Here is a 56,333-nt window from a genome sequence, read left to right as displayed (position 1 = left end):
TGTACTCCGCTGAAGGCGTGGGCCTGGCCGCCCCGCAAATCGGCGTGCTCCAGCGCGTCATCGTGCTGGACACCACGCACAGCCAGCCGGAGCTGAAGCCCATTGCGATGATCAATCCGGAGATCATCGCCATGGAAGGCGACACGACCTACAACGAGGGTTGCCTGTCCATCCCTGGCGAGGCCGCGGATGTCGACCGGGCCGCCGTGGTCACCGTGAAGTTCCTGGACCCGGACGGTCAGGAGCAGACGCTGCGCTGTGACGGGCTGCTGTCCATCGCGGTGCAGCACGAGACGGACCACCTCAACGGCACCGTCTTCGTGGACCACATCTCGTCCCTGAAGCGCGAGTTCATCCGCAAGCGGATGAAGCGCCTCAAGACTTCGCGCGAGCGCGAGGTGAGCGCGCCGGCGTCTCCGTAGCGCTGGCGTCCTTCTGGACCTTCACGCCCTTCTTCGGGCACAGGTCCGCGACGACGCAGCGCTCACACGCGGGCGAGCGGGCAAAGCAGGTCCGCCGCCCGTGCCACACCAGGAGCTGGTGGCCCAGGGCCCACCGCTCCGACGGCAGCACGGCCTGCATGTCGGCTTCCACCTTGTCCGGGTCCGCCTTCGTGGTGAACCCGAGCCGGAAGGCGAGCCGCTTCACATGCGTGTCCACGGGGAAGGCCACGTCGCCTCCCAGGTGGATGCACACCACGCCCGCCGTCTTGCGGCCCACGCCTGGTAGCTTCTCCAGCGCGTCCCGCTTCAAGGGAACCTGCCCGGCGTGCTCCTGCACCAGCGACCGGGCGGCCGCGACGATGTTCTTCGCCTTGGCGCGGTACAAGCCGCAGGTGCGGATGAAGGGCTCCACGTCCGACGGTTCTGCTTCCGCATAGGCCTGGGCGTTGGAGAAGCGCTGGAAGAGGGCAGGCGTCACCATGTTGACGCGCTTGTCCGTGCACTGCGCGGAGAGGATGACGGCCACCAGCAGCTCCAGGGGCGTCCGATAGTCCAGCTCGATGCGGGCATCCGGCATGTCCGCAGCCAGGCGGTCCATCACCAGCAACGCGCGCTTTCGCTTCTCCGCGACCGTCTCACGTCCAGGCACGGCGCCGTTGTATGTCACACCGGCTGCGAGCCCAAGCACCGGTTGGACGCACCCATTCGGGGAGATTCATGAAGCGCATCGACTTCCGTTCCGACACCGTCACCCAGCCCACGGCCGCCATGCGGCGCGCCATCGCCGAAGCCGAAGTGGGGGATGACGTTTATGGCGAAGACCCCACTGTGCTCCGTCTGGAGGCACGGGTGGCCGAGCGGCTCGGCTTGGAGGCCGCCGTCTTCGTGCCTTCGGGTACGCAGGCCAACCAGCTGGCCATCGGCGCGCATTGCCGGGCGGGCGACGAGGTGCTCACCGAAGCAGGCAGCCACATCCTTCACTACGAAGGGGGCGCGGTGCCCGCCTTGTGGGGCGTGCAGCCGCAGCCGCTGCCAGGACAGCGCGGTCTGCTGTCGCCGGAGGACGTGAGCGCGGCCGTGCGCGAGGACAACATCCACAATCCGCGCACGCGCCTGCTGTCGCTGGAGAACACGCACAACCGGGGTGGTGGTTCGGTATGGCCGGTGGAGCGCTTCCGAGCCGTCGTGGAAGCGGCGCGCAAGGCGGGGCTGGCCGTCCACCTGGATGGAGCCAGGCTCTTCAACGCCAGTGTCGCCCTGGGCGTGCCGGTGTCCGCCTGGGCCGCGCTGACGGACACGACGTCCGTGTGTTTCTCGAAGGGCCTGGGCGCTCCGGTGGGCTCGGCCCTGGCGGGGCGCGCGGACGTCATTCGCGAGGCGCGCCGGCTGCGCAAGCGGCTGGGCGGTGGCATGCGGCAGGCAGGCATCCTGGCGGCGGCCGCGCTGCATGCACTGGAGCACCATGTAGAGCGGCTGGCGGATGACCATGCGAACGCCCGCAGGCTGGCCGCAGGGCTGGCGGAGTTGCCCGGCGTGAAGGTGGACGCTTCGCGGGTGGAGACCAACATGGTCTTCGCGGAGTTCTCCCGGTCCGCTCTGGAAATGGTGGCGCGACTGGAGCAGCACGGGGTCCTGACGAACCCCGCGGGTGCTCCTCGGACGCTGCGCCTCGTCACCCATCTGGATGTGTCCGCTGCCGACATCGACGAAGCCCTGCAGCGCATCCGACGCGCCGTGGGGTGAGCACAGTCTTGGGGTGAAACGCGCGTCCGTGGACATCCCTGGGCGCGCACACGGGTTGGGGAAGGAGCGCTCCGGGCGGGCCATGGTAGGCTCGCACCGCCGTGCGCCGCCTCAGCCTCCTCGCCTTCGCTACAGCTTGTGCCTGCGCTACCCGAGGCGCGGAGCCGAAGATGAGTTTCGAGGAGCTCTACGCCACCTCGGCTTCACAGTCGCGCGCGCCAGATGCATCACCAGCGCCCCTCCGAGTGCGACCGCCCGCGCCGGAGACTGCTCCGGAGCTGCATGCCGTGCTCGCCGCCTTCGCGTCGCGAGCACAGGGCCTTCGTCAGCAGGTGGCGCGAGGCGGGACGATGCCCGCCGCCCAGGTAGAGAATTGGGAGCAGGTGACCTTCGCATTGGACGGCTTCCTGTCGCGTCCCGCGGCGCCGCGCGTCGGCTCGGGTGATTTGCTGCAGGCCCAGAGCGTCCTGGAGGCCGAGCTGGAGCGGGACGGCTTCACCTATGGCGACATGCCGGCCCCGTTGGCCGAGGCGGTGGTGTTGCGCGTGGGCCGACTGGCGCTGCGCACCGCCGAGCTGCGCCGCCTGGAGCAGCCGCCCGAGCCGGCCGAGGATGCGCTTCCGCGCTTCTCCTGGCCGGTGGATCCGGTGTCCGTCACCAGCCTCTTCGGCTACCGCTGGCACCCCGTGACAGGCGTGCACCGGCGCCACCTGGGGGTCGACCTGGCCGCGACGCAGGGCCAGCCCATCTACACTGCGGACAAGGGCGTGGTGCTGCGTGCGGGCCACAATGGCGACCATGGCCTCCAGGTGGAGGTCCAGCATGAGGGGCGCTGGGTGACGCGCTACAGCCACCTGTCCCGCGTGCTGGTGGACCCTGGCGAGGTGCTGGAGCGAGGCAACGCCGTGGGGCTGGCCGGGGAGACAGGGCTGGCCACCGGCGTCCACCTCCACTTCGAGCTGTGGCGTGACGGCCAGCCCATGGACCCGCTGGAGGCGCTGGGTGACGCGGAGCCGCCTCCGGAGCCCGTGCCGGCGGTGGCCCGTGGGCCCGTAAGCCGCTAGCCCGCAATGCAACAGGGGCGCCCCCTTTCGGGTGAGCGCCCCTGCGCGAAATCCCTCAGCGATGGCTTAGAGGGAGTTCTTCAGCTCCTTGGCGGGCCGGAAGCCGATCGTCTTCGACGCCTTGAGCTTCATCATCTCGTTGGTCTGGGGGTTGCGAATCTTGCGAGCCTTGCGCGACCGAACCGACCAGGTTCCAAAGCCGGGGTAGCTGAAGCGGGCGTCCTTCTTCACCGCCTTACCGATATTGGTGAAGACGATGTCGAGGATCTGCGCCGCCGACTTCTTGGTGAGACGTGTCTGCGCCGCCACCACCTCGACGAGTTCTGCCTTGGTCATTACGCCCCTCCGTCCGTTGTCTGGCCTTGAAGTGCTTTAACCCGGCCGGTGGTAACAAATCGCTCTTTTGCCTGTCAATGCCGGCCGCGGTTTGGAGCCGGAAAATCGGCCTCCAGACGAAAAGTTGGCCCTCTGAAATACCGGGCGTAGGAAGAGTGTGGAGCGTCGCTTCCGATACATCATCGCGACCCATCCGTGGTGAATTGGAAAAAAGCTGTGTGTGATCGTGTTTTGAGGAAAGTCTTTGGAATATTGATCGCTTACGGAGGGGGGCTGATCGCGTTCGCGTGAGCCCCGGCGGGAAGGCGCTAGGATGCTTGCTTGCGTGCGTTTTCGAACCTCCCTGCCCTTGATCCTGCTGCTCGCCAGCGCCTGTCGGAGCCCTTCGCATCGCGAGGCGCAACCGGCCGCGTCGTCCCCGGCCCCCGGCACCCTCTGGGTGGACGCGGCTGGTGCGGAGCTTGGCGACGGCTCGCGTGAGCGCCCGCTGCGCCAGCTGGGCGAGGCACTGGCGCGGCCCGGAGCCCTGACCGTGCGGGTAGCTCCTGGGCGCTACACAGGGCCGTTCCTGATCCCACCCGGAGTTCGGGTGGAGGGGCAGGGGCCGGGGGTGGTGCTGCAAGCGGAGGGCGCTGCTCGCACGGCCATTCAGGTGGGTAAAGATGCGGAGCTGTCGGATTTGGTGGTCCAGGGTGGGCTTTGGGGATTGGAGAGCACGGACGGCGGCCATGTCCGGCTGGCGCGAGTGGGCTTCAGCGGGCAGGTGACGGGAGCGGTGCGTGTGGAGGCCGGGCGGCTGGAAGTGGAGGACAGCCGGTTCGAAGCGGCGCCAGCGGCCATGGTGGGGGTGCTGCTGGAAAGTGGACGGGCCCCGTCTCCGGAGGGCGGCGAGCAATCGGCACCGCGCGACGCCTCGTCCAAGCCCGAGGTGCTGTCGAACACGGACGGATCCATGCACTCGCCTCACGACAGCGAGGCCGCCACGGGCGCTGGAGCGCAGCAGGAAGGCCCGAGACATGCCGGAGCCATCGTGGAGGCCCACATCCGAGCGAGCACCTTCACCGGCCCCTACCGCCGAGCCGTGCGGCTGCGCGGCGCGGACGTGCGGGCCACGTTGGAGGACCTCCAGTTCACGGGTTCCGCGACAGCGGTCGGCGTGGACGGTGCGTACGCCGAGGTGCGTCGCTCCACCGCGGAAGGTGGGCAGGCGGCGGCTTTCTCGGTGATGGACGGCACCCTCATCCTGGACGAGGTCTCCGTGACGGGGCACGAGTACGGCGTGTCCTCCATGCAAGCACGCAGGCTCGACGTGCACCGCTTCACGTCGGTGCGAGCCATTCGGGCCGGTATGGGACTGCTGATGTCACGCGTCCGGCTCCGGGACATCGTGGTGCGGGACAGCGGCGCCTATGGCGGGCTTCAGTTCTCGGGCGGGGACCTGGACGTCCAGGGCGTTCGGGTGGACGGCGCCGCCGAGTACGGGGTGATGGCGCTGCGTGGGAAGCTGCGGCTCCGTGACGTGGACATCCGCGGGGTGCACACGGCGGACGGTGTCACCGGGGATGGCCTGCACCTGCGTCAGGTCGAAGCGGACGTGGAGGGCGTCGTGGTGCGCGATGCACAGGGTGCGTGTGTCCTCGCGGCGCAGAATGCCCGCGTGTCACTGCGGGGCGCGAAGCTGGAGACCTGCGGGCACGTGGGCCTGCTGACGGACACCCTGGCGCGCATGAACGCCGCCAACGTGGACATTCAAGGGGCGGCGACGGCGCTGGGCGCTCTGGGAAACGGCGAGCTGCGTGTGGAATCCCTCTCCGCGAGTGGTCTGGAGACGGGGTTCGTCCATGCGGAGTGCGAGGGCGCCACGCAGGTGCACCTGAAGAAATTCCGCTCCGAGGACACGCGAGGCCTGTCGGCGCGCTGTGTCCACGCCAGTCCGAAGTGAACCGGCACGACCGCAACGGTTGCTCCATCCCGCTGGATGCTCACGGGACGGAGCGCTCCGGCTCGCGAGGCTCCTCTTCCACCTGGTCGGGAGCGGGGTCGGTGATGGCGGCGGGCAGGGCGGAGGCATGTCGCTCCAGCCACTCGCGAATGACGGGATAGACCTCCGACGGCGCGCCGGTGCCGAAGATGAGGTCCCCGTGCCCGTAGTTCATCTTGTCGCCATGGTCCGTGCCGAAGATATGCAGCGTGCGGTCGGGCGCGGTGGCGAGCGCGAACTGCGACTCCACGTTGGCCGGCGTGGCCAGCCGGTCCGAACTGCCGCCCATGACGAGCAGCGGAAGCTGGAGCTGTGCGATGCCAGCGCGCCAGTCCTTCGTGCGGTCGAAGGAGCGAAACATGTCGTGCTCAATCCAGTCCTGGAACTGAAGCAGCACCTTGCGGCTCATCGACGACATCATGTTCGCGTAGACCTGCCGCTGGATGCGCGGGGGGATGTGCTCGGGGTTCACCAGCAGGTCCGACAGGGGCAGGGTGATGTAGCCCAGGAAGGGCGCGAGGCTGGCGCTCATCCACTCCTGGCGGAAGCGTGCGGGCCAGGCGGCACGGACGCCCATGGAGATGAGCGTGCGCAGGAAGGGCTCCGACTTGAAGTGCACGGGAGCGCCCAGCGCGAGCAACCCCGCAAGCTTCTCCCCGTGCGGGCCTTGTGCGACGCCGTAGCCCACCAACCCGCCCAGGGAATGGCCGAGCCAGAAGGCGCATTTCGCACCCGTCTCCTTCAACGCCAGCTCCAACAGCGCGGGTCCATCCTGGAGGATGTGGTCGTCGATGGTGAAGTCCGTGTACCTCCGACCTCGAGGCGGCTGGCGTGAGTGTCCGGTGCCGCGCCACTCGACGCTGAAGCAGTCGAAGCCCGCTTCGGCCAGGTAGTGCGCGACGGAGTAGGGGGGCTCGAAGTCGAAGGTGAACCGGTTCGCCGCGAGCCCGTGGCACAGCAGCACGGGCTCCTCGAACCGGCGCACGGCCGCGCGTCGCGCGTGAATCACCAGCTCCCATCCGTCCTCGCAGCGGGCGCGGAGGACCTGGGGCAACTCCGCCCTGGGTCGGTACCATCGCCGCACGGCCACGACCCAAAGGACGTTCCACAGAACGAGTGCGACGCCAGCGACCAGTACCCACACCACCCACCGCGAAGCGTCCATGCATCCTCCTTCCCAAAAATAAAACCCTGCTAAGGTCGGTTCACCCGCCGTCCTGCCGCCGGGAAGTCACGGCTATCAGAGGAAGTCGAGGGAATGATGAAGTTGCGGAAACTGATGTTCGTGCTGCCGAATCTCTTCACCGTCACGTCCATTTTCTGCGGCTTCTACGCCATCACCCTGTGCACGGGGGACGCCGAACCGGTGCAGCTGTACCAGGCGGCCCTGGCCATCTTCTTCGCCATGTTCTTCGACGGCTTCGATGGTCGGGTGGCCCGGTTGACGAAGACGCAGAGCGACTTCGGCGTGCAGCTCGACAGTCTGGCGGACGTCATCTCCTTCGGAGCGGCGCCCTCTCTCCTGGTGTACAAGTGGGCGCTCGAGCCCCTGGGCTTCGTGGGGCTGTTCATCGCGTTCTCCTTCGCGGCCTGTGGCGCATTGCGTCTGGCGCGCTTCAACGTGCTGGCGGCGCGCAACCCGCACGGAGGTGGTGGCAGCTTCTTCGTGGGCCTGCCCATCCCCGTGGCGGCCGGCATGCTGGTCTCCGTCATCATCTCCCACCATGCGGCGACGCAGGGGGAGCCCCTGGCCGAGAGCGCCGTGGTGCCCATGGCGGTGGCGGTGGCGGGCCTGGCGCTGCTGATGGTGTCGACGGTGCGCTACCGCACCTTCAAGGACACGCGGCCCAACCGGAAGAGCGCGCTGGCCTTCATGCTCGTGGTGGTGGGCGGCACGGTGATCGCCACGCAGTTGCACCCGGCCTGGGTGCTGGTGGCGTGCTGCGGCGCCTATCTCGCGCTGGGGCTGGTGGAGTCGGCGGTGCTGGTCCGCAGCCGGCTGGTCGCTCGCAAGGTGGCGGCCCCCTGCGCGGCCGCGGTCGCGGTGGCCACGGTCATCGACGACGAGGAAGAAGAGGACGCGGAGTCCAGCCAGGGCAATGACGGGCCCGCGTACCTCTGACCTGGAGGACGCTGTTTCCCGCTCGGCCCCCTTCCAGACCAGGGGGCGTTGCGGCTTGGATGCGCTTCGGTCCGTGCCCAGCCGTCCGGCTGCCGCTAGGATGCGCGGCCCATGCGCGTCGAGCTGCTGTGCACCGGTGACGAGCTCGTCACCGGCCTCATTACGGACACGAACAGCACGTACCTGGAGGCCCGCCTCTTCGACCTTGGCGTCAAGGTGGAGCGCGTGGTCCTGGTGGGGGACGTGCGGCCGGACATCACCCAGGCGCTGAAGGAAGCCGCGTCGCGCGCGGACGTGGTGGTGGTGTCGGGGGGCCTGGGGCCCACGGCGGACGACTTCACCCTCGAATGCGCCGCGGAGGCCGCGGGCGTGCCGCTGGAGGAGGATGCCCAGGTCCTCGACTGGCTGCACCAGCGCTACGCCGCGCGAGGCCTGTCGCCCAACCTGAGCGCCCTGCGCATGGCCCGCGTCCCCCGGTGCTCCGAGCCCGTGAGGAATCCCGAGGGCTCCGCGCCGCTCGTCGTGATGAAGCTGGGTGGCGCCCAGTTGTTCTTCCTTCCGGGGGTGCCCCGTGAGTTCAAGGCGCTCCTGGAAGGCGAGGTGCTGCCGCGGATCCGCGCGACGCTGGACGCCCGCCCCGAGCGCACCTACCGGGCCTTCCGGCTGCTGCGCACGGTGGGCATCCCGGAGTCGGAGCTCGACATGGCGGTTGCCCCCATGGGACCCCGGCATCCTCTCATCGTGTTCGGCTTCCGCACCCACGCCCCCGAAAACCACCTGAAGCTGATGGCGGAGGCCTCCTCCCAATCGGAGGCGGATGCCGCGCTCGCCGCCGTGGAGGTGGAGTGCCGCCAGATGCTGGGCACGAAGCTCTTCGGTGTGGACTCGGAAGCGTACGCCGCGGTGGTCCTCGAAACGCTTCGTCGGGCGGGCGCCACGCTGGCGGTGGCGGAGAGCTGCACCGGCGGCCTCATCGCCCAGCAGCTCACGGCCGTGCCGGGCTCCAGCGAGGTCTTCATCGGCGGCGCGGTGGTGTACTCGGAGAAGATGAAATCCGCATGGGTGGGCGTTCCTCCCGACGTGCTCGCACGGCACACGGCTGTTTCGCGCGAGACGGCCGAGGCCATGGCGGAGGGCGTGCGCGATGCCTGCGGCACGACCTACGGCCTGTCGGTGACGGGATACGCGGGCCCTGGCGGCGGCACGCCGGAGGACCCCGTTGGCACCGTGTACTGCGCGCTGTCGGCGCCTGGCGTGCCCACCCGCTGTGAGCGCATCTCTGTCACCGGCGACCGCGACCGCGTGCGCCTGTTCGCCGCTTCCCACACGCTTGAAATGCTGCGGCAGCACCTGCTCGCCGCGCCCGCTACCCCATGAGCCGTTCCAAGTCCAAGCACCCCCGTCCGTCCTCCTCCGAGCCGGGAGCTTCCAATCCGGCTGCGTCAGGAGCGCCCGCTGTCGCGCCCGTCGCTTCGCACCAGGATGCGGGGCCCGCAGCCGCCAGCGCGCCAGTCCCTTCCGCCGAGCCCGAAGCCGCCTCGCCTTCGGTGTCACCGCCCGCGTCCTCACCGGGCACCCCCGTGTCGGGAAGCCTGCCGCTGAACGTCGCGCGTGTGTGGCTGTCCGCCTACCGCGTGGAGGTGGTGCTGTTCGTGGTCGCCTTCGTGGTGCTCGCCAGCTTCAGCTCCCAGCGCTTCCTGCGCCAGAGCGCCGCGCCTCACTTCGTCTATCAGGCCCAGGCATGGATGGAGGGGCGGCTGGACGTGGACCCGCAGGTGCTGCCCAACATGGAGGACTGGGCCTGCGTTCGCATGGTGAACGGCGACAAGGTCCGTTGCACCGGACGCCCGCTCCCAACGGACCGCTGGTTCGTGAGCTTCCCGTCCTTCCCCGCGGTGGCGATGTTGCCCTTCGTCGCACTGCACGGCTACCAGTTCAACGACACCTCGTTCGGCGTCATCGTCGGTGCGCTGGCGGTGGCGCTCTTCTTCTCGCTGCTGCGCTTCCTGGCGAAGGAAGGGGAGACGGAGCGCAACCGCAACGAGAACGTGGCCCTGGCGCTCATTCTCGCCTTCGGCACCCTGTTCTTCTACTGCGCCATCCGGGGAGAGGTCTGGTTCAGCGCCGAGGTGATGGGCGTGGCGCTCACCTGTCTCTACGTGCGCAACTCCGTCCGGGCGCATCGTCCGCTGCTCGCGGGCCTGTTCTTCTCCATGGCGACGCTCACGCGGACGCCCTTGCTCTTCACGGGGCTCTTCTTCGTGCTGGAGGCGCTGTGCCCCGGGCCGGAGCCTCGCCTGGCGCAGCTCAAGGCCCTGGCGCGGAACTGGAAGCCCGCCGCGAAGAAGCTGGGCCTCTTCACGTTGGGCGCCGCGCCGCTGGCGGGGCTCGCGGCCGCGTACAACGTCTACCGCTACGGCCGGCTGAGCGAGTTCGGGCACGCGTACCTCTTCAACAACCGCGTCAATGCGGACATCGACCGCACGGGGCTCTTCAATTGGGAGTACCTGCCACGAAACCTGGAGGCGGCCTTCTTCAAGCTGCCCTCGGTGTCCTTGTCTCCGCTGAAGCTGGGATATGACCCGCACGGGCTGACGCTGCTGCTGACGCTGCCGCTGCTCGTCTTCCTGTTGGTGCCGAAGACGCGCCCGCGCCTGCATTGGCCGATGTGGCTCACCGTGGCGGTGTGCGCGCTGCCCGGACTCTTCTACCAGAACACTGGTTACATGCAGTTCGGCTTCCGGTTCAGCCTCGACTACACGCCCTACCTCCTCCTGCTCTTCGCATTGGGGGGTTGGTCCCTGCGAAATCGGGCGGTGATGGCCGCGGTGGCGCTTGGCGTGCTGGTGAACTTCTGGGGAGCCGTGGCTTTCCGCGGCTACACGGAACTTGTCCGGAACTGGTAGCGCCCCTCGTTTCATGGGCTTGAATCCTTCGCGCTCCACGCGCAGATGAGAGACGTCATGCAACCACCCACCGGACAGCCGCCTCCCGGCAAGCGCTGGCACACCCGCGAGGACAGCGGCATTCGCCTCGACGCCAGGATGCGCTGGTGGCACGACGACGAGCCCATCCTCCATCCCAAGATCATCGAGCTCTTCAACGCCTCGCTCATGCTGGATGACACGGGCCGCTACCAGCTTCGCATTGGCAACGACTGGTGTTTCATCCAGGTGGAAGGCGCCGCCTACGAGGTTCGGACGGTGGACGTCACCCCCGACGAGCGGGTGTCCGTGCGTCTGAGCGACCGCACCGCCGAGGCGCTGGACGTCGCCAGCCTGCATCTGGACGCGGACGGCGTGTTGTCCTGCCGCGTGAAGCAGGGGCGGGCCCAGGCGCGCCTCTCGCGCGACGCGCAGTACCAACTCGGACAGCTCCTGGAGGAAGGGCCCGACGGCGGGCTCGTGCTGAATGTCGGTCAGCGCAAGCTCGCCGTCCCGGTCGAACTGGACGCGTTGGCGTCCTCCGTCTAGGCCGCGACCTCCACCGGCGCGGGCGAGGAGGGCAGGGCGGAAGTCCCCGTAATCTCCTTGCCCAGCGCTTCCAGCACGTCGGGATGTTCGCGCAGCCACTCGGCGGCGCGCTCCCGGCCCTGGCCGATGCGCTCTCCGCGCAGGCTGAAGTGGCTCCCCGACTTCTCGATGAGACCCGTGGCCACGCCAAGGTCGAGCACTTCCCCCACGCGGTGGATGCCGCTGCCGTACATGAGGTCGAACTCCGCTTCCTGGAAGGGCGGGGCGACCTTGTTCTTCACCACCTTCACTCGCGCCTTCGAGCCCACGACGGCATCACCGTCCTTGATGTTGCCCGTGCGGCGAATCTCCATCCGCACGGATGCGTAGAACTTCAGCGCGTTGCCACCCGTGGTGGTTTCCGGATTGCCGAACATCACGCCAATCTTCATCCGAATCTGGTTGATGAAGATGATGCACGTGCCCGAGCGGCTCACCGCGCCCGTCAGCTTGCGCAGCGCCTGACTCATCAGCCTCGCCTGGACGCCCATGTGCGCGTCCCCCATCTCGCCCTCGATTTCGGCCCGTGGCACCAGGGCAGCCACCGAGTCGACGACGATGAGGTCCACCGCGCCGGAGCGCACCAGGTGCTCCGTGATTTCCAGCGCCTGTTCGCCGGTGTCGGGTTGCGACACGAGCAACTCCTCCACACGGACGCCCAGTTTTCGCGCGTAGGACACATCCAGCGCGTGCTCCGCGTCGATGAAGGCCGCCACGCCTCCCGCCGCCTGTACCTGTGCAATCGCATGCAGGGTGAGCGTCGTCTTGCCCGAGGACTCGTTCCCGAAGACCTCCACCACACGGCCCCGTGGATAGCCGCCCACGCCCAGCGCGCGGTCCACTCCCACCGAGCCGGAGGGGATGACGGCGACCTTCTGTTCGCGCGCTTCCCCGCCCAACGTCATCACCGAGCCTCGTCCGAACTGCTTCTCGATGCTCGCTACCGCCGCCGCCACCGCCTTCAGCTTCTCCGCCAGCTTGCTCATCGCGTCTGTCACTCCCTCGCCGCCCTTGCTGTGTTGGATGCCGCATCCAGAGACGCCGTCATGGCGCCGTCAGCACGGCGGGCAGACAGGTGAGCAACGCCTGTGCCGCCCGCTTCTCCCCCTGAGAGACGGGAGTACAAGCGTCCGGGTGCGTGGCTGTGTGTCCAGTAGTGTGGAGTGTGCGCGAGCCGTTCCGGCAGTCGCATGAGAAACAAGCATGGGAGCCCATGCTTGGCGGCATAGCGGATAGCGCTTTGCGTTGAAGATGGGCTGGGCAGGCATGATCTTCCGTGCGTGAGCCCGAAATCAAAGCGCGAAGACCTGCCCCATGTGGTCATCCTCGGCGGTGGTTTTGCCGGCCTCTACGCCGCCCGCCATCTCTACAAGGCACCCGTGCGTGTCACGATGGTGGACCGGCAGAATCATCACCTGTTCCAGCCCCTGCTCTACCAAGTGGCCACGGCGACGCTGAGTCCCAGCGAGATTGCGGCGCCGCTCCGGGCGGTGGTGGGGCCCCATCAGGTGGCGGTCGTGCTGGCGGAAGTGACGGGGGTGGATACCGCCGGCAAGCGCGTGCTGCTCTCTGACGGAGAGATGACGTACGACTACCTCATCATCGCCACGGGAGCCACGCACTCCTACTTCGGCAATGACGGCTGGGCTCAGTTCGCCCCCGGCCTGAAGTCCATCGAGGACGCGGTGGAGATTCGCCGGCGGATCCTGGTGGCTTTCGAGCTGGCGGAGCGGGAGACGGACCCGGAGATTCGCCGCTCGCTGCTCAACTTCGTCATCATCGGAGCCGGCCCCACGGGGGTGGAACTCGCGGGCTCGTTGGCGGAAATCAGCCGGCATTCGCTTCCAGGCGACTTTCGGAACATCGACCCGCGGGATGCGCGCATCATCCTCATCGAGGGCGTGGACAGAGTCCTCCCCGTCTATCCGGATGACCTGTCACAGAAGGCCTGCCGCACGCTCGAGAAGCTGGGGGTGGAGGTCCGCACGGGGGCTCGGGTCACCAATATCACCGAGCAAGGGGTCTTCATCGGCAAGGAGCTCATCCCCGCGCGGACGGTGTTGTGGGCCGCGGGCGTGGCGGCATCGCCGGTGGCGAAGTCGCTGGGCGTCGAACTCGACCGGTCCGGGCGCGTGCTCGTCACTCCTGAGCTGACCATACCGGGCCACGACGATGTCTTCGTCGTCGGTGACCTGTCCTTGCTCAAGGATGCGGAGGGCAAGCCGGTGCCGGGCCTTGCTCCCGTGGCCATGCAGGAAGGCAAGCACGCCGCCCACAACATCCGCCGCCAGTTGCAGGGCAAGCCGATGGAGCCCTTCTCTTATTGGGACCGCGGCTCCTACGCGGTGATTGGCCGAGGCCACGCGGTGGGCATTGCCTTCCGCCGCTTCAAGCAGGCGGGCTTCGGCGCCTGGATGGCCTGGCTGCTCATCCACATCACCTTCCTCATCGGCTTCCGCAGCAGGCTGGCGGTGCTGCTCAACTGGGCCTACTCGTACCTGACGTTTGGCAAGTCGGCGCGCATCATCACCGGCCCTGCGCCTCGCCTGGACCGGCTCCAGCCCGCCCACGCCTTGCCGGAGGGCGGGCAGACACCGTCCATCCCGGAGCCCCGCTTCCAGACGACGGCGTCTCACGCGGAGCCCGCGACGACCGTGACGCACTGACGCGCACGGCCGCCCTCAGCCATCCAGGTCCTCCAGCGGGCTGGCTCTGCCGGAGGGCCCGGTGTTCCGCCAGGCGGCGTCCTCGGGTGCAGGGGCAGGGCGGGCTCCATGAAGTTTGCCTTGCATCGCCCCTCGCCGGTCCAGCATGCGGCAGTTGATGGCAAGCTGCATGTCGGTCTGCTCGATGCGGTCGCGTCCCTCGAGGTCTGCCCGCGTGAGCGCCAGTTTCATGATGCGGTCATGGGCTCGCGCGGACAGGCCGAACATCCGCACCGCTTGCTGAAGCATGTGCTCGGCCCGTTCGCTCATGGCGCAGTACCGGCGCAGCAGGTGCGCGGGAAGCTGCGCGTTGCAGTGGATTCCCGGCTCATCACGATAGCGGGCGCGTTGACGCTCGCGCGCGACCTGGGCCCGCTCGCGGTAGTAGCGGCTCGAGGGCTCTTGGACCGTCGAGCGGGCCATGTGGTGATACTCCACCGGTCGCGTCTGCAGGCTGATGTCGATGCGGTCCAACAGGGGCCCGCTCACGCGCGTCATGTAGTCGAAGACGCGCTGCTCGCCGCAAGTGCAGGAGCGGCTGGGGACGTTGTAGTAGCCGCAGGGGCAGGGGTTCATCGCGGCCACCAACATGACCCGGCAGGGATAGGTGATGTTCTGGTTGGCGCGTGCCAGGTGGATGACGCCTTCCTCCATTGGCTGGCGCAGAACCTCCAGCACGTTCCTCCGGAACTCCGGAAGCTCGTCGAGGAAGAGCACGCCATTGTGCGCCAACGAGAGTTCGCCAGGCCTCGCCGAGAGGCCGCCGCCAACCAGGCCCGCGTCGGAGAGGGTGTGGTGGGGCGCGCGGAAGGGGCGCTCGCGCATCAATGCGTGGCCTTCGCCCAGCAGGCCCAGCACCGAATAGACCTTCGTCACCTCCATAGCCTCGGTGAACGTCATCTCCGGAAGGATGCCGGGCAGGCGCCGCGCCAGCATCGTCTTCCCCGAGCCCGGTGGCCCGGACATCAAGACGTTGTGGCCCCCCGCCGCGGCGATTTCGAGGGCGAGCTTCAGGTCGGCCTGCCCGCGGACATCGGACATGTCAGGCGCCTGTCCCGTGGGCGCCAGAAGACTGGGTTCACGTTGCCGCGTGTACGGCGTGATGCTGCGGGCCCCCGTCAGGTGGTCCACCGCCTCCCGCAGGGTCTTCACGGGAAAGACGCGCAGTTCTTCGACGAGCGCGGCCTCCGCGGCATTGGCCCAGGGCACCATGACGCCTTCGAAGCCACCGTTGAGCGCCGCCACCGCCAACGGAAGCACTCCTTTGATGGGGCGGAGCGTGCCGTCCAGGGACAGCTCGCCTCCGAAGAGAAGCCGTTCCAGCGGGGCTTCATCCATCAGCTTCGCCGCCGCTAGGACGCCCAATGCAATCGGCAGTTCGAACGCCGCGCCTTCCTTCTTCAAATCGGCAGGCGCCAGATTCACGGTGATTCGCTTCTGGGGAAGCTCGAAGCCCGTGTTCTTCAGCGCGGAGATGACGCGGACTTTCGATTCCCGGACCGCGCCCTCCGCCTGCCCCACGACGTTGAAGTAGGGGAGGCCGAGCGCCATGTCGACCTCACACTCCACCACCACCACGTCGATACCCATCAACGCCCCCGACCGCACCCTCGCCAACATGTCCCGTCCTCTCTCCGTGCCGCCCGAAGTCCTTGAGCAATGCACGTACCGGGGCCCACCCCAGGCGTAGGCCCGCGCTCGCCAATCCGCGCCGGCGGATGCCCATCCCAGCCTCGGGAGCTTGAGTTTCAGCCCCGTGGTATTTGTGAAGCCAGGGCTAGCCATGCCCTGACGAGTCCGGTAGCGTTTCACCCACCTTGGGGGACGCTATGGGGGCAAAGGCCGCAGTGGAATCGGGGGACGTTCGTCAGCGCCGGCAGGTTCGTATCCGCAGGGCGGACATCAAGCGGGGCCAACGGATGAAGGTGGCGTTCGCCGTGTTCCGCTTCTGCCTCTACGGCATGGTGGGGCTCAGCGCCGAAATCTTCTTCTACAACCTGGTGCGCATCGCCCAGCACGTGCCGTTGCTGGAGGCGCTCTTTCGCTTCCAATGGCGCGTGGACGACCGGTTGGGGCTCAACGCCATCTGGGATACGCCCATCTCCACGGCGTATGGACAGTGCTCGCTGTGGATGTTCGTCATCTACGGCGTGGCGTGCTTCTGCTTCATCGAGCCGCTCTACCGCTGGATGCTGTACCAGCACACGGGCCTGCGAGCCGCTGTGTACGGCGTGGTCATCCTGCTCTTTGAAGGCGTCTCCGGTGTCATGCTGGAGCGGCTCACGGGATACCGCATCTGGTACTACGCGGATGCCGGCGCCATTCTCTGGCAGATGACCTCGCTCTACATCCTGCCCATCTGGATGGTGACGGGCCTGCTGGCGGAGTTCATCTACAGGGAGCTGATGGACCCCGACCTCCTGGCGGCCTTGGAGTCTCCGCTGCCCGCCACGCCGGAAGAGACCGAGGCCTCGTTCCAGTTGATTCGGTAGACGCAGGCGTGGCCGTCGTAGCCGGACATCTCGATGACGATGTCCTGCGCACCGGCCACCCGCAGCCCCGCGTGGATGATGCCCGCGGTGAAGGCAGGGTAGGGGCCTACCTCGTTCATCCAGAGCTCGAACTGGGTGGGCCCCAACTCACGCAGCTTGGATTCCGTGTAGTTGTTGCCAGCCCGGAAGTTCTGCGTGGCCCGCATCAGCGTCCTGCGGGGCCCCAGCACGCGAAGCAATGAGAGGACGGCGCGTCCCAACATCGTCTCGCGGAAGCCTTCGATATAGGCCTCACCCAGCTTCCAGGTGCCCTGCTCGAGCGGGAGTTGGGGAAAGAGCTCCTCCGACGTGATGCGAAGGAACGTCATCCACGCGTCGAAGGTGTAGGCTGGCCGGAGCTTCTGGTCCACATCGAGCCCTGCCTGCCGCAGGCGTGCCTTGCACTCAGGCGTCAGGCGCCCGTGCAGTGCCCGCAGGAACAGGGCTTCGATGGTCTGCTCGAAAATGAGAAGCTCGTCGGCCATGAGGAGTGAACTCTAGCCGACGAGCTTCTCGATGTGAACCACGTACCCACCCGGAGCGTAGGCTCCGGAAGAGGAGTTTCAGGGCGTGGGTGCGGGGGGCGGGGTCGGCGTATCGACCGAGGTGCCCTGGATGACGGCGTTCTGCGGCAGCTCCGTGGCCATGCCCAGCACCTTCGCGCCAGCGGTCTTCGCGCCGTCCAGCGCGGTGATGAGCCGCCCGTAGTTGGTGGCGTCATCCGCCATGAAGAAGACGACTTTTTCGTCCGCCTTCTTGGCCGCCAGCATGCGCTTGAGCCGCGTCACGTAGTCGGCGGGGGCAATCTTCTCCGTGTTGATGGAGTAGCCACCGTCCTTGTCGAGCTGGACCACCAACTGCTGGTCCTGGTCGGGAGGCGTCGGCTCCTGTTCGACCTCGGTGTCCGGCACGCGCACCACGATGTCCTTCTCGAGGAGCGGCGTGACGACCATGAAGATGATGAGGAGCACCAGCACCACGTCGACCAGCGGCGTGACGTTGATCTCCGAGTTCGGCTGCGCCTGGGGCTTGACCCACTGTCGTTGCTTGCGGCCGGCCATTACTTCTTCTCCTCGACGCCCAGGGAGATCTGCTTGGCCTTGGACTTGCGGGCCACGTCCAGCACCTTGCGCACGTCACCAACGCTGAGCGCGTTATCGCCCTTGAGCAGGATCTTCTTGCCTGGATCCTTCTCGATCTCCGCAGTGAGCTTCTCCTGGAGCCCTTTCTCATCCACCTGGTCGTTCTCCACGAACACCTTCTTGTCCGGGGTGATGGAGAGGATGAGCGGGTCGGCTTCCTTCCCTTTTCCTTCCTTCTCGATCTCGGTGGCCTTCGGGAGCTCCACGGACTTGCCACGCTGGAGCATCGGGGTGACGACCATGAAGATGATGAGGAGTACCAGCACCACGTCGACCAGCGGCGTGACGTTGATGTCGCTCTTGACGCTCCCCTTGGGGCCTGCTGACATTCCCATGTCTTTACCTGTTTCCTGGTAAGGAGGTGCCCGCCTTCACGGTGGGCCTCCAGCGCCCCGAAGAAGAGCTGGAGACAGGGTCACCGTGAAGGGCATCGGGTCGTCCCCGACTCGCCCGGGACGGCTCAGGCGGCGTTCGAGGACTGCGCGCCACCACCCAGGTGGCGGGCAACCACGTCCAGGAACTCGTTGGACGACTCGGAGATATCCACCGAGCGCGCGTCCACCCAGCCCTGCAGGAAGTTGTACGCCATCACCGCGGGGATGGCCACGAGCAGACCGAAGGCCGTGGTGATGAGCGCCTCGGCGATACCGGCGGAGATAGTGCCGAGACCACCGGAGCCCGCCTGCGCCATCAGCTGGAAGGCGTTGACGATACCCATCGTGGTGCCGAGCAGACCGACGAACGGCGCCGTGGAGCCGACCGTGGCCAGCAGGCCCAGACCGCGCTTCATGCTCTGGACCTCACGCTGCGCCTGACGCTCCAGCGCGCGCGCCACCGACTCCACCGCCACGTCCTTGTTGTTCGGGCTGATCCGGTACGCCGTCAGTCCGGAGTTGATCACCCGGCCCAGGTGGCCCACGTCCTTGCCCAGGTTGGTGTTGGCGGCCGTGTTCAGGTCGCCTTTGGCCAGGATGGCACCCATCTTCGCGGCGAAGTTGCGGCTGTCAGACCGCGTCTTGCGGAAGACGATCATGCGCTCCGCCAACACGACCAGCGAGGCGATGGACATGATGCCCAGGGTGAAGATGATCATACGGGCGAAGAGGCCCGTGTGATCCCAGATTTCTGCGAGAGTGAATTGCATGGTTGGGTTGAGCGCTCCTCCTCACGAGCGCGGGGTAGTCAGCAATACGCCTCTAGACGACGCGCCCGGACTCAGCGCGGCAGCTTGAAGTTCAGGGTGAAGGTGTAGTCCACCTGCACAGGACGGCCCTGGAACGTGACCGGCTTGTAGCGCGACGACGCCAGCGCGTCCAGGACGGCCCGGTCCATGTGGGGCAGGGGCTTGATGATCCGGCAGTTCTCCACTCGACCTTCCACGGTGACGATGCACTTCACGATCATCGTTCCCTGGACGCGAGCCTCGAGCGCCTCACGAGAGTACTCGGGCTGAGGACCGGACAACTTCTCCGGCCGCGTCATGCCCGCACCGAACGGAAGCACGTCGGTTCCCGTCCCGCCAAGCTGGCCGCCGACCACGCCGCCAATCACACCACCGACAACACCACCGACGACGCCGCCGACCACGCCACCTTCCACGCCGCCCTCGACGACTTCTTCGCTCGCCTCTTCTTCAGCGGGAGGCTCTTCGGAGGGCTCCACTTCCTTCGGGACCTCCTTCGGAATCTCCTTCGGCTGGACGATGGCGTCCGGCTTCTTGGGCTTCTTCGGCTGCGTCTTCGGCTTGCTCGAAGAGGCAGGAGGCGGTGGAGGAGGAGGGGGCGGCGGAGGCGGTGCCATGGTCGCCTTCAGCGTGACCTCAATCTCCTTCTCCTCCTCGACGGGCGGTCGCGTCGACAGCCAGATGGAGAGGCCGAACAGCGCCACATGGAGGATAACCGAGACAGTAGCCCCGACGCCGAATCGCGACTTGGGCCCCTGACCACGGTCAAGGACTGAATCGAACATGCACTAGACTCCTCTTCACCAGTGGACACCCATTGGCGACGCTCCGCCCGGATGAAAGGGCGCGCTACCATACAGAAACGCGTTCCAGGTTCAAGCAAGCACGGTCGACGGTCGCGGCGTGATCGCGCAATTGCCCCACTGGTTACCAAAAAGCAACGGTCTATTGACAACTGCTCGACCTCGGATATTTTCCCGGGTCATTTTCACTTGCAGCCCACCTTGGAGGGGTCTGGTATGCACTTGAACCGAGTGCTCCGGGAAACCGGAGTTGTTGTCGCCGCAGGTCTGCTGTACGGATCCGCGGCTTTCGCACAGTCGAGCACGATCATCGGTACGGTGATCGACGCTCAGAGTCGGCAGCCTGCCGCTGACGTCGTTGTGACCGCCACCTCGCCCAACCTTCAGGGTGAGCAGACGGTCGTCACCGACGCGCAGGGTAACTACCGCATCCCCCAGTTGCCCCCCGGCGACTATACCCTGCGGTTCGAGAAGGAGCAGTTCAAGCCGTACGCTCGCTCGGCCATCCAGCTGCGCCTCAACCGCACCATCCGCGTCAACGTGGAGCTGCTCCCCGAGGCGCTCGGTGAGGTGGTGGAGATCGTCGGCGCGCCCCCGACCATCGACGTGGGTTCCACGACGATGGGCGTGAACGTCGATCAGGAGTTCATCAAGCGCATCGCCGTTGCGCGTCCGGGTGGTAAGGGCGGCGCGACCCGCTCCTTCGAGTCCCTGGCCGAGCTCGCGCCTGGCGCCCAGAACGACAACTACGGCGTGTCTATCAACGGCTCGACCTCGCCTGAGAACGGCTACGTGGTGGACGGTCTGTCCACGAACGACCCGGCCTTCGGCGTGAACGCCAGCCCGTTGAGCATCGAGTTCGTGCAGGACGTGAACATCATCACCGGCGGTTACATGCCGGAGTTCGGCCGGTCCACCGGCGGCGTCATCAACGCGGTCACCCGGTCGGGCTCCAACGAGTTCCACGGCTCCGTGTTCGCGAACTGGACGCCGGGCACCCTCGAGGGCACCCGCAAGCAGGTTCGTGAAGAGGGCACGGTCATCACCGGCCTGAATCAGCTGCAGAACCTGGGCGACTTCGGCGCCACCCTCGGTGGTCCGATCCTCAAGGACAAGCTGTGGTTCTTCGCCGGCTTCGCGCCGTCGTTCACCCGCTACCAGCACACCCGCACGCTCAATGCGCTGCGCGTGGACGACCAGGGCAACACCATCAAGGACGAGACCGACTTCACGGTCGCGGACGCGATCCCCGGCTCCGCCCGGAACTACTACGCCGACTCCCGTACCATTCAGTACATGGGTAAGTTGACGTACCTCATCAACCAGGACCACAACGTGTCGTTCGCCCTGAACGGCACGCCGACCTCGACGGGTGGCCTTGGGAAGCTGAGCGTCAATCCCCAGTCGGGCGGCCTGCCGGGTGTGCTGGCTACCCGCCCGGGTGACTTCGGTCTCACGGAGACGAAGGCCAACACGACGTCGCTGGCCCTGAAGTACGCCGGTGCCTTCGCGGACAAGAAGGTCCTCGTTGATGCGAACCTCGGCTGGTTCCACCAGACCGCGTCCACCCTGCCGGGTGACGGCAGCAACCTGGGCGATCGCACGGGCCTGGCTGGCTACTCGCGGATGGTGTACACCAGCCCGCGCCCGCTGACCCTGTTCGAGTCCCTGCCCGAAGGGCAGGAGGGTGCCTGCGGCAGCACGCCCGAAGAGCAGCTGATCCGCTGCCCGGTGACGGGTTACGGGGTGGGCGGCCCTGGCTTCATGAGCGACCAGACGCTGGATCGCTACCAGGCCAACGCGAAGGCCACCTACCTGCTGAACGCGCTGGGAACCCACGTGTTCAAGGCAGGCGTGGACGTCGAGTTGCTGTCGTTCGACCAGGTGAAGGCGTACGGCGGCGGCGTGTTCTTCCAGGAGGGTGGAAACTACGGGGTTGCTGGCCAGGGCCCTGCCGTGCACGATGCGCGTCGCTACGGGTATCAGACCGGTCCTGACTCTGCGGTGACGCAGTTCACCCAGGTTGCCAAGACGACCAGCACCACGGTCGGTGGCTTCCTCCAGGACTCCTGGTCCATCGCGAACCGGGTGACCCTGAACCTGGGCGTCCGCTACGACGTGCAGGCGCTCTACGGCGGTAACGGCGACCTCTCGCTGCTGCTCGGCAATCAGTGGTCGCCGCGTATCGGCGCCATCGTCGACCCGTTCGCCAACGGCCGCGCGAAGGTGTTTGTGAACTTCGCTCGTTACTACGAGCAGGTCCCGCTCAACCTGATGGATCGCGCGTTCCCGGGTGAGAACCGCATCTCCGCGCGTCGCTCCCTCGCGGAGCCGGGCCAGGGCACGGCGAGCTCGTGCGACCCGTCCAGCTTCGAGAGCCAGCAGGCTACGTGCAACACCGACTCGAACCTGCTTGCCATTCCGGAGAGCAGCCGCAACGTGAACCGCTTCTACACGGGCGGCACGGTTGGCGGGACGCCGGTCGATCCGGACATCAAGGCTCAGTCCTCTGACGAAATCGTGGTCGGCGCCGAGTACGAAGTGTTGGCGAACACCCGCCTGGGTGCGAGCTACACGCACAAGGACATGAACTCGGTCATCGAGGACATGAGCCGCGACGACGGCAACACGTACTTCCTCGGTAACCCCGGCAGCGGCTTCGCCGGTGAGTTCCCGACGCCGGTTCGTAACTACGACAACGTCACCGTCTACCTGAACCGTACGTTCGCCGACGGCTGGCTCGCCCAGGCCAACTACACCTGGTCGCGCCTGTACGGTAACTATCCTGGTCTGTTCCGTCCTGAGACGGGCCAGCTCGACCCGAACATCCTCTCGGACTTCGACCTCATCGAGCTCCTGGAGAACCGCACGGGTCTGCTGCCGTTCGACCGCACGCACCAGATCAAGGTCTTCGGTGCGAAGGAGTTCAACATCTCGAACGCCCTGTCGGCGAGCGTGGGTGTCTCCTATCGCGGTAGCTCCGGTACGCCGATCAACTACTGGGGTAGCCACTGGGCCTACCTCCAGGACGAGTCCTTCGTCCTCCCCCGTGGCGCTGGCGGCCGTACGCCGTGGATCAACACCATCGACTCCAACATTGGCGTGAACTACCGCGTCAGCAAGGACAGCGTGGTGTCGTTCACCCTGGACGTGTTCAACCTCTTCAACTTCCAGGGCGTGAACACGGTCGACCAGACGTATACCGTGCGCGACATCAAGCCCATCCCGGGTGGAACGCCTGCCGACCTCGAGCCGGGCAACCTGCCGGGTCGCGTGGAGTTCCAGGACCAGGCGCCGCGTGATGAGCCCTTCGGCAGTGTCGACGGCGACGTGAACAAGAACTTCAAGAACCCGCTCTCGTACCAGGCGCCCCGTCAGGTCCGCTTCGGCATCCGGTACACGTTCTAATCCCAGGCCCAGTCACGGAATCGGAACATCAGTCACATGACCAAGAACATCGTCAATACTGCGTTGGTTCTCGTGGGCGCGGGAAGCCTGCTGACGGGCTGCAACTTCGAACAACCTGAGACCAACTGCTTCGTGCAAGAGTCTCCCAGCTGGGCGGTGAAGTACGACGTCGTGGATTCCCCCAAGGACGCGAATGGCGACGAGTGCACCACGACTGCGCCGCTCGTGGAGTTGATGGGTGTCTACAAGTACGTGAACCCGGAGACGGGGGCCGCGCAGCTCGCACTTCGTCCCGCGACTCTGGCGAGCCGCGCGATTGCTGATACGACGACCACGTCGGCGGATCAGACTTCGCTCGGTTCTCTGGACACCGAACCCAAGGACCATGGCTTCTGCCACGCGAACGACTTCGCTCCTGCGTTCGTCAACGTGGCGGCCTCGGATACTGCGGCGGCGAACACCATCCGCTACGAGTTCTCTAATGTTCGCGTGTACTCGGCGGCTGTGGCGCCGGGAACCCAGTTCACGGGCGAGGTCAAGTACACCAGCAATGGTTGCACTTCGTCCTACGTGATGCGCGCTGTGTGGCCGCCCGCACCGTGCGATACCGCCTCGACGGAGCCCGCAGAGAACTGCGGTGTGGGGTCCGGCCTGAACCCGGAATTCGCCGTGGTGTGCCAGCCGACCAGCGCGACTGGAACCACGGGCTACTGCGTGCCGGCGGGTGACATCCCGTCGTTCAAGTAGTCGAACAAGTCGTCTGCTGAACCGCGCCACCCCACTTGGGTGGCGCACCTCGGCCCCGGCGGTCTCTCCCCACATGGGAGTGGCTGACCGGGGCCGCGGTGTTTAAAAGGCTGGACCTGTACTGGAGGCACATGGAGGGCCGTTACTCACTCATCGAGCGCGTCCGCAGCTTGCTAGCGGATGAACAGGGCACGCTGCACAAGGCGGCGCCCTACCGGGTGGCCCTCTGCTACCCCAGCCCCTACCACGTGGGCATGAGCTCGCTCGGCTACCAGGCCATCTACCGTGAAATCCACGAGCATCCTGGTGCGACGGCCGAGCGCGTCTTCCTTCCGGATGACGTGGACGCCTTCAAGCGCACCCGGACGCCGCTCTTCACCTGGGAGTCCCAGGCCCCTGTCGCTGATTTCGACATGCTGGCCTTCTCCGTTGCCTATGAGCTGGAGCTGACGGGGCTCTTCTCCATGTTGGAGCTGACGGGCATCCCGCTCCTGGCGGAGGAGCGCCAGGATGGCCGCTATCCGCTCGTGGTGGGCGGTGGGCCGTTGACGTTCTCCAACCCGGATCCGCTGGAGCCCTTCGTGGACGTGCTCGTCCAGGGCGAGGCGGAGGATTTGATCCACCTGCTGGTGGAGGCCGCGGCGACCATGGACCGCGAGGCCCTCCTGGCGCACCTGGCGCGCATCCCGGGCTTCCGCGTGCCCGGGCGGGGTGGAGCGCGATACCACGTGGCCAAGGCAACCGACTCACGGCTGCCTGCCCGGTCGCAAATCGTGACACCGCACACCGAGCTGCGCTCGATGTTCCTCATCGAGCCGGAGCGGGGCTGCTCTCGGGGCTGCCATTACTGCGTGATGCGGCGCACCACGAACGGGGGCATGCGCACGGTGCCGCCGGAGCGGATCCTGTCCCTGATTCCAGAGCATGCCCGTCGGGTCGGGCTGGTTGGCGCGGCGGTGACGGACCATCCGCGCATCGTCGAGTTGCTCCGGACCATCGTGGAGTCCGGCCGTGAGGTGGGGGTGTCCTCCCTGCGCGCGGACCGGCTGACCCAGGAACTGGTGGATCAGCTCCGGCGGGGAGGGGCCACGAACCTCACGGTGGCGGCGGACGGTCCGTCACAGCGCCTGCGGGACATGGTGGACCGGAAGCACTCGGAGGAACAGATTGTCCGGGCCGCGACCTTCGCTCGTACGGCGGGGATGAAGCAGCTCAAGGTGTACAACGTCGTGGGTCTGCCGACCGAAGAGGACGCGGACATCGACGAGCTCATCCGCTTCACCAGCGAGCTGTCCCGCATCCTCCCGGTGGCACTGGGGGTGGCGCCATTCGTGGCCAAGCGCAACACGCCCTTGGATGGCGCTCCCTTCATGGGCATTCGCGAGGTGGAGGGACGGCTGGAGCGACTGCGCAAGGGGCTCCGGGGGCGCGCCGAGGTGCGCCCGACGTCCGCGCGCTGGGCCTGGGTGGAGTACATGCTGGCCCAGTGCGGTCCGGAGGCGGGGCTGGCGGCCATGGATGCCTGGAAGGCTGGAGGGAACTTCGCGGCCTGGAAGCGGGCCTTCGACGCCCGGGACTGCGAGCCGTACCTGGCCCGGCGGGTGGAGGACGGTCGGCGCAACCCCGTCCTGTGGCCCACCGTGCCGAGGACCGCGCCCCCGGCGTCCGCCGCCTGACGCGGGATTGCACGTGGTGGTGCACGTCCGCCCCGGCTTCCGCTAGAAGGCCGCTTGGCGCGCCGATGGCCGGCGTCCAGGGCAGCGGAGATCCAGGTGAGCACGCAGCGAGTGGACAAGTCGTGGCAGCAGAAGGGCCTGAAGGAGTACTCGACGGAGGCCCTGCTCGGGACGCTGGGCCACTACGGCATTGCCGTGGGCGAGGACGACTTCCGCAAGCTGGCGGAGACGGCCTTCCCGATTGGCATTGCCCAGCAGTGGCGGCCGCAGTGGAAGGGCACCGGCCCCTTCAAGGACTTCGCGGTGGCGGCGGCGGTGGAGCTGTGGAGTCGCTGGCTGCCGGACCGCGTGGCGCCCATGGAGATGGCTGACACGCTGGCGAACCTGATGCAGCAGCTGTCGTTCCTGTTGGGTGGGCGGCAGGACGCGGCGGTGGACGCGGCCTTCGAGAAGATGAACGCGGTGCGCGCGAAGATGCCGCTCGACGAGAAGGGTGCGCCGCAGGAGCGCTTCATGCGCGAGGCGCTGGCGCCCTTCACGGAGAAGCAGGCCGAAATCTTCGACAGCCTCGCGGAGGCGCTGGCGTCGTCGGGCCACGTGGGCCACGCGGAGTCCTTCGCGGACCTGGAGGAGTTCCTCCTGCCGGACCGCCGTGGAATCTCGCGCGCCATCGTCCGCGCTGCCAAGGGCGAGCTGGCGCCCGCCACCGAGGACATGGTGAAGCTCACCGAGGACACCGAGCGCTCGCCCATCGCGCGCCTGCTGGCGGTGGACGGCCTCATCCACATCAAGGCGCACGGTCAGGCGGCTGCTGCGGCCCGCACGCTGCTGGCGGCGGCAGAGCAGGGTGGTGATTTGCACCTCGCGCTGGACCTCGTTCCCCGCCTGGAGCACGTCTACAAGGCGCAGAACGACCGCGAGTCGCTGCTGGAGTTGATGGGCATCTCCGAGCGCCTGGAGGCGGCCCACGACAAGATTCACCCCGGCCACCGCCGTCACCGTCACTGAGGCACGCGCGTGACAGGGGGCCTGCGTGGCCTCCTGTCACAGCCCGTGGGAAGAGTGGGGCCGGTCCGCGGCTCCGCCCCTTCGTCCTAGCCGTTCGTCTCCTGTCCCTGAGGAGATTCGGAGGTGGGTGGCGTCTCATCCTCCACGTCCTTCGCGCCGCCCCGGCGCTTCAGCGGAACGCGAAGCACGCCGGGGACACCTTCCGCCACGTCCCGCACGGAAACCACGGCGCCCACGGTGGTGTAGCGGATGGCGCCCGTCTGGGTGAAGGCGTGCTTGAGCGGGTACTCCTTCGCCCGGGGGAGGAACCACTCGCGTGCCGCCTTCATGGGCACGACGTGCAGCTCTCCCTGCGAGAGGAAGACGTACACCAGCAGGTCCGCGCCGCTGTAGAGGAAGCAGCCCGGGGTGTCCTTCTCCAGGTTGGACACCAGCTCGAAGAAGTAGCGGCGGCGGGTGGCGTTGCGGTCGCCCTTCACCTCGATGCCGCGCACCTCTCCCGAGGGGAGCTCCCAGAGCAGGTCCACACCCCGGTGCTGGAAGCGCGGGTCCAACTGCACGTCATGCACGCGCGAGCCCGGCTCCGTCTCCAACATCCATGCGCGGGCGTGCTGCACGGCGCGGTCCGCCGCGCTCTGCACGCCGCGCATGCTGAAGCTTCGTGCCATGTCGTCTCAGCGGCGCAGTTCGACGCCCGTGGCCACCAACTGCACCTCACGCGGCTTGCCATCGGCGCCGCGGGGGACGATGGCGCCCTCCGACTCGTAGTGCTGGGCGCGGCTGTCGGTCAGCTCGGCCACCTTCAGCACGCCTTCCACACGCGCCTGCGCGCCCGCGGAGTCCAGGGGGACGAAGAAGCCGTAGTCCTTGAACGTCACGCGCACGCCCGGGCCCTTGTCCTGGCCGTTCGCCGCCAGCTCCATCCAGCAGCCCTTGCGCTCACACGCCTTGCGCACCTGCCCCTCGAGCAGCACCGTCTTGCCGTCGTGAGCCTGCGGCTTGGCCAGCACGTCCGCGAGCTTCACCGCCTTGGCGCCCTTGAGGGGCTCGCCGCGGGTGAGCTTCCAGCCATCGGGCGCGCCTTCGGCCTTGGGCGCGGTCTGCGCCTGCGGGGCGGGCGGGTGGTGGCAGTCGGCCTCGGCGGCCTTGCCCGCCTTGGCGGACGACTTGTCACCCGCGAGGGCAACCAGGGGAACGGCGACCAGCAGCATCAGGGACGTGCGGAGCGTGTTCATACCCCGTCCGCTTAGCCAAAAGTCTTTGCTCCGGCAAGGCGACCCCCGTACTAAAGAGTCCATCCATCCGCACACGCTGAGGAGGTGCGCTTGAAGGTCGTCATCCCTCCCCGCAACCGTCGTTTCAGCACCGTGGACGCCATGGGCCTCGCCGGCGTGGTGGGGCTGCTCGTGGCGCGCTACATCCCGGTGGCCCGCATCATCCCCTTCTGGGGCTGTGTGCTCAGGGAGCAGACCGGGTGGCCCTGCCTCGGCTGTGGTCTGACGCGCGTGGCTGACCGGGTGTCGCACCTCAACTTCGCCGGCGCCTGGGAGGCCAACCCCCTGGGAACGGTGGCGGCCATTGTGTTCGCCCTGGCGGCGGTGGTCATGGTGCTGCACCTGGTGTTCGCGATGCCCATCCCCCAGGTGGAGCTCTCCCCCCGCGAGTGGAGCGTCCTGGGCGTCCTGACGCCCATCATCATCCTGGTCAATTACGCCTACGTGGTGGTGAAGACGCGCTTCCCCCACCTGCTGCTGTAGCCTCTGCTTCGTGACTTCCGCGCTCGTCCTGCTGGGCTACCTCGCCGGCTCCATTCCCTTCGGTGTGTTGCTGACGCGGTGGCTGCGCGGCGTGGACGTGCGTACGGGCGGTAGCGGGAACATTGGCGCCACCAACGTCACGCGCGTGGCGGGCAAGAAGCTGGGCGCGGTGGTGTTGTTGCTGGATGCCATCAAGGGCGCGTTGCCCGTGGTCCTGGCGGTGCGCCTGCTGCCGGATGCGCCCACCGTGCACGTGGCGGTGGGGCTGGCCGCGGTGCTGGGCCACATCTACCCGGTGTGGCTCAAGCTCCAGGGTGGCAAGGGCGTGGCCACCGCGCTGGGCGTGCTGCTGGTGCTGGTGCCCCAGGCCGCGCTGGCGGGCGCGCTGGCGTACGTCGCCGTCTTCGCCGTGTCGCGCGTGAGCTCGCTGGGCTCGCTGGCGGCGGGGGCCACGGCGGTGGGCACGTCGGCACTCACCGCGCGGGCCGTGGAGTACGCGGGCCTCTCAGCCCTCCTCTTCGCCCTCATGCTGTGGACGCACCGGGGCAACATCCTCCGGCTGGCGCGGCGCACCGAGCGGCGCTTCTGAGCCGTCCCCGGTGTCACCCCGAGCGCTGCCACCGTCTGGAGGACGGTAGCCCAGCAGTGAGCAGGCGATGGGGCCGTTCCAGAGGTCTCGCTTTGCGGAGGGGCGCGCGTGGAAGGCGCTCTCGAAGCCGGGGTTGCCGCAGATGACCCACACGCGCCAGCCCGGCACGCGCAGCGACTCGCCCAGCTTGAAGTAGAAGCTCTTCATGCCCTTCTGGCCGCCCGTGCCGAGCCGGTCGCCGTAGGGCGGGTTGGTGACGAGCAACCCACCGGTCTCCGGCAGCGGCGGCAGCCGGGTCGCATCACCTTCGGCCAACTGGATTTCCTCCGTCAGTCGCGCGGCCCGCACGTTGCGGTCCGCGGCCTCCAGCGCCTCCGGGTCCTTGTCGAAGCCGAGCAGCGGCACTTCCACCTTCCGCTCGTTGCGGCGGGCATCCGCGCGCATGTCGGTGAGCAGCTCGCGGGCCCGGGTGCCCAGCTCCGGCCAGCGCTCCACCGCGAAGTCCCGGTTGAGTCCGGGCGCGCGCCGGCGGGCGATGAGGCCTGCCTCGATGATCAGCGTCCCGGAGCCGCACATCGGGTCCACCAGGCCCTCCGTCCCCGTGTAGTTCGCCGCGCGAAGCACCGCCGCGGCCAGCGTCTCCTTCAGCGGGGCGGGAGTGGGGCGCACGCGGTAGCCCCGGCGGTGCAGCGGCTCGCCGCACAAGTCCAGGGACAGGGACAGCGTCTCACGGGCGAGGTGCGCCACCACGCGGATGTCCGGGTCCCTCGTATTCACGTCCGGCCGGGCGCCTTTCTTGTCGCGCATCCGGTCGACGATGGCGTCCTTCACCTTGAGGGCCACGAAGCCGGAGTGGCTGTGCTCGCTGTCCTTCAGCGTGGCATCCACCGCGAAGGTGTGTTCGGGGGTGAGGTGCTCCTCCCAGGGGACGCTGGCGGCGGCTTCGTACAGGCCTTCCGCGCCCCGGGCCTCGAAGGCGCCCAGCGGGTAGAGCACGCGCATGGCGATGCGGGACCAGAGCGCCACCATGAGCGCCTCGTCGAGCGTGGCCATGAAGCGGACACCGCCGCGGTCCTGGCGGATGCGGCGGGCGCCGAGCTCCTTCAGCTCGTCGGCCAGGAGGTCTTCGGTGCCGCGAGCGGCGGTGGCGAAAAGGGCAATGCGTTCAGCCATGGGATTCCGCCCATAGACGACACCGGGCCGCTTGGGAACCGGCATCGCGTTTCATGTGCCCACCACCTCGTAGAGGGCGAAGGTGGCGTCCTCCTGCTGGGCGCTTGCCTCCCGGGCCCGCTGGAAGTCCTCGGACTGGAAATAGGCCCGCATGGAGGCCTTGTCCCGCCAGCGCGTCACCAGCATCAGCTCCGGCGGCCGCTCGAAGGAGCGCAGCACCTCCAACCCCAGGAAGCCCGGGTAGCCGTCCACCGCCCGCGTGCGCGCCTGGAAGCGGGCGACCAGGCGGTCTGCTTCCTCGGGGGCCGGCCGGAAGCGGGAGATGGCGACAATCATGGGCACGCCTCGGTGGAAAACAGCGAGGGCGTCCGGGCCGAGCCAGGACGCCCCCGTGAAGTGGAACCGCCAGGGCCACCGCCTCCCATCCCATCCGGGAGACGGCGGCCACGTGGGCCTTACATGGCCCCGGCGCCGGGCATGTCACCGAGGCCCCGGATGAGCACCTCGCGGGGCTTGGCACCATCCGCCGCGCCCACCACGCCGTCGCGCTCCATCCGCTCAATCATGCGGGCCGCGCGGTTGTAGCCGATGCGCATCTTGCGCTGGAGCATGGAGATGGACACGGCCCGCATCTCGCTGACCGTCGCGAGCGCCTGGTCGTACAGCTCGTCGGACAGCTCGTCCTCCTCGCCGCCACCTTCCACGTCCTCGTCGCGCGGCTTGAGGATGGAGTCGTCGTAGACGGGCTTGCCCTGGGCCTTGAGGTGGTCCACCGCCTTCTTGATTTCGTTCTCCGAAACGAAGGCGCCGTGCACGCGCTGCAGGTGCGCGCTGGTGGGCGGCATGATGAGCATGTCGCCCATGCCCAGCAGGGACTCGGCGCCCACCGTGCCCAGAATCGTCATCGAGTCCGGCTTCGAGCGCAGCATGAAGCTGACGCGCGTGGGGAAGTTGGCCTTGATGATACCGGTGACGACGTCCGTGGACGGACGCTGCGTGGCGACCATCAGGTGGATGCCGGAGGCGCGGGCCATCTGCGCCAGGCGGGCGACGTACGTCTCCACCTCACGGCTGGCCACCATCATCAGGTCGGCGAGCTCGTCGATGATGACCACGATGTAGGGCAGCTTCTTGAGCTGCTTCTTCTCCGGCTCGGTGGACTCGCTCGCCTCCAGCGCCTCGGTGTCCTCGGGCTCGGCCTCCAGTTCCGGGGCCTCGGCTTCTTCCTCGGACGCCTGCGCCTCGAACACGTCGTCATCGTCGTCCCGGGGAGCGGCGACGCCCAGGCTCTCTCCGCCCGCGGGCATGGAGGACTTGGGGCGCTCTCCGTCGAGCACGAGCACGTTCTTCGGCTTCGCCTTCTTCTTCGGCGCGGACTCGGTGGTCGTCTTCACCTCCACCGCGGTGCTCTCCACCAGCTTGTTGAAGCCGGCGATGTTTCGCACGCCCGCCTCGGACAGCAACTGGTAGCGGCGCTCCATCTCCTCCACGGCCCAGCGCAGCGCGAGCGCCGCCTTCTTCGGGTCCGTCACCACCGGCAGCAGCAGGTGGGGGATGCCCTCGTAGACGGAGAGCTCCAGCATCTTCGGGTCCACCATGATGAAGCGGACCTCCTCGGGCGTGGCCTTGAGGAGGATGCTCATGATCATGGAGTTCACCGCCACCGACTTGCCGGAGCCGGTGGTGCCGGCGATGAGCAGGTGGGGCGCCTTGGCCAGGTCGAGGACGTACGGCATGCCCTCGATGTCCTTGCCCACGCACATGGTCAGCTTGCTGGCGCCCTTGTTGAAGGCGTCCTGCTCGGCGATCTCCTTGAGGTAGACGGTCTCACGGTCCCTGTTCGGGACCTCGATGCCCACCACGCCCTTGCCGGGGATGGGGGCGACGATGCGCACGCGCATGGCCTCCATGGCCATGGCGAGGTCGTCCGCGAGCGCGGCAATCTTGCTCACCTTGATGCCGGGGCCCGGGAGGAACTCGTACATGGTGACGACGGGGCCGGGGCGAATCTCCACCACCTCGCCGACGATGCCGAAGTCCGCAAGCTTCGCGCGCAGCTTCTCCGCCGTGGACAGGTACACGTCCTTGTCCAGCGCGGAGCGCTCCGTCTTGTCGCACTCGAGCACATCGAGCGGCGGCAGCGAGAAGCTCTTGCGGTCGCCGACGAACTCGAACTGGTCCTGGCTCTTCTTGACGGTGGGCTTGGGCGGGGCCTTGGGCTCCACGATGAGCGGCATGCGCGCCAGCGCGGACGGCTGCGCGGGGACGATGTCGGCCGGGGCGGCAGGGGCGGGCGCGGCCGGCACCGGCGCAATGGGGGCGGCGGCGACGGGCGCGACAGGCTCAGCCTCCACGTCGGCCATGGGGACCGGCGCCGGGCCGGTGACGATGTTCGGCTTGCGGCGGGCGCGCGGCGTTTCGGTGGCATCGGCGCCGTCGGCGGGAATGATGAGGTTGGGCGAGGGCGGCAGGAAGGACGCGGCCCAGGCCGGGTCGGCACCGAGGGCCGGGCGCTTCTCCGCCTTCGCCGGCGCTTTCTCCGGAAGGGCCAGCACGGGCGCGGGGGCAGGGGGCAGCGAGTCGGCCTCGCGGGTCGGCGGGAGCAGCTTCTTCTCCAGCTTCTCCGCCTTCTCGCGCTCGCGGGACTCCTTGAGGGCCAGCTTCGTGGCGGCGGCCTGCTCCTTCTCCTGCTGCTTCGACAGCCGGAAGGCCTCCTCCGCCATGGCCTCGGCCTCGGCGGCCTCGGCCTCTTCGGCCAGACGCTCGGCTTCGGCGAGTTCTTCCTCGTCGGCCTCGAGCTGCGCGAGGAAGGCGGCCTCCTCCAGCTTCTCCTCGGCGGCGCGCTCCTGGCGCTCCTGGTAGGCCACCTTCTGCGCTTCCCAGAACACGCTGGCGGATGCCTGGACGCGGCGGCCCAGCACGCACAGCCCGGCCCAGGCCAGCGAGCACAGCTTGAGGAAGGTGTACTGGGTGCCGACGATGAGGGCGGCCGCGCTGATGGCTGTCACCAGGATGACGGTGCCCACCGTGGAGAACAGGCCGGACATGATGCCGCCCAGGCTGGCGCCCAGCGCGCCACCCGGTGGGTGTGCCCAGCCCTTGTCACCGGCGAACATCAGCTGCGCCAGCACGGACACGCTGACCGTCAGCAGCGCCAGGCTGATGATTTGCGGACCGCGCTTCCGGTCACGGCTGCCCACGAAGAGCACCATGGCCGTGTAGATGCCGCCCGCCGGGATGAGGTAGGCGCACACGCCCAACAGGCCGCGCAGCGACTCCGCGATGAGGTGCCCCATGGGGCCCACCGCGTTGTTGAAGCCCGGTCCCACCCGGTCCTTCGCGTCGAAAGTGGCCACCGCCAGCAGGGCAATCAACGACGCCGCCAGCAGGAACACGCCGGTGATGGCCCGGGTGGCGACGTCGCCGCCCTTGCCAGCCTTGATCCGCTTGTCCGCCAGCGCCCTGCGGCGCGTCGCGATTTCCTGCCGGGACAAGACCGCCTTCTCCGCCCGACCCTTCTTCGCCGTCATGTCCGTCTTCCCTCTGCGCGTCTCAGCCGCGTAGCGGGCTGTAGCAATGCCCGCAGCGAGTGTAGGGAGGGAGGGGGACCGGTCAATTTTCCAGCTGCGGACGGGGGACCTACATTTCGGCTGCACCCCCCCGCAGAGGGGGTATGGTGCCGCCCAACATCGCCGCCCGGGCGCGCATGCCGCGCGGCGGCGGGACTTCGTGGAGGAACATCACATGGCCGACGCCCGTACCGACAAGCCGTCATCCACCGAGGAGGAGTACTTCGCCCGGGAGGAGATTGAGAAGAAGCGCAAGCTGGCCCTGGAGCAGGCCGCGGCGAGCGCAGCGCAGCAGCGCGAGGAGCTCAAGAAGCTCCACTGGATGAAGTGCCCCAAGTGCGGCATGGACCTCCAGACGCTGAAGCAGGGGAATGTCGAAATCGAGACCTGCTTCAACTGCCACGGCATCTTCCTGGACGCCGGGGAGCTGGACCAGCTGGTCGCCCAGCACGGCCACGAGGGCAGTGGCAAGGTGATGGGGGCCATCCTCAACCTCTTCAAGAAGAAGTAGGCCACCGTGGCGCTCACGCTCGAGCAGGTGCGCCATGTGGCCACACTGGCGCGGCTGTCGCTGACTCCGGAAGAGGAGCAGCGCTTCACCACCCAGCTGTCCGCGGTGCTGGACGCGGTGGAGCAGCTCCAGTCGCTCGACGTGGAGGCCGTGGAGCCCACTTCCCACGCCACGCTCACGTCCTCACGGTTGCGTGAGGACGTGACGCGGCCGTCCCTGCCGCCAGAGAAGTCCCTGGCCAACGCGCCGGCGAAGTCGGACACGTCCTTCGCCGTGCCGAAAATCATCGAGTAGTCCCGGAGGTTCCACGCCATGCAGCTCACGGACCTCACGATGCTGGAGCTGGCCGCGAAGCTGGCCGCGGGGGAGGTCTCCTCCGAGGAGGCCACCCGCGCGAGCCTGACGCGCATCCAGCAGGTGGACCCGAAGGTGCGCGCCTTCTTGCGCGTGGATGAAGCCGGTGCCCTGGCCGCCGCTCGCGCCAGTGACGTGCGCCGCAAGTCGGGCAGCCCCGCCAGTACCCTGGACGGCGTGCCGTTGGGGCTCAAGGACATCTTCCTCACCGAGGGCGTGGAGACCACCGCCGGCTCGCGCATCCTGGAGGGCTTCGTTCCGCCCTATGACGCCACGGTGGTGCGCCTGCTGAAGGAGGCGGGCCTGCCGCTGGTGGGCAAGCTGAACATGGATGAGTTCGCGATGGGCTCATCCAACGAATCCAGCGCCTTCTTCCCCAGCCACAACCCGTGGGATGTGTCGCGCACGCCGGGCGGCTCGTCTGGTGGCTCGGCGGCGGCGGTGGCCGCGCGCGAGGTCTTCGGCGCGCTGGGAACGGACACGGGCGGCTCCATCCGCCAGCCCGCGGCGCTCACCAACACCGTGGGGCTGAAGCCCACCTACGGCCGGGTGTCGCGCTTTGGCGTCATCGCCTTCGCTTCGTCGTTGGACCAGCCGGGCCCCATGACGCGCACGGTGGCGGACGCGGCGGCGCTGCTCCAGGTGATTGCGCGGCCGGATGCGCAGGACGCCACGTCCGCGGACGCGCCCGTGCCGGATTATTCGGCGGACCTGGAGGCCGGCGTGCGGGGCCTGAAGCTGGGCGTTCCGCGCGAGTACTTCACCGAGGGCATGGACCCGGAGGTGGAGGCCGCGGTGCGCGAGGCCCTGCGCGAGTACGAGCGTCTGGGCGCGACGCTGGTGGACGTGTCGCTGCCCCACACGAAGTACGCGCTGGCGACGTACTACCTCATCGCGCCCGCGGAGGCGTCCAGCAACCTGGCTCGCTACGATGGCGTGCGCTTCGGCCTGCGGGCGAAGGACGCGCGCAGCCTGCGGGACGTGTACGCGCTGACGCGGGAGCAGGGCTTCGGCGCGGAGGTGAAGCGCCGCATCATGCTGGGGACCTTCGCGCTGTCGTCCGGCTACTACGACGCCCACTACCTGCGTGCGCAGAAGGTTCGCACGCTCATCCGCGAGGACTTCACGCGGGCCTTCCAGCAGGTGGACGCGCTGGTGTCGCCCACCTCGCCGGTGCCGGCCTTCAAGCTGGGTGAGAAGGTAGAGGACCCGCTGTCCATGTACCTCATGGACATCTACACGCTGCCTTGCAACCTGGCGGGACTGCCTGGCCTGTCGGTGCCCTGCGGCTTCACGAAGGCGGGCTTGCCGGTGGGCCTGCAGATTCTGGGACGGCCCTTTGACGAGGCTGGCCTGCTGCGCATTGCCCGCGCCTACGAGCGCGAGCACGACTTCTTCCGCCGCTCCGCGCCCCTGTAGGGCCCGCGAGCGTCCGCCCTGGTGACACCGCCATGCCCGTGAGCGATTTCCAGCCCGTCATCGGCCTCGAGGTCCACGCGCAGCTCCTGACGCAGTCCAAGATTTTCTGTGGCTGCTCCACCGCGTTTGGCGCCGAGCCCAACCGCAACACCTGTCCGGTGTGCCTGGGCATGCCCGGTGTGCTGCCGGTGCTCAACCAGCGCGTGGCGGAGTTCGCCGTGCGCACGGGCCTGGCGCTGGAGTGCACCATCCGCCCGACGAGCGTGTGGAGTCGGAAGAACTACTTCTATCCGGACCTGCCCAAGGGCTACCAGATTACGCAGTTCGACCAGCCCATCTGCGAGCACGGGCGGCTCGTCATCGACACGCCGCAGGGCGAGAAGGCCATCCGCATCCTCCGCATCCACATGGAAGAGGACGCGGGCAAGAGCGTGCATGACGCCGGTGGGGGCCAAAGCCTGGTGGACCTCAACCGCGCGGGGGTGCCGCTGCTCGAAATCGTCAGCCAGCCGGACCTGCGCGACGCGGACGAGGCGGTGGAGTACCTCAAGGCGATGCGGGACGTGCTCGTTTACCTGGGCGTCAACGACGGCAACCTGGAGGAGGGGAGCTTCCGCTGCGATGCCAACGTGTCGGTGATGCCGAAGGGCTCCACCACGTTTGGCCAACGCTGCGAGCTGAAGAACCTCAACTCATTCCGCTTCCTCAAGCAGGCCATCGAGTACGAGATTGCCCGGCAGGTGGACGTCATCGAGTCGGGTGGCAAGGTGGTGCAGGAGACGCGCCTGTGGGACGTGAACAAGGGCGTCACCCGCTCCATGCGCAGCAAGGAGGAGGCGCACGACTACCGGTACTTCCCGGAGCCGGACCTGCCGCCGCTGCACGTGAGCGCGGAGGCCATCGACGCCGCGGCGAAGGCGCTGCCGGAGCTGCCGCGTGCGAAGCTCCAGCGCTTCACCAGCCAGTACGGACTGCCCGCGTATGACGCCCGCATCCTCACCGCCGAGCGTCCGCTGGCCGACTACTTCGAGGCCTGCGCCGGGCACTACAAGGACTACAAGAAGCTCTCCAACTGGTTCCTCGGAGAGCTGATGCGCCTGCTGAAGGAAGAGGGCACGCCGCTGTCCGCGCTGCGCTTCACGCCGGCACAACTGGGGGAGCTGCTGGGCGCTGTCGACCAGGGCATGGTGTCCGCCAACGCGGGCAAGGATGTGCTCGGGGAGATGTTCCGCACAGGCAAGGCGCCCGCGGACATCATCGCGGAGAAGGGCCTGGCCCAGGTGAGCGACACCGGCGCCATCGAGGCGGTGGTGGACGACATCCTCGCGAAGAACGCGGGGGAGATTGAGAAGTACCGCGCCGGCAAGAAGCAGGTGTTCGGCTTCTTCGTGGGCCAGGTGATGCGGGCCATGAAGGGCAAGGGCAACCCCGCCCTGGTCAACGAGCTGCTGAAGAAGAAGCTCGGCGACTAAGGCGTGCCTGGTGCCGTGGTGGGGACGGTGGCGTGCACCACGTCCTCCTCCTGCGTCGTCTGGGCCTGGGCGAGCACGCGCACCTCGCCGGAGGCCGTGCGCTCCAGGATGTGTGAGGCAGCTTCGAAGGTGCCGCCGAGCAGACTGCCCACCTGCTGCGCGCTCACCACGTAGCGCACGTTCCGGAGCGTGCGGAGCTGCGCGGGCAGGCCTTCGTGTCGCCAGCGCTCGCCTTGGGCAGAGCGTGCCCACGGCCCGGCGTGGATGGCGGGATGGGCGAGGACGTCCACTCGCATGGCGTCAAGGTACTGCGCGCAGGGGACGAACCAGGGCTCGTCGCGGGTATGCGGCTGGGCGAAGCCGTCATAGCCGATGAGGGTCGCCAGCTTTCCGAAGGGCGTCTGGAGCACGGTCAGGTCCTCCGGGCGGCCAGGGCTCAGGTGCAGCCCGTCCTCCCAGGAGGGCACCAGGTTGGCCTTGCGCGCGGCCGCGACGCAGTTGCCTTCGGGCGAGAAGGTGTAGCTGGTGTTGTAGGTGCGCGCGCTGAAGGGCTCGAAGTCCGGCGAGTCCTCCCCCCGACGGCTGGCGGGCAGCAGCGCACTGCCCGCCACCACCCACAGGCCGAAATCCCGCGCGATGCCAGAGAAGGTGTTCCACAGCGTCCGGTGCACGAGGGGCGCTCGCGCGGCGTAGAGGCACTCCGTCAGCGACGGCGGCCGGAAGTCGCTCCAGGCATTCCATACCCCCCAGGCCTCGGAGAGGAGCACGCGTTTCAGTGCACCCTGGAGTGAGGTGCTTTGCCGCACGCGGCGCATGTGGCCCAGGAACAGCAGCGGTGCCCCCACCGACTCCGGCCACACGACGAGCGCTGGATAGCGCGGCTGGCCTGACGCATCCCGGGCGCGCAGGGCATCCACCTTCGCCGCCAGCGCACGGTGTCGCGCGGCGAAGGCTGCCGGAGAGGCGTAGTCCTCCAGCGAGACACGGGGCTGGAGGGCGAACAGTTCGACGAGGTCGGTGGCCGTGTCCACGGTGCGTTACTTCAGCAAGCCATTCTCGCGCAGCCGCTGCTTGAGAAAGGCATCCGCGGTGATGGGCGCATAGCGCGCCGGGGTGTCCGCCGTCTGGGTGCAGGGCAGCGCCTGGAGCACGCAGTCCGCGTAGGGATGGACGAAGAAGGGCATCGAGTAGCGCACCGTGTCCTCTTCCTTGCTGCGCGGGTTCACCACCCGGTGCGTGGTGGCGGGGATGATTTCGTTCGTCACGCGGCTGAGCATGTCGCCCGAGTCGACGACAATCTGTCCGCGTAGCGTGTCCACCGGCAGCCATTCCCCGTCGCGGGTGAGCAGCTCCAGGCCGGACGCCGTGCCCTCGCAGAGCAGGGTGATGAGGTTGATGTCCTCATGCTCGGCGGCGCGCACGCCCCCGGGGATGAAGCGCTCCTTCAGCGGTGGGTAGTGGATGAGCCGCAGCACGGAGTTGCCGTCCGTGGCCATGCCGCTGAAGGTGTCGCGCGCCACGCCGAAGTACTCGGCCAGCGCCTGGAGCATGACGCCCGCCGCGCCATCCAGCGCGTTGAAGAGCGACAGCGTGTGCTCGCGGAAGGTGGACACCTCGGTGGGCCACACGTTGGGGCCGTAGAGCGCGTGGTACTTGTGGTCAGGCGGCAGCTCGCGGCCCACGTGCCAGAACTCCTTCAGGTCTCCCACCTGGCGGTTCTTCGCGTGCTCCTGACCGTAGCCGATGTAGCCGCGCTGGCCGCCGTGCCCCGCCTGGGCGTACTGGGCCTTGGTGGCCTCGGGCAGGGCGAAGAAGCGCTCCACGTCCGTGTACGTGCGGCGGATGAGGCCGTCGTCGATGCCGTGGCCTTCCACCGTGACGAAGCCGAACTCCTTGATGCCATCGCCGAACACCTGCACGAAGCGGGCGCGTTCATGGGGCGTGCCCGAGCGGTAATGGGACAGGTTGACGACGGGGATGCGGCGCTGGGTTGGCGACATGGCGCCGCACTCTAACCACCGTGATGGATTGTCGGCACGCACAGCGTCCGCCAGAGGACCCTGTTCTGCGACCGTGGCTCCGAGGGTGCGGCAACAGCGGACATCCGCCCTCATTCCCTGTGGAAGTCAGTGCTCCCGGAGTCCATGTTGGGCGGGCAGGTTGGGGGGAGGCGGATGCCCGAGGTGAGCAGCGGTAGTGGGTGTGGGGCGTGTGGCCGGCGGCATGGGACGGATGCCTCGTGTCCGACGCTGGTGCGCGCGGACGTGCGGGCCGGGGGAACGGCGCGTCCCAGGTGTGCCCCCGTGGTAGAGGCGCAGGACCCTCTGGTGGGCGTCCGGTGCGGCAGCTTCCGGCTGGTGCGGCGCCTGGGCCGGGGCGGCATGGGGGCCGTCTACCTGGGCGAGCACGTCTCCATTGGCAGCCGGGTCGCGGTGAAGGTGCTGCACGCGCACCTGACGATGTACCCGGAGCTGGTCCAGCGCTTCCATGCGGAGGCGCGGGCGGTGAATCTCATCGGCCACGAGAACATCGTCAGCATCTTCGACATGGATGCCACGCCGCCGCGCCCCTACCTCATCATGGAGTTCCTGGATGGAGCTCCGTTGTCCGCGTGGGTGGGGACGCCCCTGGCCGCGGGCGCGGTCGTCTCGGTGCTGTCGCAGGTGTGCGACGCGCTCCATGCCGCGCATGCGCGAGGCATCGTCCACCGCGACCTGAAGCCGGACAACATCTTCCTGGTCCGGCGCAAGCGCAACGCGCCCTTCGTCAAGGTGCTGGACTTCGGCATCGCCAAGCTGGCGGACGCGCACATGCCCCAGACGCACGCGGGCATCATCGTGGGGACGCCCGAGTACATGGCCCCCGAGCAGTCACTGGGGCGCGGCGTGGATGGCCGCGCGGACCTGTATGCGCTGGGCGTCATCGCCTACCAGCTCCTCACCGGCCGGCTTCCCTTCAACGATGAGGGACTGGCCGCGCAGCTGGTGGCCCATCAGCTGCGGCCACCGCCGCCCCCCAGCTCCGTGTACCCGGCCGTGTCCGCCGCGTTGGAGCACGTCATCCTGCGCGCCCTGGCCAAGAAGCCCGAGGACCGATACGCCTCCATCGCGGCGTTCCGGAACGCGTTGCAGGTGGCGCTCGCCGAGCACGTGCGCGTGTCGGCGCGGAAGACGAGTCCCGGAGGACTCGCGGTGCTTGAGCGGGCGCCCGTCGCGCCAGATATGCCCACCGAAGGCCAGTCGCGGGGGCGGCTTGGCGCGGACGCGTGGGCGGGGCAGGTGCCTTCCTCGCTCGCGAGCACGACCCTGCGGCGTCTTGCCCCCGCCGTGCCGACGGCGCCCCGGGCCTCCGTCGTGGAAGTGCCGGTGCAGGTCGTGCTACGGCCAGGGGAAAGCCCTGTGCGGCTCAGGGGCAGTGGCCTCTCCCGGGGCGGCTTGTTCCTTCACGGTGGGCGCGTACTGCCGCCGTTGTGTTCGCGGCTGCCCGTGGTGCTGGAGCTGGCGTCCGGGCCCCTGTCGGTCATGTGTGAAGTGGTGCGGCTCGTTCCGCCCGCGCAAGCGCGCGTCTGGGGGATGCCCACCGGCTTCGGCGTCCAGTTCGTGGAGGCCACCGCCGTGCTCAAGGCCGCCGTGGATGCGCTCCTCCAGGGCGAGCCGGTACGTGCCGTCCCGCAAGTTCCGCCCACGGAAGACCCGGCCGTGGCGCGCTTGCTGGAGGCCTGGCGTCAGCGCTCGGCGGGGGACGCGTATGCGGTGCTGGCGCTGGAGCCTGACTCGGACATGGTCACGGTGCGCCTGCGGACCCGCGAGGCCTGGCGCTCGCTGGAGTCCCTGGAACAGCACTCGCTGACGCCTCCCCAACGCGCGCAGGTGGATGCGTTGCGCGTCCGCGTCCGCGTGGCGGCCGAGGCGTTGGGTGCCACGGTGCAGCGGGCCCTCTACGATGCCTGGCGCGGCAATCACCGCGGGGTGGCGAAGTGCCTGGAGGCGGGGCTCACGGCCGAGCAGTTGGAGTCCCTGCGGCGCGAGTTCCTGGCGCGCAGGCCGCAGGCCATGGGCACGGCGCGGATCCACTTCCAGTCTGGTGGCGCGCTGGAGCGCGACGGCCAGCTCTCCCAGGCGCTGGAACAGTACGAACGAGGGCTGAAGCTCGCGCCGCTGGAGGTGGACATGCTCCAGCGCTACCGCAGGCTCCGCCGGGTGCTGGGCGGGCGGGCGCTAGCGCCGGCCGTACATGACAGGGCCCGGTCACCTTGAAGAAGGAGCCGGGCCCAGGACTGTTTCTTGGGATGGAGGCCGCTCGAAATTACGGCTCTTCGTCCGGATCTTCCACGGTAACAGCGGTCCGGCAGTCCTGACTGATCCCGGAGAGCTGTGCCGCACAGCCGAGCAGCTCGCCAAAGTACTGCATCTCGTTGCCTTCGGAGCAGGTGTTGACACCGTCCAGGCACTTGATGGCGCGCTCGATCTTCTCCTTGTCGCTATCGGTGCACTTGTCGAGGCCGCTCTTGCACTGCTGGATGGCGGCGTCCATCTCGTTGTCCGACAGTCCAGTGACTCCGCAGGCGCGACCCTTTTTGTCGACCTCGTTGCTGCTGTTGTACAGGTCTGCGCAAAGGTCGTCATCGCCACCGCCACAGCCGGTGCTAAAAACAAGAGAGCTGGTGGCGACGAGGCCGATCAGGAGCTTCTTCATGGTAGTCCCCCCTCGGGACGAGGTTGTCGGGCCGGCTCGCGAAAGGGTGGCCGAAAGCCCAGAGTCCGAGTTAGCATTGACCCAGGGGGCGAGTAAACGGCCAGGGAGTGGCGGTCTGATCCTTCAACCACCTTGACTCCCCAGGGTATCTCCCGTAAATCCCGCCGCCTTTGGCGCGATTGGATGGTCCACCCGTCCGAAATGCGCGGTCGATTCCACGGGTTGACCCAACCCGACAGATGACAGGGGTTTGACGATGTACGCAGTGATTCGCACGGGCGGGAAGCAGTACCGCGTCGCCGAGGGCGATGTGGTCCGGATCGAGAAGATCGCGGGCGACGTCGGGGCCGAAGTGACCTTCACGGAGATTCTGCTGGTCGGTGGTTCGGAGAGCCCGAAGGTGGGCCAGCCGACCGTCGCTGGCGCGAAGGTCGTGGGCAAGGTCCTGGCTCAGGACAAGCACCGCCGCGTCCTCCACTTCCGGAAGGAGAAGGAGGGCTGGACCCGCCGCCGCGGTCACCGTCAGCCGTACACCGAGGTGAAGGTCACCTCCATCGCCGGTTAGTCCGGGCGGTTTCACCTCAAACTTCAGGAGCACGGTGTCATGGCTCATAAAAAAGGACAGGGTTCTTCGCGCAACGGTCGCGATTCCAACCCGCAGTATCGCGGCGTGAAGGTGTACGGCGGTGAGACGGTGTCGGCGGGCAGCATCCTCGTTCGCCAGGTGGGCACGGTCATCCACGCCGGCGCCAACGTGAAGCTCGGCCGCGACTTCACCCTCTATTCGGTGGTGGACGGCGTGGTGAAGTACGAGCGCCTGGGCCGCGACCGGAAGAAGGTTTCGGTCTACCCGGCCGCCGCTGAGCAGGCGAGCGCCTGACGGCTGGCTGGCCCTTGAGGCCGGCAACCGTGCGGCACCCACGAGCGGGTCGCTTCTCCAGTCCACGCGCCCTTCCGGCAGCGGGATGCGAGGGCGGCCCGCTCTTTGTTTATCCAGGAGTCCCAGATGAAGTTCGTCGACGAGGTCCGCATCTTCGTGAAGGCGGGGGATGGCGGCAACGGCGCCGTCTCGTTCCGGCGGGAGAAGTACATCGAGCGCGGTGGCCCCAATGGTGGGGACGGCGGCAACGGCGGCTCCGTCGTCTTCGTGGCGGACCCGCAGCTCACCACGCTGCTCGACTACCGCTACCAGCAGCACCACCGCGCCAAGAATGGCGAGCACGGCATGGGCAGCGACTGTAACGGTCGCGCCGCCGAGGACATGGTGCTCAAGGTGCCTGTGGGCACGCTGGTGAAGGATGCCGACACCGAGGAGCTGTTGGTCGACCTGAGCGAGGCCGGCCAGCGCTGGGTGGCGGCGAAGGGTGGGCGCGGCGGCCTGGGCAACATGAACTTCGCCACCTCCACCCGGCAGACGCCGCGCTTCGCCCAGGATGGGACGAAGGGCGAGGAGTTCACGCTCCGGCTGGAGCTGAAGCTGCTGGCGGACGTGGGGCTGCTGGGCTTCCCCAACGCGGGCAAGAGCACGTTCATCTCCCGCGTGAGCCGGGCGCGGCCGAAGGTCGCCGACTATCCCTTCACCACGCTGGTCCCCAACCTGGGCATGGTCCAGTACAAGGACGGCCTGTCCTTCGTGATGGCGGACATCCCCGGCATCATCGAGGGCGCCAGCGAGGGCGTGGGCCTGGGCCACCAGTTCCTCCGCCACGTGGAGCGGTGCAAGGTGCTGATCCACCTCATCGACATGGGGGCGGAGGGCGAAGGCCGCGCGCCGCTGCACGACTTCGACGTGCTCAACGCGGAGCTGGGCAAGTACAGCCCGGAGCTGGCGTCCAAGCCGCAGGTGGTGGCGGCCAACAAGTTGGATCTGCCCGACGCGCAGGCCCGGCTGGAGGGCTTCACGGAAGCGCTGCGTGAGCGCGGCATCCGTGTGTATCCCGTGTCCTGCGCCACCGGCGAGGGCATGCAGCCGCTGATGGACTCCGTGGCGGAGGTGCTGTTCACGGGGCGCACCGAGAAGCTCCACGTGGAGATTCCCGCCAAGGCGGCTCGGGCAGGGAAGGCCAAGGCGAAGGCCGCCGAGAAGAAGGCTCCGGCTCGCAAGGCTGGCGCAGCTGCGGCGAAGAAGGCCGCGACGAAGAAGTCTGCGGCTGCGAAGAAGGCCGTGACGAAGAAGGCTCCGGCTCGCAAGGCGGGCGCAGCGGCGAGGACGTCTGCAGCGCGCAAGGCGGGCACTGCTGCGGCGAAGAAGGCCGCAACGAAGAAGGCCTCGACCCGCAAGTCAGGCACTGGGGCCGCGAAGAAGGGCGCGACGAAGAAGGCCCCAGCTCGCAAGTCGGGCACCGCGCCGGTGAAGAAGTCCGCCGCGAAGAAGGCCTCCGCGCGCAAGAGCGGCTCGTCGGGCAAGGCCGGGGCGAAGAAGTCAGCCACGGCCACGAAGCGTGCTCCGGCGCGCAAGTCGGGCGGCGGGAGGAGCTGAGTCCATGTCGGGTGGTGGTGCGCGCTACGAGCGCTACGAGCGGGAGCAGTTCGAGCCGGAGCAGTTCCTGCTCGACGTGCGCAAGGAGAAGATTGATCGCGTCGTCAGTCACCGGACGCGCAACTTCACGGTGGTCCTGGACCGGCTGGAGGACAGCTTCAACATGGCCGCGGTGCTGCGCACCTGCGAGTCCATGGGCGTTCAGGAAGTCCACATCATCATCAACCCGGAAGCGCCCTTCGTTCCCAACTCGAGGGTGGCCCAGGGCTGCGACAAGTGGCTGGACGTGAAGCTGTACAAGACGTTCGCCGAGTGCCGCGAGCACCTGAAGTCCCGTGGCTTCTCGCTGTATGCCTCCGCCATCCAGGAGGGGGCCACCAGCCTCTACACCCTGCGCTTCGACGGGAAGATGGCGCTGGTGTTCGGCAACGAGCGGCGCGGCGTGAGCGAGGACGTGCTGGCCGGCGTGGACGGCACGTTCTGGGTCCCCATGAAGGGTTTCAGCCAGAGCCTGAACATCTCCGCCGCGGCGTCCGCCTGCATCAGCCGGGCGATTGCCTGGCGGGACGAGCACCTGGGCCAGTCGGGGGACCTGTCTCCCGAGGATGCCCAGGCCCTGCGCGAGCGCTTCTACGTGCTGGCCATCAAACAGAGGAAGCGCCTGTTCAAGAAGGCCCCATGAATGCCGGGGCCCAGGCCCCGTCGGGATGGTTTAGATGGAGGCACGCCATGTTCTTCGAAGCCCTGCTCGCTACGCTCCTGTCCGCCCCTGCTTCCGCTGCCACCACCCCGGTGAAGCCCGCTCCGACGGTCCAGGCCGCCGCGCCCGCGGCCCCTGCCGCCGCGAAGCCCATGACGCCGGAAGTGAAGTCCCTGGTGGACCGGATGCAGGCCTTCTACGAGAAGACCGGTGACTTCCGCGCGGGCTTCCGCCAGGACTACAAGTACAAGACTTTCCGGCGCACGCAGACGTCCGAAGGCACCGTCACGTACAAGAAGCCCGGCCTGATGCGTTGGGAGTACCAGAAGCCCTCGCCGCGCACCTTCGTGCTGGCGGGCAACAAGGTGTACGCGTACGACCCGGCGGCGCAGAGCCTCACCGTGGCCAACGTGGACACCAGCCAGCTCTCCGCGTCGGTGACGTTCCTCTTCGGCCAGGGAAAGCTCGCGGACGAGTTCAACATCACCAAGGGCGCCTGCAAGGACTGCAAGGGCACGCTGCTGGTGTTGGATCCGCTGAAGAACGAGCCGCGCTTCCGCCAGGTGCGCCTGGAGGTGGATCCGTCCACGGCCCAGGTGCTCAAGAGCACGGTGGTGGACCCGGACGGCAGCGAGAACACCATCTCCTTCCTCAACCTGAAGACGAACGTGGGCCTCGACGCGGACAGCTTCAAGCTGGATGTGCCGGACGACACTCGCGTGGATGACTTCACGAAGGCGAAGAAGCAGTAACCTGCGGAGCGTGCGTCGCGCGTTTCTGCTGATGGGGTGGATGGGGCTGGCCGGGACCGGGTGCCATCGGGAACCGGCCGCCAGCGCCGAGCGTCCGCAAGGCTTCCATGGTCAGACGCTGCCGCTCCTGGCCTCGCCCGCGCTGCGGCTCACCGTGGCGGGCCAACTGGGGACGCGGCCAGTGCCGGTGGTGTTGGACGTGGCGCGGCCACTCTCGCTCGTGTCGCGAGGCTGCTTCGACGGCGCGCTTCCCGCCCCCGAAGGCACCATCCGCGCGCCCGAGCCCGCGGGAGGTTTCCGCTCCTGGCCCGTGGTGCCTTTGCCCGCCTTCTCGGTGGGCCCGGTGCGGTCGCCTGTGCGCACCGCGGGCTTGTCCGGTGAGAAGGTCTGCGCCGTGACGCTGGGCGCGGATGTCCTGGAGTTCTACGCGCTCACCGTGGACCCACTGCGGCGGGAAGTGACCTTCACCACCTCTCGCCCGCGCGCGGACTACGTCGCGGAAGCGGCGGCCACGGAGGCCTCGCGCGAGGTGCACGTGGTGGAGCTCAGCCGCGAGCCGCTGGGCGATTGGCCCCTGCTGGCCGCGCGGATGACGCAGGGCGGAGCGGAGCTCACGGGCCCCTTCGTTCTTGGCTCGCGCGAGCCCTTCTCGCGAGTGTCCGTGCGCCTCGCCGAGGCACAGGGGCTTCAGCCGCTTGAAACGGCCGCCAACCTGCCGCCGCGAACCTTCGCGCTGGACGCAGTGGAGGTGGCCGAGGGCCTGGGTGTTCGCCCGTTGGTGGTGGAGGCCGCTGGGCGCTGGGACTCGCCGAGCAGCCTGGGCCGCCTGGGGCCGGATGTATGGGGCCGCTTCACCGCGACGCTGGACGCAAAGGGCGGGGCCCTGGTGCTGCGGCGTCCCCGTGTCCGGCCGCCAGAAGGCTCCGCCATCAGCCATTGCGCCGCGCCCGATGGCTCCTTCCGTGAGGAGGCTTGCTACGGCCTGCATGTGCGGCGTGAGCCGGATGGCAGCGTCTCGATCAGCGGCGCCGTGTACCGGGACCTGCCAGAAGGAGGGCGGCTTCACCTGGAGCCGCTGGGGCCGGACGGGCAGAAGCTGGTGAGCGGCTGTGGCGTGGGGCTGAGCTTCCCCTCCACCAGCAGGGGCCTGACGACGCAGCACCGCGTGCCCTGGCGCTCCCTGGCGCAGGCGCTGCCTGCCTGCCATGCGGCGCTGTCCACCGCGCGAGACTTCACGCTGGGTCTGGTCGAGGAAGGCCGCCAGCCCGAGTGCCCCACTGCTTGTGCCTTCGTCACGGAGACAGCCACTCGCCGCACCGTGTGTGAGTGCCAGCCCACGCCGCTGGGTGAGGGCGTGGCCATGCCGGTGCGAGGCGCTCCCTCGCGCGAGCCCCCGCCTGGGGAGCGGGAGCTGGAGCCGGAGGACCCCCGTTAGCGTTGCCTGGACAGGGGCGGGGGTGCTGCGCTCTCCTCTGGCGCACATGCGCCCGTCTCCCACCGAGTTCGACCGTCAGTACACCGAACAGCGCCGCTCCATCGAGCTGGCCCGCCGCTACCTGGAAAAGGAGGGCGTCTCGCGGATGTACGACGCCCTCTCCAAGGAAGTGGAGCGGGGCCGGTTGTCCGTGCAGGACGCAAGCGGCGCCATCCGCTTCGGATTGCTGGCCGTCATCGAGCGCGTCGCGGAGCGCGTGGGGCACACGCACTACGTCGACATGTTGAAGGACGAGGAGATGCTGGACGCGCTCCGCTCCACGCTGGACGACATCTGCCGGCGCAAGGGCGTGGACACCTTCGAGTTCCGCCAGCAGTGGGCCCACGTCAACCTCCAGGCCGTGCTGCGTGACTGGCACCTGGTGGTGCACGAGGAGCGGGGCCGGCAGCGCTATGAGGTGGCGGCGGACCTGGCCCGGCGCCTGGTGAAGGAGACGCCGGGGGCGGTGCTGGCGCAGACGCTGAAGCTGCCCACGGATGCGTTCGTGCTGCTGGTGTCGCCCGAGGCGGGGCTCGTGGGCCTCGGTCCGGACGGCGCGCCCGCGCCCATCACCGAAATCTACGTGGTGGAGTCGCCCGCGCCCGAGGGCAAGGCGTGGTTCCTGTGGCTCAACATGCGGGACGCGGGGAACCGCGCGGCCCGGGCGCTCATCAACGTCTACCTGCAGGACGGGAAGACGTTGGATGACGCCATCGCCTTCACCCGGGAGCAGGGCGGCCCTCAGCAGGATGCGGGCTTGGAGGACTGCTGCCGGCTGCTCGCGGGCGTGGCGCGGCACCTGGCCGAGGGTGGGCCCGTGCGCGAGGTCTGGTACGACGCTACGGCGCGCGAGCTCCACGAGAAGCTGGCGGCGACGCCGAAGTCGGCGAAGGCGGACCGGGAGAAGCTGCGCGAGCGCCTGCGCGCCGTCAGCCCGGGACGCACCCTGGTGCTGGAGGAGCCCTCGAGCTGAGGGCTCCCGCGGCGTCCGGGGCCTTCGCGCCTACTCCGCGCGAGGGGCCGGACGCTGCATCACGGACACGGGCAGCGGGGCCGGGTGCGCGTCGCGCGCGGTGTGCTCGCGCTGCTTCGGGTCCGGGCGCTCCACCACGCGGGCGACCAGGTCGTAGTCGTGGGCTTCCGTCACCTCCACGGTGACAATCTCCCCCGGGTACGCCAGTCCGTCGTTGATGTAGACCATGCCGTCGATGTCCGGCGCCTGGCCCTGGTGGCGGCCCACCAGCAGGTGCTCCGTCTCCGGGGCGGGGCCTTCCACGAGCACCTCCAGGCGCTTGCCCACGAGCTTCTTGTTCTGCTCGCGGTTGATGCGCTTCTGGATGGCCATGACCTCGCGCCAGCGGCGCTCGATGAGCTTCTGCGGCACCTTGTCCGGCAGGTCGTAGGCGGCGGTGCCCTCTTCGTCGGAGTACTGGAAGACGCCCAGGCGCTCGAAGCGCTGCGTCTTCACGAACTCCTTCAGCATCTCGAAGTCCTCTTCCGTCTCACCCGGCAGGCCGACGATGAGCGAGGTGCGCATCACCAGACCGGGCACGCGCTCCCGCAGCTTGGTCAGCAGGCCCTTGAGGAACTCCGAGTTGCGGCCGCGCTTCATGGACAGCAGCAGCTTGTCGCTGACGTGCTGCACGGGCATGTCCAGGTAGCGGGCAATCTTCGGCTCCGCGGCCATCACCTCGATGAGCTCGTCCGGGAAGATGCGCGGGTAGGCGTAGTGGAGGCGGATCCACTTCACGTCCACCTGCACCAGCGCCTTGAGCAAATCATGCAGCTTCGGCCGGCCCGGCAGGTCATGCCCGTAGGCCGTCAAATCCTGCGCGACGAGGTTCAGCTCCTGGACGCCGCTGTCCGCCAGCTGCTTCGCCTCGGCGACGATGTCGTCGATGGGCCGCGAGCGCTGCCCGCCGCGCAGGGTGGGGATGATGCAGAAGGCACAGGCGTTGTCGCAGCCCTCGGAAATCTTGAGGTACGCCGTGTACTTCGGCATCGAGTTGATGCGCGGCGTATTGGCGTCGTGGATGTAGTCCGGGTCCGGAATCACCTGACGCGGCGAGGCCTCGGCGGCCAGCAGGTCACCAATCTGGGCGTAGGCGCTGGTGCCCAGGAAGTGGTCGACCTCCGGCATCTCCTTCGACAGCTCCTCGCCGTAGCGCTGGGACAAGCAGCCCGTCACCACCAGCGTCTTGCAGGCGCCTGACTTCTTCAGCTCGGCCATCTCCAGGATGGAGTCCACCGACTCCTGCTTGGCGGGACCGATGAAGGCGCACGTGTTGACGACGATGACCTGAGCGTCGGACGCCTCCTGCACCAGCGTGTAGCCGCGGTGCCGCAGCGTGCCCAGCATCACCTCGGAGTCCACCCGGTTCTTCGGGCAGCCGAGGGTCATCATGTACAGGCTCTTGGTGGTTTCCACTGCGTCTACCGCTTTCCGAGTTCGGTTCGCGAGAAGTGGGTCCCACTCCAGGCGAAGTTCATGGACGTGCCGTTCGAGTAACGGATGGACAGCACGCCCTCATCTTCCAGTTCCACCGACGACGTGCGCCCCAGCGCGCAGGTAGCGGCCGGCCACTCGAGCACCCGCTGCGCTGTCTTCCCGGTCACCAGGTAGAGGCCCAACCGAAGCTCGTCATCGGCGTCACATTGACCGGCGACGGCATACGGATTCTTCCCGGTCACCACCGTGACGACGCGTCCGCCGTCCTCCAGGGTGAGCGTATCCGGCACGTTCAGGTCCACGGACGAGGGAACGACGGCGTTCGGCGCCACCAGACCGCGCAGCGAGGCAGGGGTCAGCTCGTCGTCCGCTTGAGCCCAGGCCGGGTAGCTCATGTAGTCCCAGCCCAGCAGCCCGTCCTCCTTGGGTTCGAGCGAGGTGACGTTCTCCGGCAGCTTCAGCTTGAGGCCCTTGCGAGGCTCGTCCGGCATGCGCAGCGCGTCACCCACCATGGTGCCGCTCTGGCAGTTGGAGATGGACGTGGCCTTTCCGTCCGCGCTGTCCCGGTCCTCGTAGGTGAGGCACAGGTCCATCACCAGCGGGTCCACGGCGGGAAAGCGGGGGAAGGCGCGCACCGGCACCGACGCCATCAGCAGCAGCGTGTTGCCCTGGCGCTGCACGGCGGCCGTCACCAGGTCCTGCGCGAACTGCGGCGTGCCGCTCTCCGCCCCGGACGCGCGCTTGCCATCGAATGCGAAGCGCCACGTGTAGCCGGAGGCAGTGGGGCCGGTGCCCGGGAAGTAGAGGGACAGGGTGAGCAGGTCCCCGGCCTGGAGCTGGTCGTCGGTGGCTTCCACGCCGACGTACAGCGTGTCCTTGCGCGCGCCCACCTTGGCGGTGAACGAGGCGGTGGCGCCCTCCACGGCGACGGGTTTGAGCACCATCGGCGACGCGAAGGCCTTGAGCCCACCCTGGATGCGCGGGGGCTTGGCGAGGGAGGGAACCGGCTTGGAAGGACGGTCCGCCTGGGCGGACGCCACGCCCGGGGCGCAGAACAGGAGGCAGAAGGACAGGGCGGCAGCGCGCATGGGCCTCTTCAATCGCGGAAGTTGATGAACTGCATGTCCAGCTTCAGCCGGTCCTGCTCCTTGCGGAACAGGGCGATGGCCGCCTGGAGGTCGTCCCGGTTCTTGCCCGTGACGCGAAGCTGGTCGGCCTGGATGGAGCCCTGGACCTTCATCTTCGAGTCCTTCAGCAGCTTCACCAGTTCCTTGGACTTCTCCACCGGGATGCCCTGCTGGAGCTTGATGACCTGCTTCACGTTGTGAAGGCCCGTCTTCTCGATGTCGCCGTACTCCAGGGCGAACAGGCTGATGTTCCGCTTGGCCAGCTTCGTCAGGAGGACTTCCTTGGCGGCCTGGACGCGGTCTTCGCTGTTGGCCTTCACCGTGATGGCGGTATGGTCCGGGGCCAGCACCACGTCGGCATGGGTGCCCTGGAAGTCGTACCGCGTGCTGATCTCCTTCTTGGTCTGGTTGACCGCGTTGTCGAGCTCAGCGAGGTCGATTTTCGAGACGACGTCGAAGGATGGCATGGGCAGCGGCCCTTACCATACCTACACCCGGACGACCAAGGGCACCACCAGGGCACGTTTGGACGTGTGCGTCTTGAAGGCCCGGCGCACGGCCCGGGTGAGTTCCTCTCTCACCAGGGCGTCATCGCCCCGCAGGACGGGGGACAGTTCCTCGAAGAGCACTCGCGCGTCCTGGGCCACCCGGGGGAGCAGGACCTGTTCGTCCAGGGAGAGCCCCTGGCCGGACAGCTGTGGCCCGGCCACCAGCTTCTGGGAACCCCGCTGGAGGACCACCACTGCGGCCACCATGCCCGTCTCCGACAGCCGGACGCGCTCCTGGAGCGTGTCCGGCGTCACCAGGCCAGGGCCAAACCGGTCCTTGAGGATGCGTCCGGACGGGACGCTGCCGGTGAAGCGCCCCCGGCCTTCCTCGAAGGTGACGACGTCGCCGTCCTGCGCCAGCAGGCACTGGGCGGGCTCCAGCCCGGCCTCGCGCGCGGTGAGCAGGTGCTTGTGCAGGTGGCGTCCCTCGCCGTGGACGGGGATGAAGTGGGCCGGGCGCACCAGGTCCAGCACGCGCCGCTGCTGGGGCTGGCTGGCGTGGCCGGAGACGTGGATGCCCGGCTCCACCTGGGCGTAGGCGACTTTCGCCCCACGCCACTGGAGCGCGTCGATGAGCGCGCCCACGGAGCGCTCATTGCCGGGGATGGGCCGCGAGCTGAGTACCACCAGGTCGCCGGGATTCAGCCGCACGGGGCCATCCCCCGACGCGAGCTGGGACAGCCCGGCCCGGGGCTCGCCCTGGGCGCCGGTGGTCAGCACCAGCACCCGCTGCGCGGGCAGCGCCGGCACGGTGTCCAGGTGGACGAAGAGCGAGTCGGGTACGTCCAGGTAGCCCAACTCCCGCGCCATCTCCACGTTGCGGAGCATGCTGCGGCCCTGCAAGGCCACCTTGCGCCCCAGCCGCTCCGCCAGCGCCAGCAGGTGCCGCACCCGGTGGAGGTTCGAGGAGAAGAGGGCGACGACGATGCGGCCGGTGGCGCCCTGGAAGAGGCGCTCGAAGGTCTGCTCCACCACGCGCTCGCTGCCCGTCTCCTCCGTCACCTCGGAGTTGGTGGAGTCGGAGAGGAGGCACAGCACGCCTTCCTCGCCGGCCTCGCCCCAGCGCTCCAGGTCCGTGCGCAGCCCGTCGATGGGGTCCGGGTCCAGCTTGAAGTCGCCGGTGTGGATGAGGGTGCCTTCGGGCGTGCGCAGGATGAAGCCCACCGCGTCTGGCACGGTGTGCGTGACGCGGCTGGCTTCCACGCGGAAGGCGGTGCCCACGGTGAAGGGCTCGCGCGGCTCGATTTCGCGCAGGTCCGCCTCGATGCCCAGCTCCTCCAGCCGGTGGCGCGCCATGGCCAGCGTGAATCGCGTGCCGTAGACGGGGACGGGCACCTCGTTGAGCAGGTAGGGCAGGGCGCCCAGGTGGTCTTCATGGCCATGTGTCAGCAGCACGCCCTTGAGCTGCGCGGCGTTCTGCTTCAGGTGGCTGAAGTCCGGAATGATGATGTCCACGCCGGGCATCCCCGCGGAGGGGAACATCAGCCCGGCGTCGATGAGCAGCATCTCCCCACGGCAGGCGATGACCATGGAGTTGAGGCCGATTTCGCCCAGGCCGCCCAGGGGAATGACGTGAAGCATTGGGCGAAGTCTAGCGGTGGAAAGTGACGGAAGCCCCGAGAATGGGCGTGAGCCGTGTCCGCCTGTCTGGCGGCCCTCGGGGTGACTTCATCAGATGCGGATGGGGACGCCGCGCCCGGACTCGACCTGGAAGGCGCTGTCCGAGGAAGGCTTGTACGTCCCCTGGCGGCCCTATGGGGACGGCAGGCGCATGACGAGCTCCGGACCGGGCACGGCGGGCCCGTGCGCATCCCCGCTTGATGGTGTGTGTGAAGGGGCGCGATTTCGGTAGATGTGGGCCCTGGCTGTGGCTCAGCGCCTCCGGCGCCGGAGGTCCTGGAGCCAGTTGCGGACGGAGTTGGCCTCCATGGCGTAGGTGGGCTCCTCGGTTGCGTAGAAGTGCAGGGCCTGGTTGGCCAGCCCCCGGGCGCGGGGCCCGTCCTGCTTCACCAGCGTTTGGGCCAGGGCGAAGCGGGTGCTCGCGAGGTCCTCGGCCGGGCCCGGATGGGCGGTGCGAAGCGCCAATGCGCGTTCCAACATGGCGCGGGCCTCGTGGCTCTTGCCCAGGGCGTGCAGGGCCAGGCCCAGCGTGGTGAGCGGAGCGGCCGTGTCCAGGTGGTCCTTCTGGACGGACTCGTAGGCCGCGATGCTCCGGCGGGCGTAGTCCAGTGCGTCGCGTGGCTTTCCCTCGCGCAGGGCCAGCGCGCCGAGCAGGGCCAGGTCGGTGGCGGTCTCCGGATGCTCGGGGCCGTAGGCCTTCAGGTCCACCGCGAGCGCGCGCTCGCGCAGGGGGCGGGCCTCTGCGTTGCGGCCAAGCGCTTCCAGGGCCTCGGCCAGGTTGTTGAGCGGATAGCTCAGCGTGGCGCTGTCGTGCCCCAGCGACTGCTCCTCCAGGTGGATGGCGCGCTGGAGGTAGGGGAGGGCTTCCTCGAAGCGGCGGACGATGACCAGGTGGTAGCCCATGGCGTTGGCCGCCATGGCCGTCTGAGGATGGTCCGGGCCGAGCACGCGCTCCGTCGTCTCCAGCACGCGGTGCAGCAGTCCCATGGCGCGCTCCGTCTCGGGCGTGCGGGACAGGGCCGCGGCCTGGTTGCGGAGCGACTCCAACGTGAGCAGGTGCTCGGGACCCAGCTCCTGCTCGCGCAGCGTCGCGGAGCGGCCAAAGGCTTCCACTGCCTGGGCGTACTGGCCTCGGAGGAAGGCGTTGCGGCCCAGGCTCGTCTGGAGCAAGGCCTCCAATTCGGAGGCGCCGCCCGCGCGTTGGATGGACGCGCGCGCCTGCTCCACCGTCCAGGACTCCAGGGTGGGGTCGGAGGAGACGGCGGTCACCAACCGCGCCGACGCGCGCGCCGCCAGGTGGTCATGGCGGTGCGCCTGCGCGGTGAAGAGGGATTCCCGCAGGGCCGCGGCGGCGCGAGCGTCATCCCCCGCGACGAGTCCGAGCCGGCCCTCCAACTCCAGCGCCTCCGCCAGCACCGGCCCGTAGCCGAGCTGCCGTGCCTCGGTCAGCACCGCCTTCGCTTCTTCCTGCGCCTGGGGGTAGCGGCCGGCGTCCACCAGGGCCGTGGCCCGGTCCACCCGGGCGCGCAGGGCCTCTACCTGCTGCCGCTGCCCCTCGGGCTCCGACAGGCCCCGCCAGAGTGCGTCCACGTCCGCGCAGGCGGCGATGGGAGGCAGTCGCTGGGCCGCGTCTGGTGCGGCGGTCAGCGCCTCCGCATCCGTCTGCGCGAGCACGCCCGTCAAGGCCACCAGGGCCGAGTGGCGCCGGTCCAGGCACGCCATGCGCAGCGCGAGCTCGTGGTCCGACTGGTGGCCCTGAACCCGGGTGGCCTCGCAGGCCTCGCGGTGCATGCGCGTCCAATCGTGCGCGAAGCCATCCAGGGTCGTCGCCACGCGTTCGAAGGCGGCGGAGGCGTGGACCTTGCCCGTGGCTGCGAAGGCCTTCTGGATTTCCGCCCGGCGTGCCGTGTCCCAGACGCCGGTGAGCCGGGCCTCGGCATCCGGACACGGGCCGTCTCGCTGCGAGCCCACCAGCAGCCAGGTGACGGCGACCACGCTGTTGAGCAGCATGGACGCGGCGGCCACCGCGCCACGGCGGCGCCAGGCCGCCAGCGGGTCCGCGCCCAGTGCATCCAACAGCACGCCCATGGACGGGAAGCGCGCTTCGGGAGCCGGGGACAGGCCCCTCGTCACGGCGCGCAGCACCCACGTGGGGACGCGGCTGCCCCGAGGCGGCGGGCGCACGCGGCCGGCGCGGGCTTCCTCCAAGTACTCATCCGGGCGCTTGCCGTTGAAGGGAAGCTGTCCGTAGAGGGCTTCGTAGAGGGACGCGCAGAAGCTGAACTGGTCCCCGCGCGCGTCGATGCGCCCATCTTCGTGCTGCTCGGGCGGCATGTACGCGGGCGTGCCCATGACGAGCCCGGCCTCGGTGAGCGCCGTCTGGAGCAGGTCTTCCGGGGCGAGGCGCGGCAGCGCGGGCGTGGTGCCCCGGCCCGCCTCGGCCGCGTCGAGGTCCGCTGTGGTGCGGGCCAGCCCGAAGTCCGTCACCTGCGCCCGGCCGTCCTTGCTGACCAGCACGTTGGCGGGCTTGAAGTCCCGGTGGACCAGTCCAGCGGCATGTGCGGCGGCGAGCCCTCGGCCCGCCTGGCGGAAGATGTCGAGCACCTCTCGCCAGGTGCGGTGCTCGGCGCGGAGCCAGTGGCGCAGGGACAGGCCGTCCACCCGCTCCATGGCGATGAAGACGCGCCCCGCGAACGTGCCCGCGTCGTAGACGGAGACCACGTTCGGGTGAGACAGCCGCGCCATCGCCTGGGCTTCGCGAAGCAGCCGGGACGCGCCGTCCGAGCGCGCCGCCGGGTTGGCGTCCGGGTGCAGCAGCTTGATGGCCACGCGCCGGTGCAGTTCCGGGTCATAGGCGCTGTAGACAGCGCCCATGCCGCCCGCGCCCAGGGTGTCCAGGATGTGGTAGCGGCCCACGCGGATCTGGGCCGAATCCCGGGGCTCGGTGTCCTCGGCATCCTTGCGCGCGGGGGGGCGGCCCGACTTTCCACCCCCGGGGCTCGCCAGAAGCGGCTTGGCCGGCGAGGGCGCCAGGGGCATGGACAGGGTGACTCGAGAGCCGCGTCCCTCCGCCGCGTCCGGGGCGGAGCGCAGCCGGCCGCCATGCGGGAGCACATGGGCGCCCGCGAAGTTCTTGGGGCTCGCGCTGGGACCCGGCGCGGCGTGTGCGTTGGGCAGGATGCGCGCGCTCAGGTCCTGAGGCGGGGCGGGTGGCGGAATCGAGAGGATTGCCGGTGGAGGC

The 56,333-nt window shown here is 68.5% G+C and carries 51 protein-coding genes (1 of these 51 running past the window's edge); 28 read left to right on the top strand and 23 right to left on the bottom strand.

Annotated features, from left to right (window positions below):
* Positions 1 to 422, top strand: partial view of a peptide deformylase gene (def, locus tag F8M74_RS04370; RefSeq protein WP_090484493.1) — the 3' portion only. The gene continues 112 nt to the left of window position 1, outside the view; only the last 422 of its 534 coding nucleotides appear in the window; the start codon falls outside the window, past its left edge; the stop codon is at positions 420 to 422.
* Here the strand turns inward: def and nth are convergent.
* Positions 376 to 1,092, bottom strand: a complete 717-nt coding sequence (nth, locus tag F8M74_RS04365; protein ID WP_255470636.1) for an endonuclease III — start codon at positions 1,090 to 1,092, stop codon at positions 376 to 378. The two genes, def and nth, sit on opposite strands and share 47 nt — an antisense overlap.
* A gap of 68 nt (positions 1,093 to 1,160) precedes the next feature.
* Between nth and ltaE the strand changes: the two genes are divergently transcribed.
* Positions 1,161 to 2,186: a low-specificity L-threonine aldolase gene (gene ltaE, locus F8M74_RS04360; RefSeq protein WP_141257835.1), complete on the top strand. Its 1,026-nt coding sequence runs from the start codon at positions 1,161 to 1,163 to the stop codon at positions 2,184 to 2,186.
* Between the two features lie 101 nt (positions 2,187 to 2,287).
* A complete protein-coding gene (locus F8M74_RS04355; protein ID WP_141257834.1) occupies positions 2,288 to 3,250 on the top strand; it encodes a M23 family metallopeptidase in 963 nt (320 codons plus the stop codon).
* A 66-nt stretch (positions 3,251 to 3,316) separates the two neighbouring features.
* On the opposite strand, the gene F8M74_RS04350 is transcribed toward F8M74_RS04355, so the two are convergent.
* On the bottom strand, positions 3,317 to 3,586 hold the full coding sequence (locus tag F8M74_RS04350; protein WP_002635502.1) for an HU family DNA-binding protein: 270 nt from the start codon (positions 3,584 to 3,586) through the stop codon (positions 3,317 to 3,319).
* A 325-nt stretch (positions 3,587 to 3,911) separates the two neighbouring features.
* On the opposite strand from F8M74_RS04350, the gene F8M74_RS04345 reads away from it, so the two are divergent.
* Positions 3,912 to 5,528, top strand: coding sequence for a hypothetical protein (locus F8M74_RS04345; RefSeq protein ID WP_228559547.1), 1,617 nt, complete (start codon positions 3,912 to 3,914; stop codon positions 5,526 to 5,528).
* Between the two features lie 40 nt (positions 5,529 to 5,568).
* On the opposite strand, the gene F8M74_RS04340 is transcribed toward F8M74_RS04345, so the two are convergent.
* Positions 5,569 to 6,732, bottom strand: a complete 1,164-nt coding sequence (locus F8M74_RS04340) for an alpha/beta fold hydrolase (protein ID WP_141257832.1) — start codon at positions 6,730 to 6,732, stop codon at positions 5,569 to 5,571.
* A gap of 93 nt (positions 6,733 to 6,825) precedes the next feature.
* Between F8M74_RS04340 and pssA the strand changes: the two genes are divergently transcribed.
* The 4 genes from pssA to F8M74_RS04320 all read left to right on the top strand — a co-directional run bounded on the left by pssA (position 6,826) and on the right by F8M74_RS04320 (position 11,162).
* A complete protein-coding gene (gene pssA / locus F8M74_RS04335) occupies positions 6,826 to 7,689 on the top strand; it encodes a CDP-diacylglycerol--serine O-phosphatidyltransferase (protein WP_141257831.1) in 864 nt (287 codons plus the stop codon).
* A gap of 111 nt (positions 7,690 to 7,800) precedes the next feature.
* Positions 7,801 to 9,066 (top strand): CinA family nicotinamide mononucleotide deamidase-related protein, encoded by a 1,266-nt coding sequence (locus tag F8M74_RS04330; protein ID WP_141257830.1) that lies wholly within the window; start codon positions 7,801 to 7,803, stop codon positions 9,064 to 9,066.
* Positions 9,063 to 10,595, top strand: coding sequence for a hypothetical protein (locus tag F8M74_RS04325; protein WP_141257829.1), 1,533 nt, complete (start codon positions 9,063 to 9,065; stop codon positions 10,593 to 10,595). The genes F8M74_RS04330 and F8M74_RS04325 overlap by 4 nt, the downstream gene beginning before the upstream one ends.
* Before the next feature lie 57 nt (positions 10,596 to 10,652).
* Positions 10,653 to 11,162 carry a DUF1285 domain-containing protein gene (locus F8M74_RS04320; RefSeq protein ID WP_171410151.1) on the top strand — a complete coding sequence of 170 codons (510 nt, stop codon included), beginning with the start codon at positions 10,653 to 10,655 and terminating at the stop codon, positions 11,160 to 11,162.
* Here the strand turns inward: F8M74_RS04320 and recA are convergent.
* Positions 11,159 to 12,187, bottom strand: coding sequence for a recombinase RecA (gene recA, locus F8M74_RS04315; protein WP_140788487.1), 1,029 nt, complete (start codon positions 12,185 to 12,187; stop codon positions 11,159 to 11,161). The genes F8M74_RS04320 and recA overlap by 4 nt on opposite strands.
* A gap of 294 nt (positions 12,188 to 12,481) precedes the next feature.
* Here recA and F8M74_RS04310 point away from each other — a divergent pair, with 294 nt between their 5' ends.
* Positions 12,482 to 13,867, top strand: a complete 1,386-nt coding sequence (locus F8M74_RS04310) for an NAD(P)/FAD-dependent oxidoreductase (protein WP_141257827.1) — start codon at positions 12,482 to 12,484, stop codon at positions 13,865 to 13,867.
* 15 nt (positions 13,868 to 13,882) lie between these two features.
* Here the strand turns inward: F8M74_RS04310 and F8M74_RS04305 are convergent, their stop codons facing one another.
* Positions 13,883 to 15,526, bottom strand: coding sequence for a YifB family Mg chelatase-like AAA ATPase (locus F8M74_RS04305; RefSeq protein ID WP_141257826.1), 1,644 nt, complete (start codon positions 15,524 to 15,526; stop codon positions 13,883 to 13,885).
* A gap of 197 nt (positions 15,527 to 15,723) precedes the next feature.
* Here F8M74_RS04305 and F8M74_RS04300 point away from each other — a divergent pair, with 197 nt between their 5' ends.
* Positions 15,724 to 16,398, top strand: a complete 675-nt coding sequence (locus tag F8M74_RS04300; RefSeq protein ID WP_141257825.1) for a hypothetical protein — start codon at positions 15,724 to 15,726, stop codon at positions 16,396 to 16,398.
* On the opposite strand, the gene F8M74_RS04295 is transcribed toward F8M74_RS04300, so the two are convergent.
* From F8M74_RS04295 to F8M74_RS04275, 5 genes are all read right to left on the bottom strand, one after another.
* On the bottom strand, positions 16,299 to 16,922 hold the full coding sequence (locus tag F8M74_RS04295; RefSeq protein WP_011551561.1) for a DUF2378 family protein: 624 nt from the start codon (positions 16,920 to 16,922) through the stop codon (positions 16,299 to 16,301). The two genes, F8M74_RS04300 and F8M74_RS04295, sit on opposite strands and share 100 nt — an antisense overlap.
* 78 nt (positions 16,923 to 17,000) lie before the next feature.
* The gene (locus F8M74_RS04290; RefSeq protein ID WP_141257824.1) at positions 17,001 to 17,498 is read right to left on the bottom strand and encodes a biopolymer transporter ExbD; all 498 of its coding nucleotides are present in this window, start codon (positions 17,496 to 17,498) and stop codon (positions 17,001 to 17,003) included.
* Positions 17,498 to 17,914: a biopolymer transporter ExbD gene (locus tag F8M74_RS04285; RefSeq protein ID WP_011551563.1), complete on the bottom strand. Its 417-nt coding sequence runs from the start codon at positions 17,912 to 17,914 to the stop codon at positions 17,498 to 17,500. The genes F8M74_RS04290 and F8M74_RS04285 overlap by 1 nt, the downstream gene beginning before the upstream one ends.
* A 125-nt stretch (positions 17,915 to 18,039) precedes the next feature.
* Positions 18,040 to 18,723 (bottom strand): MotA/TolQ/ExbB proton channel family protein, encoded by a 684-nt coding sequence (locus F8M74_RS04280; protein WP_011551564.1) that lies wholly within the window; start codon positions 18,721 to 18,723, stop codon positions 18,040 to 18,042.
* A gap of 71 nt (positions 18,724 to 18,794) precedes the next feature.
* On the bottom strand, positions 18,795 to 19,547 hold the full coding sequence (locus F8M74_RS04275; protein ID WP_011551565.1) for an energy transducer TonB: 753 nt from the start codon (positions 19,545 to 19,547) through the stop codon (positions 18,795 to 18,797).
* Between the two features lie 234 nt (positions 19,548 to 19,781).
* Here F8M74_RS04275 and F8M74_RS04270 point away from each other — a divergent pair, with 234 nt between their 5' ends.
* The 4 genes from F8M74_RS04270 to F8M74_RS04255 all read left to right on the top strand — a co-directional run bounded on the left by F8M74_RS04270 (position 19,782) and on the right by F8M74_RS04255 (position 26,404).
* Positions 19,782 to 22,973: a TonB-dependent receptor gene (locus F8M74_RS04270; protein WP_216619787.1), complete on the top strand. Its 3,192-nt coding sequence runs from the start codon at positions 19,782 to 19,784 to the stop codon at positions 22,971 to 22,973.
* Positions 22,974 to 23,009: 36 nt separating this feature from the next.
* A complete protein-coding gene (locus F8M74_RS04265) occupies positions 23,010 to 23,720 on the top strand; it encodes a hypothetical protein (protein WP_141258660.1) in 711 nt (236 codons plus the stop codon).
* 131 nt (positions 23,721 to 23,851) lie between these two features.
* The gene (locus F8M74_RS04260; protein ID WP_090484453.1) at positions 23,852 to 25,396 is read left to right on the top strand and encodes a radical SAM protein; all 1,545 of its coding nucleotides are present in this window, start codon (positions 23,852 to 23,854) and stop codon (positions 25,394 to 25,396) included.
* Positions 25,397 to 25,492: 96 nt separating this feature from the next.
* Positions 25,493 to 26,404, top strand: a complete 912-nt coding sequence (locus F8M74_RS04255; protein WP_228559551.1) for a hypothetical protein — start codon at positions 25,493 to 25,495, stop codon at positions 26,402 to 26,404.
* A gap of 86 nt (positions 26,405 to 26,490) precedes the next feature.
* Here F8M74_RS04255 and F8M74_RS04250 read toward each other — a convergent pair whose 3' ends face one another.
* Both F8M74_RS04250 and F8M74_RS04245 read right to left on the bottom strand, forming a co-directional pair.
* On the bottom strand, positions 26,491 to 27,072 hold the full coding sequence (locus F8M74_RS04250; RefSeq protein WP_141258662.1) for a hypothetical protein: 582 nt from the start codon (positions 27,070 to 27,072) through the stop codon (positions 26,491 to 26,493).
* Between the two features lie 6 nt (positions 27,073 to 27,078).
* Positions 27,079 to 27,639 (bottom strand): DUF4920 domain-containing protein, encoded by a 561-nt coding sequence (locus F8M74_RS04245; protein WP_141258663.1) that lies wholly within the window; start codon positions 27,637 to 27,639, stop codon positions 27,079 to 27,081.
* Positions 27,640 to 27,729: 90 nt separating this feature from the next.
* Between F8M74_RS04245 and F8M74_RS04240 the strand changes: the two genes are divergently transcribed.
* A complete protein-coding gene (locus F8M74_RS04240) occupies positions 27,730 to 28,161 on the top strand; it encodes a DUF2752 domain-containing protein (protein ID WP_163884329.1) in 432 nt (143 codons plus the stop codon).
* A 10-nt stretch (positions 28,162 to 28,171) separates the two neighbouring features.
* Positions 28,172 to 28,750, top strand: coding sequence for a glycerol-3-phosphate 1-O-acyltransferase PlsY (plsY, locus tag F8M74_RS04235; protein WP_141258664.1), 579 nt, complete (start codon positions 28,172 to 28,174; stop codon positions 28,748 to 28,750).
* Here the strand turns inward: plsY and F8M74_RS04230 are convergent.
* The 3 genes from F8M74_RS04230 to F8M74_RS04220 form a co-directional block, all read right to left on the bottom strand.
* Entirely contained in the window at positions 28,667 to 29,968 is a 1,302-nt protein-coding gene (locus tag F8M74_RS04230; protein WP_141258665.1) for a class I SAM-dependent RNA methyltransferase, read from the bottom strand. The genes plsY and F8M74_RS04230 overlap by 84 nt on opposite strands.
* Positions 29,969 to 29,974: 6 nt before the next feature.
* Positions 29,975 to 30,259, bottom strand: a complete 285-nt coding sequence (locus tag F8M74_RS04225; protein ID WP_163884327.1) for an antibiotic biosynthesis monooxygenase — start codon at positions 30,257 to 30,259, stop codon at positions 29,975 to 29,977.
* Positions 30,260 to 30,378: 119 nt separating this feature from the next.
* On the bottom strand, positions 30,379 to 33,453 hold the full coding sequence (locus F8M74_RS04220; RefSeq protein WP_194860183.1) for a DNA translocase FtsK 4TM domain-containing protein: 3,075 nt from the start codon (positions 33,451 to 33,453) through the stop codon (positions 30,379 to 30,381).
* Positions 33,454 to 33,667: 214 nt separating this feature from the next.
* Here F8M74_RS04220 and F8M74_RS04215 point away from each other — a divergent pair, with 214 nt between their 5' ends.
* Genes F8M74_RS04215 through gatB form a run of 4 tightly spaced genes read left to right on the top strand, consistent with a single transcriptional unit; the run spans position 33,668 to position 37,248 of the window.
* Positions 33,668 to 34,003 (top strand): zf-TFIIB domain-containing protein, encoded by a 336-nt coding sequence (locus F8M74_RS04215; protein WP_026113821.1) that lies wholly within the window; start codon positions 33,668 to 33,670, stop codon positions 34,001 to 34,003.
* Positions 34,004 to 34,009: 6 nt separating this feature from the next.
* Positions 34,010 to 34,297 (top strand): Asp-tRNA(Asn)/Glu-tRNA(Gln) amidotransferase subunit GatC, encoded by a 288-nt coding sequence (gene gatC, locus F8M74_RS04210; RefSeq protein ID WP_011551578.1) that lies wholly within the window; start codon positions 34,010 to 34,012, stop codon positions 34,295 to 34,297.
* Between the two features lie 18 nt (positions 34,298 to 34,315).
* Positions 34,316 to 35,776 carry an Asp-tRNA(Asn)/Glu-tRNA(Gln) amidotransferase subunit GatA gene (gatA, locus tag F8M74_RS04205; protein WP_141257774.1) on the top strand — a complete coding sequence of 487 codons (1,461 nt, stop codon included), beginning with the start codon at positions 34,316 to 34,318 and terminating at the stop codon, positions 35,774 to 35,776.
* A 32-nt stretch (positions 35,777 to 35,808) separates the two neighbouring features.
* A complete protein-coding gene (gatB, locus tag F8M74_RS04200) occupies positions 35,809 to 37,248 on the top strand; it encodes an Asp-tRNA(Asn)/Glu-tRNA(Gln) amidotransferase subunit GatB (protein ID WP_141257775.1) in 1,440 nt (479 codons plus the stop codon).
* Here the strand turns inward: gatB and F8M74_RS04195 are convergent.
* Both F8M74_RS04195 and F8M74_RS04190 read right to left on the bottom strand, forming a co-directional pair.
* A complete protein-coding gene (locus F8M74_RS04195) occupies positions 37,245 to 38,279 on the bottom strand; it encodes a carbon-nitrogen hydrolase family protein (RefSeq protein WP_141257776.1) in 1,035 nt (344 codons plus the stop codon). The genes gatB and F8M74_RS04195 overlap by 4 nt on opposite strands.
* Before the next feature lie 6 nt (positions 38,280 to 38,285).
* Positions 38,286 to 39,248 (bottom strand): isopenicillin N synthase family oxygenase, encoded by a 963-nt coding sequence (locus tag F8M74_RS04190; protein ID WP_141257777.1) that lies wholly within the window; start codon positions 39,246 to 39,248, stop codon positions 38,286 to 38,288.
* A gap of 174 nt (positions 39,249 to 39,422) precedes the next feature.
* On the opposite strand from F8M74_RS04190, the gene F8M74_RS04185 reads away from it, so the two are divergent.
* Positions 39,423 to 41,504, top strand: coding sequence for a serine/threonine-protein kinase (locus tag F8M74_RS04185; protein WP_171410481.1), 2,082 nt, complete (start codon positions 39,423 to 39,425; stop codon positions 41,502 to 41,504).
* A gap of 49 nt (positions 41,505 to 41,553) precedes the next feature.
* Here F8M74_RS04185 and F8M74_RS04180 read toward each other — a convergent pair whose 3' ends face one another.
* Positions 41,554 to 41,943, bottom strand: a complete 390-nt coding sequence (locus F8M74_RS04180; protein ID WP_141257779.1) for a hypothetical protein — start codon at positions 41,941 to 41,943, stop codon at positions 41,554 to 41,556.
* 256 nt (positions 41,944 to 42,199) lie between these two features.
* Between F8M74_RS04180 and rplU the strand changes: the two genes are divergently transcribed.
* From rplU to F8M74_RS04145, 7 genes are all read left to right on the top strand, one after another.
* Entirely contained in the window at positions 42,200 to 42,508 is a 309-nt protein-coding gene (gene rplU, locus F8M74_RS04175; protein ID WP_026113820.1) for a 50S ribosomal protein L21, read from the top strand.
* 39 nt (positions 42,509 to 42,547) lie between these two features.
* Entirely contained in the window at positions 42,548 to 42,823 is a 276-nt protein-coding gene (rpmA, locus tag F8M74_RS04170) for a 50S ribosomal protein L27 (protein WP_011551586.1), read from the top strand.
* 126 nt (positions 42,824 to 42,949) lie between these two features.
* Positions 42,950 to 44,422: a GTPase ObgE gene (gene obgE, locus F8M74_RS04165; RefSeq protein WP_141257780.1), complete on the top strand. Its 1,473-nt coding sequence runs from the start codon at positions 42,950 to 42,952 to the stop codon at positions 44,420 to 44,422.
* 4 nt (positions 44,423 to 44,426) lie between these two features.
* Positions 44,427 to 45,104 carry an RNA methyltransferase gene (locus F8M74_RS04160; RefSeq protein WP_090484423.1) on the top strand — a complete coding sequence of 226 codons (678 nt, stop codon included), beginning with the start codon at positions 44,427 to 44,429 and terminating at the stop codon, positions 45,102 to 45,104.
* 47 nt (positions 45,105 to 45,151) lie between these two features.
* Positions 45,152 to 45,874, top strand: coding sequence for an outer membrane lipoprotein carrier protein LolA (locus F8M74_RS04155; protein ID WP_141257781.1), 723 nt, complete (start codon positions 45,152 to 45,154; stop codon positions 45,872 to 45,874).
* Positions 45,822 to 47,309, top strand: coding sequence for a hypothetical protein (locus tag F8M74_RS04150; RefSeq protein ID WP_141257782.1), 1,488 nt, complete (start codon positions 45,822 to 45,824; stop codon positions 47,307 to 47,309). Before F8M74_RS04155 ends, F8M74_RS04150 begins: the two co-directional genes overlap by 53 nt.
* A 22-nt stretch (positions 47,310 to 47,331) precedes the next feature.
* Positions 47,332 to 48,321 carry a hypothetical protein gene (locus F8M74_RS04145; RefSeq protein WP_141257783.1) on the top strand — a complete coding sequence of 330 codons (990 nt, stop codon included), beginning with the start codon at positions 47,332 to 47,334 and terminating at the stop codon, positions 48,319 to 48,321.
* Positions 48,322 to 48,351: 30 nt separating this feature from the next.
* Here F8M74_RS04145 and rimO read toward each other — a convergent pair whose 3' ends face one another.
* The 5 genes from rimO to F8M74_RS04120 all read right to left on the bottom strand — a co-directional run.
* Positions 48,352 to 49,776 carry a 30S ribosomal protein S12 methylthiotransferase RimO gene (gene rimO / locus F8M74_RS04140; RefSeq protein WP_141257784.1) on the bottom strand — a complete coding sequence of 475 codons (1,425 nt, stop codon included), beginning with the start codon at positions 49,774 to 49,776 and terminating at the stop codon, positions 48,352 to 48,354.
* Positions 49,777 to 49,781: 5 nt separating this feature from the next.
* The gene (locus tag F8M74_RS04135; protein WP_171410480.1) at positions 49,782 to 50,885 is read right to left on the bottom strand and encodes a hypothetical protein; all 1,104 of its coding nucleotides are present in this window, start codon (positions 50,883 to 50,885) and stop codon (positions 49,782 to 49,784) included.
* An 8-nt stretch (positions 50,886 to 50,893) separates the two neighbouring features.
* Positions 50,894 to 51,391, bottom strand: a complete 498-nt coding sequence (locus tag F8M74_RS04130) for a YajQ family cyclic di-GMP-binding protein (RefSeq protein WP_141257786.1) — start codon at positions 51,389 to 51,391, stop codon at positions 50,894 to 50,896.
* A 21-nt stretch (positions 51,392 to 51,412) separates the two neighbouring features.
* On the bottom strand, positions 51,413 to 53,053 hold the full coding sequence (locus tag F8M74_RS04125; RefSeq protein WP_141257787.1) for a ribonuclease J: 1,641 nt from the start codon (positions 53,051 to 53,053) through the stop codon (positions 51,413 to 51,415).
* Between the two features lie 291 nt (positions 53,054 to 53,344).
* On the bottom strand, positions 53,345 to 56,333 hold a 2,989-nt coding region (locus F8M74_RS04120), incomplete at its 5' end, for a serine/threonine-protein kinase (protein WP_162295102.1).

The organism is Myxococcus sp. CA023, assembly GCF_010998615.1.
Taxonomy (GTDB): domain Bacteria; phylum Myxococcota; class Myxococcia; order Myxococcales; family Myxococcaceae; genus Myxococcus.
The sequence above is the reverse complement of the archived record's forward strand: the minus strand, read 5'-3'. Positions and strand labels throughout refer to the sequence as shown.

Coding starts and splice junctions, on each gene's coding strand:
- ltaE (WP_141257835.1), top strand. CDS start 1,161: ATGAAGCGCATCGACTTCCGTTCCGACACCGTCACCCAGCCCACGGCC.
- F8M74_RS04350 (WP_002635502.1), bottom strand. CDS start 3,586: ATGACCAAGGCAGAACTCGTCGAGGTGGTGGCGGCGCAGACACGTCTC.
- F8M74_RS04340 (WP_141257832.1), bottom strand. CDS start 6,732: ATGGACGCTTCGCGGTGGGTGGTGTGGGTACTGGTCGCTGGCGTCGCA.
- pssA (WP_141257831.1), top strand. CDS start 6,826: ATGATGAAGTTGCGGAAACTGATGTTCGTGCTGCCGAATCTCTTCACC.
- F8M74_RS04330 (WP_141257830.1), top strand. CDS start 7,801: ATGCGCGTCGAGCTGCTGTGCACCGGTGACGAGCTCGTCACCGGCCTC.
- F8M74_RS04325 (WP_141257829.1), top strand. CDS start 9,063: ATGAGCCGTTCCAAGTCCAAGCACCCCCGTCCGTCCTCCTCCGAGCCG.
- F8M74_RS04320 (WP_171410151.1), top strand. CDS start 10,653: ATGCAACCACCCACCGGACAGCCGCCTCCCGGCAAGCGCTGGCACACC.
- recA (WP_140788487.1), bottom strand. CDS start 12,187: ATGAGCAAGCTGGCGGAGAAGCTGAAGGCGGTGGCGGCGGCGGTAGCG.
- F8M74_RS04305 (WP_141257826.1), bottom strand. CDS start 15,526: ATGTTGGCGAGGGTGCGGTCGGGGGCGTTGATGGGTATCGACGTGGTG.
- F8M74_RS04295 (WP_011551561.1), bottom strand. CDS start 16,922: ATGGCCGACGAGCTTCTCATTTTCGAGCAGACCATCGAAGCCCTGTTC.
- F8M74_RS04290 (WP_141257824.1), bottom strand. CDS start 17,498: ATGGCCGGCCGCAAGCAACGACAGTGGGTCAAGCCCCAGGCGCAGCCG.
- F8M74_RS04285 (WP_011551563.1), bottom strand. CDS start 17,914: ATGGGAATGTCAGCAGGCCCCAAGGGGAGCGTCAAGAGCGACATCAAC.
- F8M74_RS04280 (WP_011551564.1), bottom strand. CDS start 18,723: ATGCAATTCACTCTCGCAGAAATCTGGGATCACACGGGCCTCTTCGCC.
- F8M74_RS04275 (WP_011551565.1), bottom strand. CDS start 19,547: ATGTTCGATTCAGTCCTTGACCGTGGTCAGGGGCCCAAGTCGCGATTC.
- F8M74_RS04270 (WP_216619787.1), top strand. CDS start 19,782: ATGCACTTGAACCGAGTGCTCCGGGAAACCGGAGTTGTTGTCGCCGCA.
- F8M74_RS04265 (WP_141258660.1), top strand. CDS start 23,010: ATGACCAAGAACATCGTCAATACTGCGTTGGTTCTCGTGGGCGCGGGA.
- F8M74_RS04260 (WP_090484453.1), top strand. CDS start 23,852: ATGGAGGGCCGTTACTCACTCATCGAGCGCGTCCGCAGCTTGCTAGCG.
- F8M74_RS04250 (WP_141258662.1), bottom strand. CDS start 27,072: ATGGCACGAAGCTTCAGCATGCGCGGCGTGCAGAGCGCGGCGGACCGC.
- F8M74_RS04245 (WP_141258663.1), bottom strand. CDS start 27,639: ATGAACACGCTCCGCACGTCCCTGATGCTGCTGGTCGCCGTTCCCCTG.
- F8M74_RS04230 (WP_141258665.1), bottom strand. CDS start 29,968: ATGCCGGTTCCCAAGCGGCCCGGTGTCGTCTATGGGCGGAATCCCATG.
- F8M74_RS04225 (WP_163884327.1), bottom strand. CDS start 30,259: ATGATTGTCGCCATCTCCCGCTTCCGGCCGGCCCCCGAGGAAGCAGAC.
- F8M74_RS04220 (WP_194860183.1), bottom strand. CDS start 33,453: ATGACGGCGAAGAAGGGTCGGGCGGAGAAGGCGGTCTTGTCCCGGCAG.
- F8M74_RS04215 (WP_026113821.1), top strand. CDS start 33,668: ATGGCCGACGCCCGTACCGACAAGCCGTCATCCACCGAGGAGGAGTAC.
- gatA (WP_141257774.1), top strand. CDS start 34,316: ATGCAGCTCACGGACCTCACGATGCTGGAGCTGGCCGCGAAGCTGGCC.
- gatB (WP_141257775.1), top strand. CDS start 35,809: ATGCCCGTGAGCGATTTCCAGCCCGTCATCGGCCTCGAGGTCCACGCG.
- F8M74_RS04190 (WP_141257777.1), bottom strand. CDS start 39,248: ATGTCGCCAACCCAGCGCCGCATCCCCGTCGTCAACCTGTCCCATTAC.
- F8M74_RS04185 (WP_171410481.1), top strand. CDS start 39,423: ATGCCCGAGGTGAGCAGCGGTAGTGGGTGTGGGGCGTGTGGCCGGCGG.
- F8M74_RS04180 (WP_141257779.1), bottom strand. CDS start 41,943: ATGAAGAAGCTCCTGATCGGCCTCGTCGCCACCAGCTCTCTTGTTTTT.
- rplU (WP_026113820.1), top strand. CDS start 42,200: ATGTACGCAGTGATTCGCACGGGCGGGAAGCAGTACCGCGTCGCCGAG.
- rpmA (WP_011551586.1), top strand. CDS start 42,548: ATGGCTCATAAAAAAGGACAGGGTTCTTCGCGCAACGGTCGCGATTCC.
- obgE (WP_141257780.1), top strand. CDS start 42,950: ATGAAGTTCGTCGACGAGGTCCGCATCTTCGTGAAGGCGGGGGATGGC.
- F8M74_RS04160 (WP_090484423.1), top strand. CDS start 44,427: ATGTCGGGTGGTGGTGCGCGCTACGAGCGCTACGAGCGGGAGCAGTTC.
- F8M74_RS04155 (WP_141257781.1), top strand. CDS start 45,152: ATGTTCTTCGAAGCCCTGCTCGCTACGCTCCTGTCCGCCCCTGCTTCC.
- F8M74_RS04150 (WP_141257782.1), top strand. CDS start 45,822: ATGTGCCGGACGACACTCGCGTGGATGACTTCACGAAGGCGAAGAAGC.
- F8M74_RS04135 (WP_171410480.1), bottom strand. CDS start 50,885: ATGCGCGCTGCCGCCCTGTCCTTCTGCCTCCTGTTCTGCGCCCCGGGC.
- F8M74_RS04130 (WP_141257786.1), bottom strand. CDS start 51,391: ATGCCATCCTTCGACGTCGTCTCGAAAATCGACCTCGCTGAGCTCGAC.
- F8M74_RS04125 (WP_141257787.1), bottom strand. CDS start 53,053: ATGCTTCACGTCATTCCCCTGGGCGGCCTGGGCGAAATCGGCCTCAAC.